Source organism: Streptomyces sp. NPDC001108 (assembly GCF_053598535.1).
On the sequence record NZ_JBSFKL010000003.1, the window covers coordinates 512075 to 568878 of the forward strand.

Annotated in this window: 52 protein-coding genes, 2 pseudogenes and 1 riboswitch (2 of these 55 running past the window's edge); of the genes and pseudogenes, 18 read left to right on the forward strand and 36 right to left on the reverse strand. The window is 71.6% G+C overall.

Translation table 11 applies throughout. From position 1 onward, the window contains the following. The 4 genes from ACWC97_RS10760 to ACWC97_RS10775 form a co-directional block, all read left to right on the forward strand. On the forward strand, nt 1-43 hold the 3' portion of the coding sequence (locus tag ACWC97_RS10760) for a hypothetical protein (protein WP_450648688.1). It extends 608 nt beyond the left edge of the window; only the last 43 of its 651 coding nucleotides appear in the window; its start codon lies beyond the left edge, outside the window; the stop codon is at nt 41-43. A 92-nt stretch (nt 44-135) separates the two neighbouring features. Further along, on the forward strand, nt 136-1623 hold the full coding sequence (locus tag ACWC97_RS10765) for an SDR family oxidoreductase (protein WP_450648689.1): 1488 nt from the start codon (nt 136-138) through the stop codon (nt 1621-1623). A gap of 333 nt (nt 1624-1956) precedes the next feature. After that, nucleotides 1957-3828: a DNA/RNA helicase domain-containing protein gene (locus tag ACWC97_RS10770; RefSeq protein ID WP_450648812.1), complete on the forward strand. Its 1872-nt coding sequence runs from the start codon at nt 1957-1959 to the stop codon at nt 3826-3828. 191 nt (nt 3829-4019) lie between these two features. Then, nucleotides 4020-4148 (forward strand): DUF6408 family protein, encoded by a 129-nt coding sequence (locus ACWC97_RS10775; RefSeq protein ID WP_366289749.1) that lies wholly within the window; start codon nt 4020-4022, stop codon nt 4146-4148. 53 nt (nt 4149-4201) lie between these two features. On the opposite strand, the gene ACWC97_RS10780 is transcribed toward ACWC97_RS10775, so the two are convergent. The 4 genes and pseudogenes from ACWC97_RS10780 to ACWC97_RS10795 all read right to left on the reverse strand — a co-directional run. Next, on the reverse strand, nt 4202-6313 hold the full coding sequence (locus ACWC97_RS10780) for a DNA/RNA helicase domain-containing protein (protein WP_450648814.1): 2112 nt from the start codon (nt 6311-6313) through the stop codon (nt 4202-4204). A 222-nt stretch (nt 6314-6535) separates the two neighbouring features. Continuing rightward, nucleotides 6536-7774 carry an FAD-dependent monooxygenase gene (locus ACWC97_RS10785; RefSeq protein WP_450648816.1) on the reverse strand — a complete coding sequence of 413 codons (1239 nt, stop codon included), beginning with the start codon at nt 7772-7774 and terminating at the stop codon, nt 6536-6538. A gap of 32 nt (nt 7775-7806) precedes the next feature. Continuing rightward, nucleotides 7807-8439, reverse strand: a complete 633-nt coding sequence (locus ACWC97_RS10790; protein ID WP_450648691.1) for a maleylpyruvate isomerase family mycothiol-dependent enzyme — start codon at nt 8437-8439, stop codon at nt 7807-7809. Next, nucleotides 8436-8636: pseudogene (locus ACWC97_RS10795) on the reverse strand (fumarylacetoacetate hydrolase family protein); the annotation flags it as partial. The pseudogene ACWC97_RS10795 and the gene ACWC97_RS10790, both read right to left, overlap by 4 nt. On the opposite strand from ACWC97_RS10795, the pseudogene ACWC97_RS10800 reads away from it, so the two are divergent. From ACWC97_RS10800 to ACWC97_RS10815, 4 genes and pseudogenes are all read left to right on the forward strand, one after another. Then, nucleotides 8633-8953: pseudogene (locus ACWC97_RS10800) on the forward strand (alpha/beta fold hydrolase); the annotation flags it as partial. The pseudogenes ACWC97_RS10795 and ACWC97_RS10800 overlap by 4 nt on opposite strands. A gap of 215 nt (nt 8954-9168) precedes the next feature. Continuing rightward, nucleotides 9169-9831: a DedA family protein gene (locus ACWC97_RS10805; protein WP_450648693.1), complete on the forward strand. Its 663-nt coding sequence runs from the start codon at nt 9169-9171 to the stop codon at nt 9829-9831. 92 nt (nt 9832-9923) lie between these two features. Next, nucleotides 9924-11180, forward strand: coding sequence for a sensor histidine kinase (locus ACWC97_RS10810; protein ID WP_450648694.1), 1257 nt, complete (start codon nt 9924-9926; stop codon nt 11178-11180). Further along, the gene (locus tag ACWC97_RS10815) at nt 11171-11815 is read left to right on the forward strand and encodes a response regulator transcription factor (RefSeq protein WP_352273213.1); all 645 of its coding nucleotides are present in this window, start codon (nt 11171-11173) and stop codon (nt 11813-11815) included. The genes ACWC97_RS10810 and ACWC97_RS10815 overlap by 10 nt, the downstream gene beginning before the upstream one ends. A 245-nt stretch (nt 11816-12060) precedes the next feature. Here ACWC97_RS10815 and ACWC97_RS10820 read toward each other — a convergent pair whose 3' ends face one another. The 4 genes from ACWC97_RS10820 to ACWC97_RS10835 all read right to left on the reverse strand — a co-directional run bounded on the left by ACWC97_RS10820 (nt 12061) and on the right by ACWC97_RS10835 (nt 17685). Then, the gene (locus ACWC97_RS10820) at nt 12061-13389 is read right to left on the reverse strand and encodes a class I SAM-dependent RNA methyltransferase (protein ID WP_450648697.1); all 1329 of its coding nucleotides are present in this window, start codon (nt 13387-13389) and stop codon (nt 12061-12063) included. Between the two features lie 121 nt (nt 13390-13510). Further along, complete coding sequence (locus tag ACWC97_RS10825; RefSeq protein ID WP_352273215.1) at nt 13511-15559, reverse strand: APC family permease; 2049 nt, start codon at nt 15557-15559, stop codon at nt 13511-13513. A gap of 225 nt (nt 15560-15784) precedes the next feature. After that, complete coding sequence (locus ACWC97_RS10830; RefSeq protein ID WP_352273273.1) at nt 15785-16813, reverse strand: 1-aminocyclopropane-1-carboxylate deaminase; 1029 nt, start codon at nt 16811-16813, stop codon at nt 15785-15787. A 152-nt stretch (nt 16814-16965) separates the two neighbouring features. Next, nucleotides 16966-17685 carry a GntR family transcriptional regulator gene (locus ACWC97_RS10835; protein ID WP_450648699.1) on the reverse strand — a complete coding sequence of 240 codons (720 nt, stop codon included), beginning with the start codon at nt 17683-17685 and terminating at the stop codon, nt 16966-16968. A gap of 264 nt (nt 17686-17949) precedes the next feature. Here ACWC97_RS10835 and ACWC97_RS10840 point away from each other — a divergent pair, with 264 nt between their 5' ends. Then, nucleotides 17950-18618, forward strand: coding sequence for a potassium channel family protein (locus ACWC97_RS10840; protein ID WP_124721011.1), 669 nt, complete (start codon nt 17950-17952; stop codon nt 18616-18618). Further along, nucleotides 18618-19295 carry a potassium channel family protein gene (locus ACWC97_RS10845; RefSeq protein ID WP_352273217.1) on the forward strand — a complete coding sequence of 226 codons (678 nt, stop codon included), beginning with the start codon at nt 18618-18620 and terminating at the stop codon, nt 19293-19295. Before ACWC97_RS10840 ends, ACWC97_RS10845 begins: the two co-directional genes overlap by 1 nt. 83 nt (nt 19296-19378) lie before the next feature. Here the strand turns inward: ACWC97_RS10845 and ACWC97_RS10850 are convergent, their stop codons facing one another. The 12 genes from ACWC97_RS10850 to ACWC97_RS10905 all read right to left on the reverse strand — a co-directional run bounded on the left by ACWC97_RS10850 (nt 19379) and on the right by ACWC97_RS10905 (nt 31940). Then, nucleotides 19379-20149: a DUF3159 domain-containing protein gene (locus ACWC97_RS10850; RefSeq protein ID WP_352273218.1), complete on the reverse strand. Its 771-nt coding sequence runs from the start codon at nt 20147-20149 to the stop codon at nt 19379-19381. Between the two features lie 3 nt (nt 20150-20152). Continuing rightward, nucleotides 20153-20569 carry an OB-fold nucleic acid binding domain-containing protein gene (locus ACWC97_RS10855; RefSeq protein ID WP_352273219.1) on the reverse strand — a complete coding sequence of 139 codons (417 nt, stop codon included), beginning with the start codon at nt 20567-20569 and terminating at the stop codon, nt 20153-20155. Between the two features lie 169 nt (nt 20570-20738). Continuing rightward, nucleotides 20739-21431: a response regulator gene (locus ACWC97_RS10860; protein WP_366296858.1), complete on the reverse strand. Its 693-nt coding sequence runs from the start codon at nt 21429-21431 to the stop codon at nt 20739-20741. A gap of 98 nt (nt 21432-21529) precedes the next feature. Further along, nucleotides 21530-24073 (reverse strand): sensor histidine kinase KdpD, encoded by a 2544-nt coding sequence (locus ACWC97_RS10865; protein ID WP_352273221.1) that lies wholly within the window; start codon nt 24071-24073, stop codon nt 21530-21532. 165 nt (nt 24074-24238) lie between these two features. Continuing rightward, complete coding sequence (locus ACWC97_RS10870; protein WP_450648703.1) at nt 24239-24988, reverse strand: ABC transporter ATP-binding protein; 750 nt, start codon at nt 24986-24988, stop codon at nt 24239-24241. Between the two features lie 124 nt (nt 24989-25112). Beyond that, nucleotides 25113-25781 carry a potassium-transporting ATPase subunit C gene (locus ACWC97_RS10875; protein ID WP_450648705.1) on the reverse strand — a complete coding sequence of 223 codons (669 nt, stop codon included), beginning with the start codon at nt 25779-25781 and terminating at the stop codon, nt 25113-25115. Nucleotides 25782-25804: 23 nt separating this feature from the next. Then, nucleotides 25805-27931: a potassium-transporting ATPase subunit KdpB gene (gene kdpB / locus ACWC97_RS10880; RefSeq protein ID WP_385205479.1), complete on the reverse strand. Its 2127-nt coding sequence runs from the start codon at nt 27929-27931 to the stop codon at nt 25805-25807. Beyond that, nucleotides 27928-29592, reverse strand: a complete 1665-nt coding sequence (kdpA, locus tag ACWC97_RS10885; RefSeq protein WP_450648707.1) for a potassium-transporting ATPase subunit KdpA — start codon at nt 29590-29592, stop codon at nt 27928-27930. The genes kdpB and kdpA overlap by 4 nt, the downstream gene beginning before the upstream one ends. A gap of 7 nt (nt 29593-29599) precedes the next feature. Further along, complete coding sequence (gene kdpF / locus ACWC97_RS10890; protein WP_352273226.1) at nt 29600-29689, reverse strand: K(+)-transporting ATPase subunit F; 90 nt, start codon at nt 29687-29689, stop codon at nt 29600-29602. A 364-nt stretch (nt 29690-30053) separates the two neighbouring features. Beyond that, nucleotides 30054-30821 (reverse strand): DUF3710 domain-containing protein, encoded by a 768-nt coding sequence (locus ACWC97_RS10895; RefSeq protein ID WP_352273227.1) that lies wholly within the window; start codon nt 30819-30821, stop codon nt 30054-30056. A 1-nt stretch (nt 30822) separates the two neighbouring features. Beyond that, on the reverse strand, nt 30823-31356 hold the full coding sequence (dut, locus tag ACWC97_RS10900) for a dUTP diphosphatase (protein WP_450648709.1): 534 nt from the start codon (nt 31354-31356) through the stop codon (nt 30823-30825). Further along, a complete protein-coding gene (locus ACWC97_RS10905; RefSeq protein WP_352273229.1) occupies nt 31356-31940 on the reverse strand; it encodes a PaaI family thioesterase in 585 nt (194 codons plus the stop codon). Before ACWC97_RS10905 ends, dut begins: the two co-directional genes overlap by 1 nt. Nucleotides 31941-31998: 58 nt before the next feature. Between ACWC97_RS10905 and ACWC97_RS10910 the strand changes: the two genes are divergently transcribed. Further along, entirely contained in the window at nt 31999-32454 is a 456-nt protein-coding gene (locus tag ACWC97_RS10910; protein WP_352273230.1) for a DUF3093 domain-containing protein, read from the forward strand. Nucleotides 32455-32471: 17 nt separating this feature from the next. Here the strand turns inward: ACWC97_RS10910 and ACWC97_RS10915 are convergent, their stop codons facing one another. From ACWC97_RS10915 to ACWC97_RS10930, 4 genes are all read right to left on the reverse strand, one after another. Next, nucleotides 32472-33503 (reverse strand): hypothetical protein, encoded by a 1032-nt coding sequence (locus tag ACWC97_RS10915; RefSeq protein ID WP_352273231.1) that lies wholly within the window; start codon nt 33501-33503, stop codon nt 32472-32474. A 12-nt stretch (nt 33504-33515) separates the two neighbouring features. After that, nucleotides 33516-33812, reverse strand: a complete 297-nt coding sequence (locus tag ACWC97_RS10920) for a DUF4193 domain-containing protein (RefSeq protein ID WP_003965732.1) — start codon at nt 33810-33812, stop codon at nt 33516-33518. Nucleotides 33813-34217: 405 nt separating this feature from the next. Continuing rightward, nucleotides 34218-35447 carry a sensor histidine kinase gene (locus tag ACWC97_RS10925; RefSeq protein WP_450648712.1) on the reverse strand — a complete coding sequence of 410 codons (1230 nt, stop codon included), beginning with the start codon at nt 35445-35447 and terminating at the stop codon, nt 34218-34220. A gap of 6 nt (nt 35448-35453) precedes the next feature. Further along, nucleotides 35454-36107: a response regulator transcription factor gene (locus tag ACWC97_RS10930; protein WP_352273233.1), complete on the reverse strand. Its 654-nt coding sequence runs from the start codon at nt 36105-36107 to the stop codon at nt 35454-35456. Between the two features lie 359 nt (nt 36108-36466). Between ACWC97_RS10930 and ACWC97_RS10935 the strand changes: the two genes are divergently transcribed. Continuing rightward, nucleotides 36467-36640: a hypothetical protein gene (locus ACWC97_RS10935; protein ID WP_352273234.1), complete on the forward strand. Its 174-nt coding sequence runs from the start codon at nt 36467-36469 to the stop codon at nt 36638-36640. Between the two features lie 78 nt (nt 36641-36718). On the opposite strand, the gene ACWC97_RS10940 is transcribed toward ACWC97_RS10935, so the two are convergent. Both ACWC97_RS10940 and ACWC97_RS10945 read right to left on the reverse strand, forming a co-directional pair. After that, nucleotides 36719-37549, reverse strand: coding sequence for an inositol monophosphatase family protein (locus tag ACWC97_RS10940; RefSeq protein WP_352273235.1), 831 nt, complete (start codon nt 37547-37549; stop codon nt 36719-36721). 35 nt (nt 37550-37584) lie between these two features. Beyond that, on the reverse strand, nt 37585-38712 hold the full coding sequence (locus ACWC97_RS10945; protein ID WP_450648715.1) for a ferrochelatase: 1128 nt from the start codon (nt 38710-38712) through the stop codon (nt 37585-37587). A 152-nt stretch (nt 38713-38864) separates the two neighbouring features. Between ACWC97_RS10945 and ACWC97_RS10950 the strand changes: the two genes are divergently transcribed. Then, complete coding sequence (locus ACWC97_RS10950; RefSeq protein ID WP_352273237.1) at nt 38865-40106, forward strand: MFS transporter; 1242 nt, start codon at nt 38865-38867, stop codon at nt 40104-40106. Beyond that, nucleotides 40069-41385 (forward strand): D-arabinono-1,4-lactone oxidase, encoded by a 1317-nt coding sequence (locus ACWC97_RS10955; RefSeq protein WP_352273238.1) that lies wholly within the window; start codon nt 40069-40071, stop codon nt 41383-41385. Before ACWC97_RS10950 ends, ACWC97_RS10955 begins: the two co-directional genes overlap by 38 nt. A gap of 22 nt (nt 41386-41407) precedes the next feature. On the opposite strand, the gene ACWC97_RS10960 is transcribed toward ACWC97_RS10955, so the two are convergent. Next, nucleotides 41408-42274 (reverse strand): hypothetical protein, encoded by an 867-nt coding sequence (locus tag ACWC97_RS10960; protein ID WP_352273274.1) that lies wholly within the window; start codon nt 42272-42274, stop codon nt 41408-41410. A 554-nt stretch (nt 42275-42828) separates the two neighbouring features. Here ACWC97_RS10960 and sepH point away from each other — a divergent pair. After that, complete coding sequence (gene sepH, locus ACWC97_RS10965; RefSeq protein WP_352273239.1) at nt 42829-43893, forward strand: septation protein SepH; 1065 nt, start codon at nt 42829-42831, stop codon at nt 43891-43893. A gap of 68 nt (nt 43894-43961) precedes the next feature. Here the strand turns inward: sepH and ACWC97_RS10970 are convergent, their stop codons facing one another. After that, on the reverse strand, nt 43962-44789 hold the full coding sequence (locus ACWC97_RS10970) for a sulfurtransferase (RefSeq protein ID WP_450648718.1): 828 nt from the start codon (nt 44787-44789) through the stop codon (nt 43962-43964). Between the two features lie 227 nt (nt 44790-45016). Here ACWC97_RS10970 and ACWC97_RS10975 point away from each other — a divergent pair, with 227 nt between their 5' ends. After that, complete coding sequence (locus ACWC97_RS10975) at nt 45017-45805, forward strand: VOC family protein (protein ID WP_352273241.1); 789 nt, start codon at nt 45017-45019, stop codon at nt 45803-45805. Between the two features lie 182 nt (nt 45806-45987). Next, nucleotides 45988-46875, forward strand: coding sequence for a terpene synthase family protein (locus tag ACWC97_RS10980; RefSeq protein ID WP_450648720.1), 888 nt, complete (start codon nt 45988-45990; stop codon nt 46873-46875). A gap of 384 nt (nt 46876-47259) precedes the next feature. Here the strand turns inward: ACWC97_RS10980 and ACWC97_RS10985 are convergent, their stop codons facing one another. The 5 genes from ACWC97_RS10985 to ACWC97_RS11005 form a co-directional block, all read right to left on the reverse strand. Continuing rightward, nucleotides 47260-48126, reverse strand: a complete 867-nt coding sequence (locus ACWC97_RS10985; RefSeq protein ID WP_450648818.1) for a PaaX family transcriptional regulator — start codon at nt 48124-48126, stop codon at nt 47260-47262. A 63-nt stretch (nt 48127-48189) separates the two neighbouring features. Continuing rightward, the gene (locus tag ACWC97_RS10990) at nt 48190-48840 is read right to left on the reverse strand and encodes a thymidine kinase (protein ID WP_352273243.1); all 651 of its coding nucleotides are present in this window, start codon (nt 48838-48840) and stop codon (nt 48190-48192) included. A gap of 43 nt (nt 48841-48883) precedes the next feature. Further along, the gene (locus ACWC97_RS10995; protein WP_352273244.1) at nt 48884-50071 is read right to left on the reverse strand and encodes an alkaline phosphatase family protein; all 1188 of its coding nucleotides are present in this window, start codon (nt 50069-50071) and stop codon (nt 48884-48886) included. Further along, nucleotides 50071-50667 carry a DUF5998 family protein gene (locus tag ACWC97_RS11000; RefSeq protein WP_352273245.1) on the reverse strand — a complete coding sequence of 199 codons (597 nt, stop codon included), beginning with the start codon at nt 50665-50667 and terminating at the stop codon, nt 50071-50073. Before ACWC97_RS11000 ends, ACWC97_RS10995 begins: the two co-directional genes overlap by 1 nt. A gap of 72 nt (nt 50668-50739) precedes the next feature. After that, nucleotides 50740-53577, reverse strand: a complete 2838-nt coding sequence (locus ACWC97_RS11005; RefSeq protein ID WP_450648722.1) for a bifunctional acetate--CoA ligase family protein/GNAT family N-acetyltransferase — start codon at nt 53575-53577, stop codon at nt 50740-50742. A gap of 174 nt (nt 53578-53751) precedes the next feature. Between ACWC97_RS11005 and ACWC97_RS11010 the strand changes: the two genes are divergently transcribed. Continuing rightward, nucleotides 53752-54033, forward strand: coding sequence for an HPr family phosphocarrier protein (locus ACWC97_RS11010; protein WP_352273247.1), 282 nt, complete (start codon nt 53752-53754; stop codon nt 54031-54033). Between the two features lie 211 nt (nt 54034-54244). On the opposite strand, the gene ACWC97_RS11015 is transcribed toward ACWC97_RS11010, so the two are convergent. From ACWC97_RS11015 to ACWC97_RS11025, 3 genes are all read right to left on the reverse strand, one after another. After that, the gene (locus tag ACWC97_RS11015) at nt 54245-54943 is read right to left on the reverse strand and encodes a GntR family transcriptional regulator (protein ID WP_352273248.1); all 699 of its coding nucleotides are present in this window, start codon (nt 54941-54943) and stop codon (nt 54245-54247) included. A 246-nt stretch (nt 54944-55189) separates the two neighbouring features. Next, complete coding sequence (locus ACWC97_RS11020) at nt 55190-56005, reverse strand: M23 family metallopeptidase (protein ID WP_450648724.1); 816 nt, start codon at nt 56003-56005, stop codon at nt 55190-55192. A 13-nt stretch (nt 56006-56018) separates the two neighbouring features. Next, nucleotides 56019-56184, reverse strand: a riboswitch (cyclic di-AMP (ydaO/yuaA leader). A gap of 265 nt (nt 56185-56449) precedes the next feature. Further along, a protein-coding gene (locus ACWC97_RS11025) for a M16 family metallopeptidase (RefSeq protein ID WP_352273276.1) crosses the window boundary here: on the reverse strand, nt 56450-56804 show its 3' end. 1028 nt of this gene lie beyond the right edge of the window; only the last 355 of its 1383 coding nucleotides appear in the window; the start codon falls outside the window, past its right edge; it ends in the stop codon at nt 56450-56452.

The following is a 56804-nucleotide window of genomic DNA, read 5'->3' on the forward strand; positions in this document are numbered from 1 at the left end:
ATCCCCCGCCGCCCGGGAGATCGGCCCGGCGGAGGACCCCTGAGCCGGGCCGGACCGGGCCCGACCGCCCGCCGCGCGCTCCCGCCCGCGGTTGCGCAGTATGGACAGGACCGACGGACGGAAGAGGCGGACGGCATGGAAGCGACGGCGGACCGGCCCCTGTGTCTGGTGACCGGGGCCACCGGCTACATCGGCGGGCGGCTCGTGCCGGAGCTGCTGGCCGCCGGGTACCGGGTGCGCTGTCTGGCCCGCTCCCCCGGGAAGCTGCGCGACCATCCCTGGGCCGGGGAGGTGGAGGTGGTCCGGGGGGACGTCACCGATCCCGACACGGTCGGGGCCGCGATGCGGGACGTCACCGTGGCCTACTACCTGGTGCACGCGCTCGGCACCGGGCGCGGTTTCGAGTCCACCGACCGCACGGGGGCCAGGGTCTTCGGCGAGCGGGCCGCCGCGGCCGGGGTGCGCCGGATCGTCTACCTCGGCGGGCTGACCCCGGCCGGGGTGCCCGAACGCGAACTGTCCCCGCATCTGCGCTCCCGGGCCGAGGTCGGGCGCATCCTGCTGGACAGCGGGGTGCCGACGACGGTGCTGCGGGCCGCCGTGATCATCGGCTCCGGCTCGGCCTCCTTCGAGATGCTGCGCTATCTGACCGAACGGCTCCCGGTGATGGTCACCCCGAGCTGGGTCCACACCCGCATCCAGCCCATCGCCGTCCGCGACGTGCTGCGTCTGCTGGTGAGCTCCGCCGGAATGCCCGCCGACGTGAACCGCGCCTTCGACATCGGCGGCCCCGACGTGCTGACGTACCGGGACATGATGCTGCGTTACGCGGCGGTCGCCGGGTTGCCCCGGCGCGTGATCCTGCCGGTGCCGGTCCTCACCCCCGGCCTGTCCAGCCACTGGGTCGGCCTGGTCACCCCGGTCCCCTCGTCCATCGCCCGCCCGCTGGCGGAGTCGCTGCGGCACGAGGTGGTGTGCCGGGAGAACGACATCACCCGCTACGCCCCCGACCCGCCCGGCCACCCCATCGGCTTCGACGAGGCGGTGCGGCTGGCCCTCAAACGCGTACGCGACGCCGAGGTAGCCACCCGCTGGTCCTCCGCCTCGGTCCCCGGCGCCCCCAGCGACCCGCTGCCCACCGACCCCGACTGGGCGGGCGGAAGCCTCTACACCGACCGGCGGGAACGCCTGGTCGACGCCTCCCCGGAGGCCCTGTGGCGGGTCGTCGAGGGCATCGGCGGGGAGAACGGCTGGTACTCCTTCCCCCTGGCCTGGTCCGTGCGGGGCATCGCCGACCGGCTCGTGGGCGGTGTGGGCCTGCGCCGCGGACGCCGGGACGCGCACCGGCTGCGGGTCGGCGACTCGGTCGACTTCTGGCGGGTGGAGGAGATCGAGCCCGGCCGGCTGCTGCGGCTGCGCGCCGAAATGCGGCTGCCCGGACTGGCCTGGCTGGAACTGCGCACCGACACCGACGCATCCGGCCGCACCCGCTACCGCCAGCGCGCCCTGTTCCACCCGCATGGCCTCCTGGGCCACGCCTACTGGTGGAGCGTCTCCCCCTTCCACGCCCTCGTCTTCGGCGGCATGGCCCGCAACATCGCCCGCACGGCCGAACGGGCCTGACGGCCGAGTGCCCGGCCGGCCGGACGGACCACCCGAATTCCCGTCCGTTCCCGGTGGAGCATCAGGCACCACAAACCGCCCCGAAAGCCAGCCTTTCCGAATAAACAGAACTCCAGGAATTCCTCAGAAAAGACGGGGAATTAAATCGGCTCGCCATCAGCGAAACTCGTGGATACAGGGCTGCGGTGTAGCCCCGGGCTCACGGTCCGCCTTCTGCTCTAGACTGACAAACACCATCTCAGCGGCCCGCCGGGCTTCCGCTCCACTACCGTGGAAGTCGTAGGACATGCCCCCACCCGCGCGAGCTACTTCGTGCTGCCTGGGGGCTTCTTCTTGCTGTTCCGTGAATCTGCGGCATCGTTGGCCGACCGCACCCGTCTCGAAGGCCGCCTCGCCGAACTCCTGCAGGAGAACTTCTTCCATAAGCACCGCCATCAGCCCCAGCCGTCGGAAGTGCGCTCCTGGGAACGCAGCATCCCGGCACTCACCAACGCGCTGATCGAGGCCGGACTCGGCGAGATCGAGATGTTGCTCGAGTACGGGCTGCCGCTGACCAGCAAGCGCGCGGATGTGGTACTCGCCGGTGTTCACCCCGCCACGGGCAATCCGTCGTACGTGGTCGTGGAACTCAAGCAGTGGAGCAACGCTTTCCCCGAAGAGGACGACCCGTTGCGGTGTCGCATCGATGCGTACCCCGAGCCGGTCCTCAACCCGATCGAGCAGGTACGGAGCTACTGCGACTACCTGATGTCGTTCAACGGGGCCTTGGAGCACTTCCCCGATTCGGTCGCGGGGGTGGCGTATCTGCACAACGCCACCGAGTTCGGTGTCGCTGGGCTGCGCTCGGTTCCGGAAGACACCCTGGGCCGCATGTTCACCGGTGAGCAACGTGGCGCCTTTATCGCCTACCTGCGTTCGAGGCTGGCCCCGAAGCCCGGGGGAGAAGCTGCCGACGCCCTGTTGCAGGGAAAGGTCCGGCCATCGCGACAGCTGATGGCGGTTGCCGCCGAAGAGGTCCGCGATCGTGAGCAGTTCGTCCTGCTGGACGAGCAGCGGCTCGCCTATGAGACGGTCATGTCCGCCGTCAGAAAGGCACGGCGGTCCAATCACAAGCAAGTGATCGTGGTGGCGGGCGGCCCCGGCTCCGGCAAGAGCGTGATCGCCCTCTCCCTGCTGGGCGATCTGTACCGGCGCGGGGTCCCCGCACTGCACGCCACCGGATCGCAGTCGTTCACGAAGACCATGCGCAAGGTCGCGGGCGCCCGGAAACCTGAGGTCCAACGGCTCTTCCGCTACTTCAACAGCTTCATGGAGGCCGAGCCCAACGATCTGGACGTGCTGGTCTGCGACGAGGCTCACAGACTGCGCAAGACCTCCGCCAACCGGTACACCAGGGCCGCCCTGCGCACGGGGCGGCCGCAGGTGGCGGAACTGATGGACGCCGCCCGTGTGCCCGTCTTCCTGCTCGACCAGCACCAGGTGGTACGTCCCGGCGAGATGGGCACGGTGCAGGAGATCCAGGATGCCGCTGCCAGGCAGGGGCTGGAGTGCACGGTGGTGGAACTCGACAGCCAGTTCCGTTGTGGCGGCAGTGACGCGTATCTGCGCTGGGTGACAAGCCTGCTGGGCCTGGAAGGCGAAGCCCCTTCCGTCTGGGAACCCGATGGCAAGGTGGAGCTGCTGACGACGGACAGCCCTCAGAAGCTCGAGGACTTTCTGATCGCTCAGCGTGCCCGCAACTACGGAGCCCGCATGTCCGCGGGCTACTGCTGGAAGTGGACGACGAAAATCACGCCGTCCATGAACGCGCTGCCGCCGGACGTCACCATCGGGGATTGGGCCCGACCGTGGAACCTGTACGGAGACCGCTCCCTTCTCGGCGCGCCGCCTGCCCCGCTCTGGGCCACCGACCCCGCTGGATTCGGTCAGGTCGGATGCGTCTACACGGCGCAGGGCTTCGAGTACGACTGGTCGGGCGTGATCATGGGACAGGACCTTGTCTGGCGGTCCGACCGATGGATCGTGGATCGCACGGCCTCCAAGGATCCCTCCTTCACCAGGGCCACGCCGGACAGCGAAGTCGACAGACTGGTCCGCAACACCTACAAGGTGCTGCTGACACGAGGAATGATCGGAACGATCATCTACTCCACGGACCCCGAGACCCGTGAGAAACTTCGCTCCCTCGTCCCCGCAACACACTGATTCCGCGACCGGGTTAATATCGGCGTGCTGCGCACCTTCCCGGAGGGTACGGGCGGTGGTCTGTGCGTCTGCCCCAACCGGCAGGGAGTGACGGATGGTTGTGCCCGTCGTGTGGTGACACTCGACGCGAGCTGTGGATACCCGGTAGGGCGTCCCCCTTCCATTCCATATCTCACTGCTCTGGAGTGGCCATGACTACGGTCGAGTACAAGTCTGCGCGTCGTGACCGGATTCGCGAGATCCTGATCGACATCGCTGCGGGAGTCGTCTCCAACCTTGTGGTGACGGCTCTGGCGACGGTGGCAAGCCTGCTCTTCTGACGCGGGCACGTGGCGGGCCCGGTGAGCCCGCCACGTACTCCTCCCCGTTCCACTCAGAACAGCCGGAGGTCCCCACTCGACTTCCGCTTCTTCCTCCTCCGGCCGCCCGCACCTCTGCTCGGCCGGGGCAGGTGCGGGCTCCGGGCCTCCAGTGGCAGGTTCTCCCAGGTGGGCCGCAAATCGTGGAGTTCGACCTTTCCTACAAGTTCGTTGAGGTAGGCCCGCGTTTCGGCATCCGTGGAGTACAGCACTGTCGCGCGGCTGGCCCGGGTCATCAGCACGTGATAGGCGTGACGGACGAGCCGTGCGAACTCCTCGTCGTCGACACTGCTCGGTCGCACCTTCGGGTCGAACGATCCTGGCCGGTCGACCCGTTTGATCTTCGACCCCTCTTCTTCGCGCTCCTTGCCCCGGCAGAAGACCCACTTGTCCCCACGGCGCACCATGTCCTCGCCCATGATCACACCGCACCAGTCCCACTCGAGCCCTTGAGCCGTGTATACGCAACCGATCTGCCCGAGGCCGTTCTCGTCGGTCGACCATGTCTTCGTCGGCGGTACCCGGCCCTCTTCGCACCGACTGTCGCTGTCCGCGTTCCACGGCCGGTGCCATGTGCCGATGCGGACATCAGGCTCCAGTCGTTTCTCCTTCCCGAGCGGCTTCGTCCAGGGCCAGCAGTAGCCTGCGACCATCCGGCCGGAGGCCCCTGCGAGCACTTCGGTACGGATCGTCCGTTCAAGCTCCTCCGGTGTGTTCGCCACCTCGATGTGCATCAGCCCGTCAGGGCGCCATTCCTCGACGGGCTCGTCCGAGACCCCGAGTACGGCGCGTACCCAGCGGATGTAGGCGTCACTGCCCCCACAGCGGAACTGCTCCCGAAGGTTGCTCGAGACAAGTCGGGCACCGTACCTCTTTGCCGCGTCTTCGATGAGCCCGACGGTTCCGACCTCGTTCGGACGGACGGACTGGCCCTCGTCCAGGAAGAAGACGGTGAGACGGGACGCCTCGAGGAGTTCGTCCACCTGCGGACCGGTACCCCAGTCCTCCGGCTTCCAGAAACGGTTCGTGGACCGGTCCCGAAGGCGGTGCGCCTCATCACAGATCAGCATGTCCAGAGGCGGGTCCGGCGGTGTGACAAAGTTGCTGAAGTAAGTGAACGACTCCCTGAACTCCCGGTCCCCGTAACCGACATGCTCCTGAAGCGCGCCATTGAAGGCCCTACTGCCACTGGCGTACTTGACCGTCCTACCCTGCGCCTCCAACTCCGCCTTGAGCTGGAGACCGATCGCGCTCTTCCCCGTACCGGCTCCACCCGTGACCAGAAAGACCACACGACGTTCGTCCGGGACGAGAGCGGGGCGGGCTGGGTCGGGAAGCACCTTGGCGGCGGCTTCCAGAATCTGGTCGGCGACCCGCTTCTGTTCTCTTCTCAGGGTGAAGACCGTGTCCTCCCCGCGGGACCGGATCATGGCGTCGAGCAAGGGCGTGTTGCGCAGGCCCATGCGCTGCATCATCCTCTCGGCCTCGGACCCCGCTCCGTCCTCCGCGAAGTTCTTGCGGAGATCAAAAAGCAACTGGTCGCGCCGATCAGCCGTATACACCTGAGCGTAAGCACCGGTCGGTGCGTCCACGTCCACCAGGGGCCGCACCGAATCGTCCGTCGCATTGTGCAGGTAGGCGAAGCCGCCGCACGTGAAGTCGATGCTCCCGAGGGGGCCGTGCTCGCTCGTGAACGCTTGGTAATACTCGCGCAACTGGATGGCCGGATGTTTTTTCTCCCCCATTCCCGGCACATGGACCATGTCCGCAGTGGCCCGTTCCACGCGGGTCACCGTGGACCAGCGCTTCAACTCGACCAGTTGTACGGATGGCCCGCCGGCATCCGGATGGCGGCCCACCAGTACGACATCGACGAGCCTTGGGGTTTCGTTCCGGTCGCCCTCATCGATCGTCACAGCGCATTCGACGATCATCTCGACGTTTCCGCGCCCTGCGGCAACCAGGTCGTTCGCCAGACTGACCAGGCTCTCGGCCCACGCGGAACGCTCCGACAAGGAGGCGTCGGCTCCACGAAAGTGCCGCCACCGGGCGGCAAGGTGCGGCACCATGCGGCGACGAGCGTTCAGGGCAAGGAGATCCCGCGCCGACAGTTTCAGCAAAAGCATGGACACGAAGTGGTTCCCCCGGGCACGAGTGATTCGTGCGGGTGGGGGCATGTCCTGTTCGGAAGCCCGTCGGGCCGCAATCGGTTCCGGTGATCCTAGAGAATGGTCTCCCGCAGAAGTACACCGCCACCGTGGTGGCCCGCCTGCGGTGGCCCGGAACTGCACCTCGACCGGGCACAGGTCCTTGGACCGTATGCCCGGTCGGACCGGGCCCCGATGCCGTCACACGGCGCCGGCCTTGGCCTCCTCCGGTGCCAGGGGGATCGGGGTGAACATGGGCGGTTCCTGGTCCGGGGTCAGGGCGGTCGGGCCGTAGAGCCAGTCGACGAACGTGTAGTCGTAGGTGTCGCGGGACCGCAGCAGGGCGTTGCGCTGTTCGCGCGGGGTGCCGTCGAGGTGCCACAGCTCGCCCCACGCGCGGGAGGTGGTCAGTACGCGGCGGCAGTGCTCCGGGCGGACCGCCTCGTACGCGGCGAAGACGGTGTCCCAGTCGACCGTGCCGTCGGCGGAGCGGTTGCGGGCGACGTGCTCGCCCAGGACCCAGCCGTCCTCGATCGCCATGACGGCGCCCTGGGCGATGTACTGGAGCGGCGGGTGCGCGGAGTCGCCGAGCAGCGCGATCCGGCCGTGGACCCAGTGCATGACCGGGTCGCGGTCGAACATCCGCCACCACTTCTCCCGCCACATGAACGGCAGGCCGTCCTGGACGAAGCCGCAGGTCCCGGCGAAGGCGGCGTCGAGTTCGTCGGGGGTGCCCCAGTCCTCCCGCCCGGCCAGTGCCTTGGGCGACTCGAAGACGGCGACCTGGTTGAGCAGTTCCCCGCCGCGCAGGCCGTAGTGGACGAAGTGGCAGGCGGGGCCGACGTGCACCACGACCTCGCTGAGGTCGAGGGAGCGTACGCGCGGCTGGTCGGCGGGGACGGTGCCCCGGTAGGCGACGTAGGCGGAGGAGACCGGCTCGTCGTCGACGAGCAGCTTGCGGGCGACGGAGTTCAGCCCGTCGGCCGCGATCACGACACCGGCCTCGAGCCGCTCGCCCGAGGCGAGGGTCGCGCGGGCGCCGCCGTCGGTGTTCTCGTACGCGACCACCTCCGCGTCGGTGACCAGCTCGACGCCCGCCCGTTCGCAGGCGCGCAGGAGCAGGCCGTGCAGGTCGCTGCGGTGGATGACGAGGTACGGGTAGCCGTAGCGCTGCTCCAGGTCCCGCAGGTCGAGCCGGGTCAGCTCGTCGCCGTCGACGGCGTCGCGCATGACCATGGCGTCCGGGACGACGCCGAGGCTCCTGGCCTCCGCGAGAAGGCCGTAGTCGTCGAGGATCCGGGTGCAGTTGGGTGCGAGCTGGATGCCCGCGCCGACCTCGCCGAAGGCCGGGGCGCGCTCCAGCAGGCGGACGGTCAGGCCCTGGCGGGTCAGCGAGAGCGCGGCGCCGAGGCCACCGAGGCCGCCGCCGACGACGATCACATCGGGTTCGGGGTGGGACATGGTTCGACTCCTCAGAGCCACGGGCCGAGCGCGGGGGCGTCGGCGAGCGAGTGCGGGCGGCCGGACAGCCAGGCGGCGATCTCCGGCAGCGGTCCTTCGGGCAGGCCGGCCAGTCCGCGCCGGTCGCGGATCTCGTCGGCCAGCGCGGTGAGGAAGCCGCCCGGCAGGTCGGTGAAGGCGGTGCCGGTGGCGAGGTCGACGGCGTGGACACAGACCTCCCGGGCCCGCATCCAGGGCAGTTCGGTGGCGGGGACGGTGCGGCCCTGGGCGGTGACGACCGGGTGGTGCCACTGCTCGTCGGTGAGGGTGTCGAGCCCCTCGGCGAGCTGCCGCGCGGAGGCGGTCAGCCAGGACCGCAGCTCGCCGGCGGAGAGGGCCGGGCCCCGGGCGATGCCCTCGGCGCGGGCCTCGGCGGAGGCGTACATGGGCGTCTCCTCCCCGGTGGCCGCCCAGTGGACGAGGTTGCCCAGGGCGTCGGCGTTGGCGGCGACATGGGCGGCGAGGTGGCCCCGGGTCCAGCCGGGCAGGGCGCTGTCGGCCCGGAATCCGGCCTCGTCGAGGTCCGCGACGGCATCGAGGACCAGCTCCGTGCCCGCGCGGGCCCAGGCGCGCGCGTCGGCGACGGTCCGGGCGGGGGCCGTCATGCCTCGACCACCTTGTTGGCGCAGGCGCCCAGGCCGGAGATCTCGGTGACGACGCTCTGGCCCGGCAGCAGGAAGACCTTCGGGTCGCGGGCGTTGCCCACCCCGGCGGGGGTGCCGGTGGCAATGATGTCGCCGGGGCGCAGTGTGATCACGGTGGAGATGTACTGGACCAGGAAGACCGGGTCGAACAGCGCTGTGCGAGGCCCGCTCCCAGGCGGCCCTGGCCCGCCCCGAGCACCTCTCCAACTACGTGGCGGGCCTCCCGAAGGGCGCCCCCCTGCCCCGCTGGGTGGACCCGGCCCGGCTGAGCGGCATCACCGTGCCCACCCTGCTCATCCACGGCCGCGACGACCGGGTGGTCCCCTTCGAGAACTCCCTGTTCCTCCTGGCGAACATCCCGGACTCCCGCCTCGTCCTGCTCAACCGCTGCGGCCACTGGGCGATGATCGAGCACGCCGAGGAGTTCAACCGCCTGGTCATCGACTTCGTCCGGGGAAACCCCGCCGAGTCCTGACCGGCCGTCACGGCCCCGGCGGGCCCGACCCCCCGGGGCCGCCCGCCTTTCGCGCGTCCGACCCTGCGGAAAACCGCAGGGTCGATGTGCGGGGAACACCACCGGGGTGGGAGGCAACCCGCATACCGGAGCGGAGCGGCGATTCCTAGGTTCGAGGGCGAACCGGGAGAACGACGGGGCAACCGGCCCGCCTCCCCTCCGATGTGGAGTCGCTCATGCACCTCACGACCCTGGCCCTCGCCCAGCAGCCCACGGACGGCTTCGCCGGCTGGGCCGCCGGTCTCGTCGACACACTGGGCGGCCCGGGAGCCGGTCTGGCCATCGCCCTGGAGAACCTCTTCCCACCGCTGCCCAGCGAGGTCATCCTGCCGCTGACCGGATTCGCCGCCGGTCAGGGCGTACTGAGCCTGGTCTCGGCACTGTTCTGGACGACGCTGGGCTCCGTGGTCGGCGCGGTGGCGCTCTACTGGATCGGGATGCTCTTCAGCCGGGAACGGATGCACGCGATCTGGGGAAAGCTGCCACTGGTGAACGCGTCGGACCTGGTCCGTACCGAGGAGTGGTTCGCCCGGCACGGCACCAAGGCGGTCTTTCTCGGCAGGATGGTGCCGATCTTCCGGAGCCTGATCTCGGTACCGGCGGGCGTCGAACGGATGCCCCTGCCGGTGTTCCTCATGCTCACCACACTCGGCAGCCTCGTCTGGAACAGCGTCCTCGTCATGGCCGGCTACTGGCTGGGCGACCAGTGGGATGTCGTGGAGACGTACGTCGGCATCCTGTCGAAGGTCGTCGCGGCCCTCGTCCTCGTCGCCGTCGCCGCCTACCTGGCGGTCCGGCTGCGCAGCCGCGGCCGGGCCCGGCACCGCCGCGCCTCGTGACCCCCGGCTCCCGCCCGAACGGCACGGCCCCACTCCCCGTACCACCCGGACGATCTTGCCCGGTCCGCACGGGCGCACTAGCCTCGGGCCCCGTGCAAGGGGATCTGGGAGGCACCGCGACCGACCGGCCACCGGCCGAGCCCGCCGGGAGCGACTCCCATGGGGACGCCTCCGGCGGTGACAACTCCGGCGGGGGCGGGACCCTCACGCGTACGGCCGTTCCGTCCTGGCCCCGGCGCGGCCTGGGAACCCTCGTGGGCAGCGCGACCGCCCTGGCAGGCGCCCTGTACTTCCTCCTCACCGGCGCGGCTCTCGGCCCGTTCCTCCTCTGGCCGCACACCCGGCCGAGCGCCCTGGCGGTCCTGATGGCCGGCGCCCGGCGCCTGGTCGCCCTCGAACGGGTCCGACGCTCCGTCTTCTTCGGCGACCTCTTCCCCGAGCACTACACGACTTCCGACCAGAAGGTCGTGCGCTACCTCGCGATCCGCGTCCTCACGGGCCTGCTCTGCGCGGTGGTCGTCGGATTCCTCGTCTTCGGAGCCGTCCTGGCGGGTCTCCTGGCCGGCGGTGCGGTCCGGGGCACCCTCGACTGGGACGAGCTGCTGACCCAGATCCTGCTCGGCGGCGTCCTGCTCTTCCTCGATGTCCAGGGCCTGCGCTCACTGGCCGCGCTCGACGCCCGGATCACCCGGGAGTGCTTCGGTCCCTCCGAGCGGGAACTGCTCCGGCACCGCATCGACGAACTCGCCGCCAGCCGGGCCGCGGTCGTCGCGGCCGTGGACGCCGAGCGGCGGCGCATCGAGCGGGATCTGCACGACGGGATGCAGCAGCGGCTGGTGGCGCTCGGCATGCTGATCGGCCGGGCCCGCCGGGGCCGCGACCCCGAGCAGGCCGCCGCACTGCTGCTCCAGGCGCACGAGGAGTCCCGGAACGTACTGACCGAACTGCGCGAGGTCGCCTGGCGGGTGTACCCGTCGGCGCTGGACAGCCTCGGACTCGAAGAGGCGATCGGCGGCGTCGCCGAACGGTGCGGCATTCCGCTGCGGACCCGCTTCGACGTCGGCGGCCCGCTGCCCCGGCCGGTCGAGACCGCCGCCTACTTCGTGGTGTCCGAGTCCGTGACGAACGCGGCGAAGCACTCCCGTGCCTCGGCGATCTCGGTGGCGGTGACCCTCGACGGCGCGCTCCTCACCGTACGGGTCGAGGACGACGGCACCGGCGGCGCGGACGGAACCGGCAGCGGCCTCACCGGTCTGCGCAGCCGGGTGGCCGCGCTCGACGGCACCCTGCACCTCCACAGCCCCCTCGGGGGACCGACCACCCTCACCGCGGAGCTCCCATGCGCGTAATCCTGGCCGAGGACTCGACCCTGCTGCGCGAGGGCCTGGTCAGGCTGCTCGCCGAGGAGGGCCACGAGGTCCTGGCGGCGCTGGGCGACGCGGTGACCCTGCTCAAGGAGGTCGAGGAGCAGCGCCCGGACATCGTCGTCGTCGACATCCGGATGCCCCCGACCCACACCGACGAGGGGCTACGGGCGGCCGTCGAGATCAGGGAACGCTTCCCCGGGACCGGCGTGCTCGTCCTCTCCCAGCACGTCGAACGCAACTACGCCGCCAAGCTGCTCGCGTCCAACGCCGAACGGGTCGGCTACCTCCTCAAGGACCGGGTGGCACAGGTCGAGGAGTTCCTCGACGCCCTCGACCGCATCCACGCCGGCAAAGCGGCGATCGACCCGGAAGTCGTACGCCAACTGGTCGTCCGAACCACCCACGGCGACCCACTGGCACGACTGACCCCCCGGGAACGCACGGTCCTGGAGGCCCTCGCCCAGGGCCACACGAACACCGCCATCGCCCAGAAACTGCACCTCTCGCTGAGCTCGGTGGAGAAGAACCTCAACTCCGTCTTCGACAAACTGGACCTGTCCCGCACAACCGGCTACAGCAGACGGATCCTGGCCGTGCTCCGGTACCTGGAGTCATAGCCCTGCACCGACTCCGGAGGCGGACCAGACCGGCTACCGGAGAGCCCGTCTCCAGCGAACGCATTCAGCGGTGCCGCTTCGGGCCAAAGGGCGACCCTGGTGATCGTGACACCCCGGCGGCCTCAGCCAGTTGCTCCTGCGTCATCCCGGTCCGCAGCGCCTTCAAACGGCAGAAGCGCATCAAGAAGCTTGAGGAGCGGGTGGACAGTGCGCGGTGCGTTTGCGCACACCCGCAAAACCCCAGGTCAGGAGTCCTTCTTCACCGGCTCCAAGATCGCCACGCACTCCACATGGTGCGTCATCGGGAACAAGTCGAACGCCCGCAGCGTCCGCACCCGGTAGCCGCCCTCGCGGAAGTACGCCAGGTCGCGGGCGAGGGCGGCCGGGTCGCAGGCGACGTAGGCGATGCGGCGGGCGCCGAGGGTGGAGAGGTGCTTGACCGTGGCCTTGCCGGCGCCGGCGCGGGGCGGGTCGAGGACGATCAGGTCGCATTCGGTGATGCCGGTGCGCGGGAGGACCTGGTCGACCTTGCCGTGCTCGATGCGGACGCGGTCCAGGTCCTGCAGGTTGTGGCGGGCGTCCTCGACCGCGCGCTTGCCGGACTCGATGCCGAGGACGGCGCCCTTCTCGCCGATGCGCTGGCCGATGGCGCCGGCGAACAGGCCGACGCCGCAGTAGAGGTCGAGGGCCGTGTCGTTCTTGCGGGGCAGGAGGCCCTGCATGACCGCGCGGACCAGGGTGTTGGCGGCCTGCGGGTGGACCTGCCAGAAGCCGCCGGAGCCGACCCGGTAGGTGCGGTCGTCGGCGCGCTCGCGGACGAAGGCGCGGCCGTGCACGCGGTGGACGCCGCCGTCGCGCTCGTCGACGCGCATCACCGAGACCGGCTTGTCCAGCTCGACGAGCGGGAGCCGGGCCCCCGGGCGCGGGGTGAGGATGACCTGGCGGTCGTGGGAGCCGGTGGCGGAGATCGCCTCGACCGAGGCCATGCCCGGCCACTCCCGCTTCTCGATGCCCAGCTCCGTGACGCCGGGCGCCGCGATCAGGCAGCGCTCGACCGGCTCCACGTCGTGCGAGCGGTGCTTGCGCAGGCCGACCCGGCCCTCCTCGTCGATGGCGTACTGGACCCGGGTGCGCCAGGCGGGGACCTCGCCCGCCGGGAGCTTGTCGCCCTCGGCCGGCATGACCGTGCCGTCCCAGCCCGCCTCCTCCGGGGTGAGGCCCGCGAGGCGCTGGAGCTGCTCGGCGATGACCTCGCCCTTGAGGCGGCGCTGGGCGCCCGGCTTGGCGTGCTGCCAGTCGCAGCCGCCGCACTTGCCGGGTCCGGCGTACGGGCACGGCGCCTCGACGCGGTCCTTGGACGCCTCGATGATCCGTACCGCGTCGGCGCGCAGGAAGCGGGAGTCGCTGTCGCCGTCGGTGACCCGGGCGACGACCTTCTCGCCGGGGAGCGTGTGCCGGACGAAGAGGACCCGGCCCGCCTCGGTACGGGCGATGCAGTGACCGCCGTGCGCGACGGGGCCGACCTCGACCTCGTACTCCTCCCCGACCAGCGACAACGTGGGTTCGTTCTGCATGACGGGGTGGCTCCAGGGATCAAGGGGGAAACGGCCGGACAACGACCCACCAGTCTACGTGGGTGTCGTCCGGCCGTTCACCACGAGCGGGCGGGCGGGCAACCAGGCGGCGGAGGGAGGCTCAGCCCTTGGTGCTGGGCTCCTTGGGCCGGCGTTCCACCGGGCCGCGGCGCACCGAGCCCGGCGCGTTCCACTCGGCACGCTTCCTGGCCCGCTTCTTGGCGGCCTCGGAGGACTCCAGCTGGTACGGCACCGAGGTCACCATGACGCCCGGGGTGAACAGCAGCCGCCCCTTGAGGCGCAGCGCGCTCTGGTTGTGCAGCAGGTGCTCGTACCAGTGGCCGACCACGTACTCCGGGATGTACACGCTGACCACGTCGCGCGGGCTCTCCCGGCGCAGACTCTTCACGTAGTCGATGACCGGCCGGGTCACCTCGCGGTACGGGGAGTCGAGGATCTTCAGCGGGATGTCGATGCCGCGCCGCTCCCAGTCGTCCTTGAGCGTCTTGGTCTCGGCCGGGTCGACGCTGATGGAGAGCGCCTCCAGCTGATCGGAGCGGATCAGCTTGGCGTAGGCGAGGGCGCGCAGGGTGGGCCGGTGGAGCTTGGAGACCAGGACGATCGAGTGGACCCGGGAGGGCCTTATCGTCTCGTCGGACGGGGTCTCCTCGGCGGCGATCTCCTCGGCGACCCGGTCGTAGTGGCGGCGGATCGCGGTCATCGTGCCGTAGAAGATCACCATGCCGAGGAGGGCCACCCAGGCGCCGTGGGTGAACTTGGTCGCGAGTACGACGACCAGGACCAGTCCGGTGAAGAAGGCCCCGAAGGTGTTGATGGCGCGGGAGCGCTTCATGTGGCGGCGCTTGGCGGCGTCCTTCTCCGTCCGCAGATGGCGGTTCCAGTGCCGGACCATGCCGGTCTGGCTGAGGGTGAAGGAGACGAAGACGCCGACGATGTAGAGCTGGATCAGGCGGGTGGAGTCCGCCCCGTAGATCCAGGTCAGCAGGATCGCCGCGCCGGCCAGCAGCACGATGCCGTTGGAGAAGGCGAGCCGGTCGCCGCGGGTGTGGAGCTGGCGGGGCAGGTAGCGGTCCTGCGCGAGGATCGAGCCGAGCAGCGGGAAGCCGTTGTACGCGGTGTTCGCGGCGAGGAAGAGGACGAGCGCGGTGGCGGCGGCGAGGACGACGAAGAGGAAGCTGCCCTTGCCGAAGACGGCCGCCGCGACCTGCGAGATCACCGGGTCCTGGACGAAGGCGGAGCCGACCGGGACACCGTGGTTGATCAGGTCCCGGGCCGGGTTCTCGGCCATCTTCACGTCGGTGGCCATGGCCAGGGTGATGATGCCGCAGAACATGGTGACGGCCAGCAGGCCCATCATCGCGAGCGTGGTCGCCGCGTTCTTGCTCTTCGGCTTGCGGAACGCGGGGACGCCGTTGCTGATCGCCTCGACACCGGTGAGGGCGGCGCAGCCGGAGGAGAAGGCCCGCAGCAGCAGGAAGACGAGTGCGAATCCGGCGAGTCCCTGGTGTTCCGCCTTGATCTCGAATCCGGCGGTCGGCGCGTTCATGGTGTCGTTGAGAACGAGTCCCCGGAACGCGCCCCAGGCGATCATGATGAAGACACCGGCCACGAACAGATACGTGGGGATGGCGAAGAGTTTTCCGGATTCCTTGACGCCGCGCAGATTCATCAGTGTCAGGAGCACGATGGCGACGGTCGCGCAGATCGTCTTGTGCTCGACGACGAACGGGATCGCGGAGCCGAGGTTCTCCACCCCGGAGGCGATCGACACCGCCACGGTCAGCACGTAGTCGACCAGCAGCGCGCTGGCCACGGTGAGGCCGGCCTTGGGCCCGAGGTTGGTGGTGGCGACCTCGTAGTCGCCACCACCGCTCGGGTAGGCGTGCACGTTCTGCCGGTACGAGGCGACGACGGTGAACATCAGCACCGCGACCGCGAGCGCGATCCAGGGGCTGAAGTGGTACGCCGACACGCCCGCGACGGAGAGCACCAGGAGAACTTCTCCTGGTGCGTACGCCACCGAGGACAGCGGGTCGGATGCGAAGACGGGAAGTGCGATGCGCTTCGGGAGGAGCGTTTCCCCCAGCTTGTCGCTGCGCAGCGCCCGCCCGATCAGAATCCGTTTGGGCAGGTCGGTCAGTTTGGACACGCAGAGGATCGTAAGCGTTCCGTTCGGCGGCTTTCGCCGCCCCACCGCCACTACCCTGCAAACTCCTGCACTCGGCCGAAAACGCCACGCAATCCTTAACGAAATCCTTGCACTCCGTCCGGGCTTCGAGACACCTCCGGAAGATCACCCGGGGATCACCCGGGGATCCCTCGGAGATCGCCGCGAGATCGCCGGTAGATCAGCGGAAGACCGCGGAACAGGAGCTCAGGAGTCGGCGAAAAGGGCGCTGTATCCGTTGAGCGCGGGCTGCCCGCCGAGGTGGGCGTAGAGGACGGTGGAATCGCGGGCGATCTCACCGCGGCCCACGAGGTCGATCGTTCCCGCCATCGACTTCCCCTCGTACACGGGGTCGGTGACCATGCCCTCGGTACGGGCGGCGAGCCGCATCGCGTCGAGGGTGGCGGCGTCGGGGAGGCCGTAGGTGCCGGCGTGGTAGCGCTCGTCCAGTTCGATGTCGGCCTCGGTCACCTCCCGGCGTACGCCGATGAGGTGCGCGGTGCCGGCCGCGATCCGGGCGATCTGCGCGCGGGTGCGGGCGGGCTCGGCGGAGGCGTCGATGCCCAGGACGCGCCGGGGGCGTCCGCCCGCCTCCTCCAGCGCGGCGAAGCCCGCGACCATGCCCGCCTGGGTGGAACCGGTCACCGAGCACACCACCACCGTGTCGAAGAACACGCCGAGCGCGCGTTCCTGCTCGGCGACCTCGTACGCCCAGCCGGCGAAGCCGAGCCCGCCCAGCGGGTGGTCGGAGGCGCCGGCGGGGATGGCGTACGGCTTGCCGCCGCTCTCCTCCACCTCGCGCAGCGCCTGCTCCCAGCTCTCCTTGACGCCGATGCCGAACCCGGCGCGCACCAGCCGGACGTCGGCGCCCGCGAGCCGGCTGATGAGGATGTTGCCGACCTTGTCGTAGACGGCGTCGGGCCACTCGACCCAGCTCTCCTGGACCAGGACGCAGCCGAGTCCGGCACGGGCGGCCACCGCCGCGACCTGGCGGGTGTGGTTGGACTGGACGCCGCCGATGGACACCAGGGTGTCGCAGCCCTGCGCGAGGGCGTCGGCGACCAGGTATTCGAGCTTGCGGGTCTTGTTGCCGCCGTAGGCGATGCCGGAGTTGCAGTCCTCCCGCTTGGCCCAGATCGCGGCACCGCCGAGGTGCTCGGTCAGGCGGTCGAGCCGGTGGACCGGGGAGGGGCCGAAGAGCAGGGGGTAGCGCGCGTGCCCGGGGAGGGACGGCACGGCGGACGGGTACGGGGCGGACGGCGAGGTGGGCGGTGCGGCGGTCACGGGGGCTCCCTGGCTGGTGTGGGTATGGGGGGCGGGGTAGTGCTGCTCCGGTCTGCACTGCGCTGCTGCCGGGCTCGGGGGTACGGGGGCCGGAGGGGCCCCGGCTACGCGGAGGGCTCGTCCGGGCCCTCCGGCCCGTCCGGCCCGTCCGGCCCGTCCGGGTCGTCCGGGTCGTCCGGGTCGTCGGCGAGTTCTTCGAGGGTCCGCCAGATCTCGGCGGTGATCCGGGCCGCAGCGGCGGCATCGCGCGCCGCACACGCCTCGATCAGCCGGTCGTGCAACTCCGCCGACCCGTGCGCCGCGTCCGCCGTGCCGAACCGCCGCCACTCCAGACGCCGGATCAGCGGGGTGTAGCGCTCGATGGTGGCGGCCACCGCGCGATTGCCGCAGGCGGCGACCAGGACGTCGTGGATCAGGTCGTCGGCGTGCAACGCGCCCGCCACGTCCCCCGCCCGGGTGGCGTCGCGGAAGCGGCCGTTGGCCGTGCGCATCACGGTGATGTCCGCGTCGACCAGGAAGGGCACGGCGGTCCGGGCGGCCAGCTCCTGCATGGCGCGTACGACGGCGGACGCGTCCCGGACGTCGCGCGGCACCAGCCGGGTCACCCGCGTATAGCTCTGTGGCTTGGATTCGACCAGGCCCTCGGCGGTGAGCCGGGCGAGGGCGTCGCGGACCGGGGCGCGGGAGAGCCCCAGCCGCTCGGCGAGGTCGGCGTCGCGCACGGGGGCGCCGGGCGGGAGGTCGCCGCGGACGATGGCGTCGCGGATCGCCTCGTAGGCGGTGTCCCGCAGCAGTGTCCGGCGGACGGGGCGCAAGGTCTCCATGAACTGACATGTTAGATGTCTGTTGGTACCGGACTCAAGGGCCCGCACGGAGAGTTGTGCGAGGCCGACACGAGGAGGCGCCGGGACCGAGGGACGCGTCGAAGCCCCACTCGGATGAGGCATCGCATCCCGGTCCGCATAAGCTCATCCTGGGCAACGGGACAGACCGTTGCCCCGTTGTTTGCCCGGCAAGCTGAGAAAGAAGTGTGAGCAGGGTGTTTTCGCAGGTCAGCCGGACGACCAGGACTGCGAGGTAGGCGCAAGGTGCACATCGTCATCATGGGCTGCGGGCGCGTGGGGGCCGCCCTCGCGCAGACCCTGGAGCAGCAGGGGCACACGGTCGCCGTGGTCGATCAGGACCCCACGGCGTTCCGGCGCCTGGGGTCGGGCTTCGGCGGACGGCGGGTCACGGGGGTCGGTTTCGACCAGGACACCCTCCGGGAAGCGGGCATCGAGGAGGCCGGCGCGTTCGCCGCGGTGAGCAGCGGCGACAACTCGAACATCATCGCCGCGCGAGTGGCCCGCGAGATGTTCGGCATCGAGAATGTCGCGGCGCGGATCTACGACCCCCGGCGCGCCGAGGTCTACCAGCGACTGGGGATCCCCACCGTCGCCACCGTGCGCTGGACGGCGGACCAGATGCTGCGGCGGCTGCTGCCCTCGGGCGCGGAGCCGCTGTGGCGCGATCCGAGCGGCGGGGTGCAGCTCGCGGAGGTGCACACCACCCCGTCCTGGATCGGCCACAAGATCAGCACGCTCCAGGAGGAGACGGGCGTCCGCGTGGCGTTCCTCACCCGGCTGGGCGAAGCCATACTGCCGACGTCGCAGACGGTGCTGCAGGAGGGCGACCTGGTCCACGTGATGATGCGTACGGACGAGATCGCGAAGGTCGAGGCGGCCTTCGCCGAGGGGCCCGAGGAGGGCGGTCACTGATGCGTGTCGCGATTGCCGGGGCCGGTGCGGTGGGGCGTTCCATCGCGGGCGAGCTGCTGGAGAACGGTCACGAGGTGCTGCTCGTCGACAAGGCGCCGACGGCCATCTCGGTGGAGCGGGTGCCTATGGCCGAGTGGCTGCTGGCGGACGCCTGCGAGATCACCTCGCTCGACGAGGCGGCGCTCCAGCGCTGCAACGTCGTGATCGCCGCGACCGGCGACGACAAGGTGAACCTGGTCGTGTCGTTGCTCGCCAAGACGGAGTACGGCGTACCGAGGGTCGTCGCCCGGGTCAACAACCCGAAGAACGAGTGGCTGTTCAACGAGGCGTGGGGCGTCGATGTGGCGGTCTCGACGCCGCGGCTGATGTCGGCCCTGGTCGAGGAGGCGGTGAGCGTCGGCGATCTGGTCCGGCTGCTGCGCTTCAGCCACGGTGACGCCAACCTGGTCGAGCTGACGCTGCCGCCGGAGTCGGCGCTGGCCGGCACCCAGGTCGGGGACGTGGCCTGGCCGGAGGACACCTCGCTGGTCACGATCATCCGGGGGCAGCGGGTGCTGACGCCGAGCACCGAGGAGACCCTGGAGGCCGGTGACGAGCTGTTGTTCGTGGCCGCGCAGGCGCGCGAGGAGCAGTTGGAGGACCTGCTGTCGGTGCGCCGGGGCGATTCCGGGAGCTGAGACGACGGGAAAGGGGGCCCGCGACCGTGTCACACGGTCGCGGGCCCCCTTTCCATGGCTTGGCGTCGGCGATCCGCCCGCGCTCAGAACTCCTGGTCGCGGGTCGCGGCGGCCGCTGCCTCGGCGGCGGCCTTGCGCTCCTTCTCGGCCCGCTCCTCCGCCTCCATCTCGGCGAAGACGTCGATGGGCGGCGGCGCCTTGGCCAGGAAGACCCAGGTCAGATAGACCGCGAGCAGGAACGGCGGGATCTTCAGGGCGACCAGGACCCAGCCGAACTGGGTGGTGTCGGCCCACCAGTACAGCGGGAAGAGGATCGCGCACTTGGCGAGGAGGATCAGCCCCCAGGCGTAGCTGGCCTTGGCGTACGCCTTCTTGCGGCCCGGGTTACGGGTGCGCCAGGAGAGGTTCTCCTTGAACACCGGTCCCAGGATCAGGCCGATCAGCGGCATCCCGGCGAGCGTGGTGATCAGATAGGCGAGGGCCAGGCCGAGCGTGTAGAGCATGCCCGGCAGGTAGAAGTCCTTGGCGTTGCCCGTGATCCTGGCGAAGACCACACCGAAGGCCACGCCGAAGACGCCGCTGAAGGCGTGCTTGACGGTGTCCTTGCGGATCAGCCGTACGACGACCAGCACCAGGGAGACCGCCAGGGCCGCGACGGCCGAGGCGGTCAGGTTCTTGTTGATCGTGAAGACGGTGACGAAGAGCAGTCCGGGAACGACCGTCTCCACCATGCCCCGGACACCGCCGAACGCCTCGAAGAGCGCTGCCTCGGTGACCGCCTTCGCGTCGGCGTCCTCCTGGTCGGTGCGGGTCGTGCGGTCCGTTTCGGACGTCGGCTTGTCGAGAGACGTCACCGGCTACTCCTTGCCGAGCGGTCGGAGTTCGTACATGGGGTTGAACAGCACCCGCCGCCCGTGGCTCATGGCGATGCGCCCGGAGACGATGAGCCGACGGCCCGGCTCTATGCCCACGATGGAGCGACGGCCCAGCCAGACGATGTCGAGCGGCGCGGTCCCGTCGAAGAGCTCGGCCTCCAGGGCCGGCACTCCGGCGCGCGGCCGCAGGGTGACGGTCCGCAAGGTACCAGTCACCTTCACGATCTGGCGGTCGGCGCAGTCGGAGATCCGGGAGCACCCGGAAGCATGCGTGTCCTCCTGCAGCTCCTCGGACTCCAGGTCCTCCTGGGAGCTGGACAGCCGGTCGAGCATCCGGCGGAAGCGGCCGGACGGCTTCTCCGCCCTGCCCGGCCGGTCGGATCGTGGAACAGCACTCATACCCGAAGGGTACCGGTCCCCGCTGCTCCGGGCGGGTGTCCCCGGTCTCACCCGCAACCCCGCACGGAGCTCACACGGAGCTCCCCCGAATCTCACTCGAACGAGTGAGCAGGGCAGGGCTGGTGGGGCCCGGCCCGGGGCGTCTCCCCCCGGACCCCCGCCGCCCCGTTCAGCCGCGCTCGAAGCGGTAGCCCATGCCCGGCTCGGTCACGAAGTGCCGGGGGTGCGAGGGGTCGGTCTCCAGCTTGCGCCGGAGCTGCGCCATGTAGACCCGCAGGTAGTTGGTCTCGGTGCCGTACGAGGGCCCCCAGACCTCCTGGAGGAGCTGCTTCTGGCTGACCAGTCGGCCGCTGTTGCGGACCAGAACCTCCAGCAGGTGCCACTCGGTGGGGGTGAGCCGTACGTCCCGCCCGTCGCGGTGGACCTTCTTCGCCGCCAGGTCGACGGTGAACCCCTCGGTCTCGACGACCACGACATCGTCGGTGCCCTGCTGCCCGACGGGCTCGGCGCGGCGGACCGCGGCGCGCAGCCGGGCCAGCAGCTCGTCCATGCCGAACGGCTTGGTGACGTAGTCGTCGGCCCCGGCGTCCAGGGCCTCGACCTTCTCGTCCGAGGTGTGGCGGGCGGAGAGCACCAGGATCGGCACCCGGGTCCAGCCGCGCAGCCCCTTGATCACCTCGACGCCGTCCATGTCCGGCAGCCCGAGGTCGAGGACGACGACGTCGGGGTGGCGGGCGGCGGCGAGCTGGAGGGCGGTCGCGCCGTCGGGCGCCGCGTCCACCTCGTACTTGCGCGCCTTCAGGTTGATCACGAGGGCGCGTACGATCTGCGGCTCGTCGTCGACCACAAGCACCCGGGTCATGGGGGCCCTGCCTTTCTGCTGTACGGCGATCTCCCGGGCATTCCGGTGATCATGGTGAGGGTGGGGTGACCCGCGCGGTCACGGGACGGCCCGGGCGGTCACGGGACGGCCTGTTCGGACGGGTCGGGACCGACCGGAACGTATCCCGGCGCAGCCCTGAGGGTCAGCACCATGGTGAGGCCGCCGCCCGGGGTGTCCTCGGCGTCCAGCGTGCCGCCCATGGACTCGACGAAGCCGCGGGCCACCGCGAGCCCCAGCCCGACGCCCGCGCCGCGCGGGGCGTCCCCGTAGCGCTGGAAGGGCTCGAAGATGCGTTCCTTGGCCTCGTCGGGCACGCCGGGACCGCGGTCGGCCACCCGCAGCTCGACGCGTTCGCCGAGCGCGCTCGCGGCGACGGTGACGCGCTCGGCGTGACGGCTGTACTTCACGGCGTTCTCGACGATGTTGGCGACGGCCCGCTCCAGCAGCCCGGGGTCGACCGCGACCATCGGCAGGGTCTCGGGGATGTCCAGGTCGACGCTGTCCTCCGGTACGCCGCCGAGCGCCATCGGGACCACCTCGTCGAGGTCGATCTCGCGGATCAGCGGGGTGACCGTGCCGGTCTGGAGCCGGGACATGTCGAGGAGGTTGCCGACGAGGTGGTCGAGGCGGTCGGCGCCGTTCTCGATGCCCTCCAGCAGCTCGGCCTGGTCCTCCTCGGACCAGGCCACGTCGTCGGAGCGCAGGGAGCTCACTGCGGCCTTGATCGCGGCGAGCGGGGTGCGCAGGTCGTGGCTGACGGCGGCGAGGAGCGCGGTCCTGATCCGGTTGCCCTCGGCGAGGCGGCGGGCCTCCTCCGCCTCGCCGACCAGGCGCTGGCGGTCCAGTACGACGGCGGCCTGCGCGGCAAAGGCGCCCAGCACCCGGCGGTCCTCGGCGGGCAGCACCCGCCCCGAGAGCGCCAGCGCCATGTGGTCGCCGACGGGCATGTCCACGTCCGCGTCCTCCGGCCGGGCCACCGGCGCCGGCCCGACGCTGCCCGCGCAGGTCCACGGGTCCACGTCGCTGCGCCGCTCCAGCAGGGCGACGGACTCCATGCCGAAGGTCTCGCGGACCCGTTCCAGGAGCGCGTCCAGCGTCGTCTCGCCGCGCAGCACGCTGCCGGCCAGGAACGAGAGGATCTCCGACTCGGCGCGCAGCCGGGCCGCCTGATGGGTGCGGCGGGCCGCCAGGTCGACCACCGAGGCGACCGATACCGCCACCGCGAAGAAGATCACGATGGCGACGAAGTTCTCCGGGTCCTGCACGGTCAGGGTGTGGGTGGGCGGGGTGAACCAGTAGTTCAGCAGCATCGAGCCGACCGCGGCCGACGCCAGGGCGGGCAGCAGCCCGCCGAGCAGCGCGGCGGCCACGGTCAGGAAGAGGAAGAGCAGGACGTCGTTGGCGAGCCCGGGGCCGCTGTCCACGCAGGCGAGGAGCAGGGTGAGCAGGGCCGGGCCGCCGACGCCGACCACCCAGCCCCAGATGATCCGGGCCCGGCCGAGCCGGGCGCCGCGCGCGATGGGCAGGCCGCGTCCCTTGGCGACCTCCTCGTGGGTGACGATGTGGACGTCGAGGTCGGGGCCGGACTCCCGGGCGACGGTGGCGCCCACGCCGGGCCCGTAGATGTACTGCCAGGCCTTGCGGCGGCTGGAGCCGAGGACGATCTGGGTGGCGTTCACGCCACGGGCGAACTCCAGGAGCGCGGAGGGTATGTCGTCGCCGATGACGTGGTGGAACGTGCCGCCGAGGTCCTCGACCAGGGTGCGCTGGACGGTCAGTTCCTTGGGCGAGGCGGAGGTCAGGCCGTCGCTGCGGGCGATGTAGACGGCGAGGATCTCGCTGCCCGAGCCCTTGGCCGCCATCCGGGCCGCGCGGCGGATGAGCGTACGGCCCTCGGGGCCGCCGGTGAGGCCGACGACGATGCGTTCGCGGGCCTGCCAGGTGGTGCGGATGTTGTGCTCACCGCGGTACTGCTGGAGGTACTCGTCGACCCGGTCGGCCACCCAGAGGAGGGCCAGCTCGCGCAGGGCGGTCAGGTTGCCGGGGCGGAAGTAGTTGGAGAGCGAGGCGTCGATCCGGTCCGGCTTGTAGATGTTGCCGTGGGCCATCCGGCGGCGCAGCGCCTGGGGCGACATGTCGACCAGTTCGATCTGGTCGGCCCGGCGGACGACCTCGTCGGGAACGGTCTCGCGCTGCCGGACGCCGGTTATGGACTCGACGACGTCGCCGAGGGACTCCAGGTGCTGGATGTTGACGGTGGAGATCACGTCGATCCCGGCCTGGAGCAGCTCCTCCACGTCCTGCCAGCGCTTGGCGTTGCGGGAGCCCGGCACGTTGGTGTGGGCCAGCTCGTCCACCAGGGCGACGGCGGGGGCGCGCTCCAGCACGGCGTCGACGTCCATCTCGGTGAAGACCGCCGAGCGGTACTCGATCTCGCTGCGCCGGATCTGCTCCAGGCCGTGCAGCATGACCTCGGTGCGGGGCCGGTCGTGGTGCTCGACGAAGGCGACGACGCAGTCGGTGCCCCGCTCCACCCGCCGATGGGCCTCGGCGAGCATCGCGTACGTCTTGCCGACGCCGGGTGCCGCCCCCAGGTAGATCCGAAGCTTGCCGCGTGCCATGGCCCCATTGTCTTCTCTTGAACCGGCCGCGTCCGATGCGGCGGCCGGTTCGAAGCTACCCCTCCGAGCGGGGGCGGGGCGGACGAGGGCGGGATGGAGGGACCGAATTGACAGGATTCTGACGCCCGGGGCGGCGCGCCGGGGTTCCGGCGGGGCCGTCCGTGGTCACCCGTGGTCGACGATGTTCCCGTCGCGCAGCTCCAGGACCCGGTCCGCCAGCCCGAGCAGCTGGCTGTCGTGCGTGGCCACCAGCGCGGTGACGTTCTCGCTGCGCACCACCGCCCGCAGCAGCTCCATCACCGCGAGCCCGGTCTCCGCGTCGAGCTGGCCGGTGGGCTCGTCGGCGATCAGCAGGGCGGGCCGGTTGGCCAGGGCGCGGGCGATGGCGACGCGCTGCTGCTGGCCGCCGGAGAGCTCTCCGGGGCGCTGGGCGGCGTGGTCGGCGAGGCCCACCAGGGCGAGCAGCAGCGCCACCCGCTCCTCGCGTTCGCGCGGATCCGCCCTGCGCAGCCGCAGGGGTACGCCGACGTTCTCCGCCGCGGTCAGGATCGGGATCAGGCCGAACGACTGGAAGATGAAGCCGACCCGCTCCCGGCGCAGCTCCAGGAGCCCGTCCTCGCCCAGCCCGGCGAGGTCCGTGCCGTCGATGGTGATCCGGCCGGCGTCGGCGGTGTCGAGCCCGCCGAGGAGGTTGAGGAGGGTGGTCTTGCCCGAGCCGGAACGCCCCTTGAGCGCCACCAGCTCGCCGCGCGGCACCTCGAAGGAGACCCCGCGCAGCGCGTGCACCGCGCCCGGCCCGGAGCCGTACGAGCGGCGCAGGTCCTCGACCCGCACCATCGGGCCTTCGGCCGGTCCCCCGGCGAGCGCGGTGCCGCCCTGGCCCTCGGTGCCCGTCCGGCCAGTGCTCTCGGTCATGTCTCTCCCCCGTACGTGATCGATCCCGTGGACCGACAGTATGGGTAATGCGCCCAGGTCGGGACAACGGCCGTGCCCCGCGTACCGCGGGGGAGCGCGGTGCGCGGGGCACGGGGCGGGGCCGTCAGCTCCGGCCGGTCAGCTCCCTCAGCCCGATGTTCAGCCGGAGGACGTTGACCGTGGGCTCGCCGACGAAGCCGAGGATCCGGCCGTCGGTGTGCTGGGCGACAAGCTTCTCCACCCGGTCGACGGGCAGGTGGTTGCGCTCGGCGACCCGGCGGACCTGGAGCTGGGCGTACGCCGGGGAGATGGCCGGGTCGAGGCCGGAGCCGGAGGAGGTGACCGCGTCGGGCGGCACCTGCGAGGGCTTCACCGGGTGGCCGGGGACGGAGTTGTCCTTCACCACGGCGGCCTTGGCGGCGGTGACCCAGTCGATCAGCTCCTTGTTGTCGGCGGAGCGGTTGGTCGCGCCGGAGAGGAGCAGCTCGTACTGGGTGTTGACGGTGTTGGTGCCCAGTCCGTTGGAGGGGCGGGGCTGGAACCACTTGAGGTCCGGCGCGGGGGTCTGCTGCCCCTTCTTCAGCGGCAGGTCGTAGCGCTGGCCGATGAGTTCGGAGCCGACGACTCGGCCGTTCTCGGTGATCTCGGAGCCGTTGGCCCGGCCGGGGAGGATCCCCTGGGCCACCCCGGTGACGGCCAGCGGGTAGAGCACGCCGCAGACGACGGTGAGGACGAGCAGGGCGCGCAGCCCGGCCCAGAGCAGCCGGGTCGTGTTCGCTACGGAGTTGTTCATGGCGGGTCAGCCGTTTCCTGGTGTCAGTGCAGACCGGGTATGAGGGAGATGACCATGTCGATGATCTTGATGCCGATGAACGGGGCGATCAGGCCGCCGAGCCCGTACAGCCCGAGGTTCCGCCGGAGCATCGAGTCGGCGCTGCTGGGCCGGTAGCGCACGCCCTTCAGGGCGAGCGGCACCAGGGCGACGATGATCAGCGCGTTGAAGACGACCGCCGACAGGATCGCGGACTGCGGCGAGGACAGCTGCATGATGTTCAGCTTCGCCAGGCCCGGGTAGACCGCGGCGAACATGGCCGGGATGATCGCGAAGTACTTCGCGACGTCGTTGGCGATCGAGAACGTCGTCAGCGCGCCCCGGGTGATGAGCAGCTGCTTGCCGATCTCGACGATCTCGATCAGCTTGGTGGGGTTGGAGTCGAGGTCCACCATGTTCCCGGCCTCCTTGGCGGCCGAGGTGCCGGTGTTCATGGCCACGCCGACGTCGGCCTGGGCGAGCGCCGGGGCGTCGTTGGTGCCGTCGCCGGTCATCGCGACGAGCTTGCCGCCCGCCTGCTCCCGCTTGATGAGGGCCATCTTGTCCTCGGGGGTGGCCTCGGCGAGGAAGTCGTCGACACCGGCCTCCTCGGCGATGGCCTTCGCGGTCAGCGGGTTGTCGCCGGTGATCATCACCGTGCGGATGCCCATCCGGCGCAGCTCGTCGAACCGCTCCCGCATGCCCTCCTTGACGACGTCCTTGAGGTGGACGACGCCGAGGACGCGGGCGCCGTGCCCGTCCTCCAGGGCGACCAGCAGCGGGGTGCCGCCGGCCTGGGCGATGGTGTCGGTGAGCGCCGCCACGTCCCGCGGGACCGTGCCGCCGCGTTCCTTCACCCAGGCGGTGACCGATCCGGCGGCGCCCTTGCGGATCTTCCGTCCGTCCACGTCGACGCCGGACATCCGGGTCTGCGCGGTGAAGGCCACCCACTGGGCGCCGGCCAGTTCGCCCTGGTGGCGCTCGCGCAGCCGGTACTCCTCCTTGGCGAGGACGACGATCGAGCGGCCCTCGGGCGTCTCGTCGGCCAGCGAGGAGAGCTGGGCGGCGTCCGCCAGTTCGGCCTCGGTCGTGCCCGTCACCGGGACGAACGCGGCGGCCTGCCGGTTCCCGAGCGTGATGGTGCCGGTCTTGTCGAGCAGCAGGGTCGACACGTCCCCGGCGGCCTCGACCGCCCGCCCCGACATCGCGAGCACATTGCGCTGGACCAGGCGGTCCATCCCGGCGATGCCGATGGCGGAGAGCAGCGCCCCGATGGTCGTCGGGATGAGGCAGACCAGCAGCGCGGTCAGCACGATCATCGACTGCCCCTGCCCGGCGTAGAGCGCGAAGGGCTGGAGGGTGACGACGGCGAGCAGGAAGACGATGGTGAGCGAGGCGAGCAGGATGTTCAGCGCGATCTCGTTGGGCGTCTTCTGCCGGGCGGCGCCCTCGACCAGGGCGATCATCCGGTCGATGAAGGTCTCGCCCGGCCTCGTGGTGATCTTGACGACGATCCGGTCGGAGAGCACCTTCGTCCCGCCGGTGACGGCGCTGCGGTCGCCGCCGGACTCCCGGATGACCGGGGCGGACTCGCCGGTGATCGCGGACTCGTCGACGCTGGCGACGCCCTCGACGACGTCCCCGTCGCCGGGGATGATGTCGCCCGCCTCGCAGACCACCAGGTCGCCGACGCGCAGTTCGGTGCCGGGTACGTGCTCCTCGTCGCGGCCGGACAGCCGCCGTGCGACGGTGTCGGTCTTGGCCCGGCGCAGCGTGTCGGCCTGGGCCTTGCCGCGTCCCTCGGCGACCGCCTCGGCCAGGTTGGCGAAGATGGTGGTGAGCCAGAGCCAGGCCGCGATCGCCCAGCCGAACCACTCCCCCGGGTGCAGGCAGGCCAGCACGGTCGTGAGGACCGAGCCGATCAGCACCACGAACATCACCGGGGACCTGACCATCGACCGGGGGTCGAGCTTGCGGACGGCGTCGGGGAAGGAGCGGATCAGCTGCTTGGGGTCGAACAGCCCGGCGCCGACGCGTCCTTCGTCCTGGTGGCCGGCGGGCGCGTCCTGGTGGGGCGCCCGGGTGGGGGTGACAGTGGACATCGAGTCCTCTTGCTCGGTACGAGTGGTCATGACGCCAGTCCTTCGGCCAGCGGGCCCAGGGCCAGGGCCGGGAAGAAGGTCAGCCCGGTGATGATCAGGATCGTGCCGACCAGCAGTCCGCTGAAGAGCGGCTTGTGCGTGGCCAGCGTGCCCGCGGTGGCCGGTACGGGCCTCTGCTCGGCGAGCGAGCCGGCCAGGGCGAGGACGAACACCATCGGCAGGAACCGGCCGAGCAGCATCGCCAGACCGATCGTGGTGTTGAACCACTGGGTGTCGGCGTTGAGCCCGGCGAACGCCGAACCGTTGTTGTTCGCGCCCGAGGTGTAGGCGTAGAGGATCTCGGAGAATCCGTGCGCGCCGGTGTTGGTCATGGAGTGCGGCGGGGTGGGCAGCGCCATCGCCAGGGCGGTGAAGCAGAGCACCAGCGCCGGGGTGATCAGGATGTAGCAGGCCGCGAGCTTGATCTCGCGGGTGCCGATCTTCTTGCCGAGGTACTCGGGCGTACGGCCGACCATCAGTCCGGCGAGGAACACGGCGATGATCGCCATGACGAGGATGCCGTAGAGGCCGGAGCCGACGCCGCCGGGCGCGATCTCACCGAGCTGCATGTCCAGCATCGTGATCCCGCCGCCGAAGCCGGTGTACGAGTCGTGGAAGGAGTTCACCGCGCCGGTGGAGGTGAGGGTGGTGGCGACCGCGAAGAGCGACGATCCGGCGATCCCGAACCGGGTCTCCTTGCCCTCCATCGCCCCGCCCGCGATCTGGTACGCGGGCCCGTGGTGGGCGAACTCGGTCCACATCATCAACGCGGTGGCGCCGATCCAGATGACGCCCATCGCGGCGAGGAGCGCGTACCCCTGCTTGAGCGAGCCGACCATCCGGCCGAAGGTCCGCGTCAGCGCGAACGGGATGACCAGGATCAGGAAGATCTCGAACAGGTTGGACAGCCCGTTGGGGTTCTCGAAGGGGTGGGCCGAGTTGGCGTTGAAGTAGCCGCCGCCGTTGGTGCCCAGCTCCTTGATGGCCTCCTGGGAGGCGACGGCGCCGCCGTTCCACTGCTGCGAGCCGCCCAGGAACTGCCCGACCTCGTGGATGCCGGCGAAGTTCTGGATCACTCCGCAGGCCACCAGCACCACCGCGCCGAGCGCGGCGATCGGCAGCAGGACGCGGACGGTGCCGCGCACCAGGTCGGCCCAGAAGTTGCCGAGCTCACCGGTACGGGACCGGGAGAAGCCGCGGACCAGGGCCACCGCGACGGCCATGCCGACGGCGGCCGAGACGAAGTTCTGCACCGCGAGGCCGCCGGTCTGGACGACGTGGCCCATGGCCTGTTCGCCGGAGTACGACTGCCAGTTGGTGTTGGCGACGAAGGACGCGGCGGTGTTGAACGCCTGGTCGGGGTCGATCGAGGAGAAGCCGAGCGAACCGGGCAGGGCGCCCTGGAGCCGCTGGAGCAGGTAGAGGAAGAGGACACCCACCACGGAGAAGGCGAGCACCGCGCGGAGATAGGCGGGCCAGCGCATCCCGGTGTTCGGATGGGCGCCGATGGCCCGGTAGATCCACTTCTCGACGCGGAGGTGCTTCGTCGAGGAGTAGACACCGGCCATGTAGTCGCCGAGCGGTCGGTACACCAGCCCCAGCGCCACGACGAGCGCGAGCAGCTGGAGCACACCGGCGAGGACGGGACTCATATCGCGCTCAGAACCTCTCCGGGTAGAGAAGGGCGAGGACGAGGTAGCCCAGCAGGGCGACGGCCACGACCAGGCCGACCATGTTCTCGGCGGTCACAGCTTCGCCACCCCCTTGGCGACGAGGGCCACCAGCGCGAAGACCGCGATCGTGGTGACGACGAAGGCCACGTCGGCCATCGTGTGCTCCTAGATGAGGTACGGATTCTCGGACCTCTTGAGCAAACCTCCCGCCACGACCGTCCTGGCCTGCGTTGATGCCTTCCTTACGGCGATCGTCGGGCCCTTGACGGCGCGCATACGTGCCTCATACGCGCCCCATACACGCCCCGTCGCGTACGCGGTCGCCTGCCGCCGCCGCGCGGTGTCCGGAAACCCGCTCCCGCCCTTGCCGGGACGCGAAAAGGCCGGTGGGCCGTACCCCCTCGGAAAGGGGTACGGCCCACCGGCCGGAAGCGGTCGCGTCAGCGCACCTCGGTGATCTCGGGTCCGCGCTGGAGCTGGCCCATCCCACCGGAGAACCGCGAGTTCTCCTGGCTCTCCTGCTGGACGCCCTCGGGCACCATCTGGGCGTCGTCGGGCAGCTTCAGGACGATCGGGTCGCGCGGAGCCATCGGCCCTTCGCCGCGGACGACCACGGTGTCCCGGAAGATCGTCTCCAGCAGCCCGGCGGCCTCCGGCTGGACGGCGCCCTGGCCGGAGATCACTCCGCGCAGGAACCAGCGGGGCCCGTCGACGCCGACGAAGCGCACCAGCTGCACGCCGTTCGTCCCGTCCGGGAGCTGGACGGGGACCTGGGCCCGCAGCTCCCAGCCCAGCGGGCCCTCGACCTCGTCGATGATCCCGCCCTGCTGGGTGATGCCCGCGGCGATCTCCTCGCGGACCTCGCCCCAGATGCCTTCCTTCTTCGGCGCCGCGAACGCCTGGAGCTGGACGGCGCTGTCGTTCAGCACGACCGTGGCGGCGACGATCGCGTCACCCGCCACCTCGACCCGCAGCTCCATGCCCTCGACACCGGGCACGAAGATCCCGCCCAGGTCGACCCGGCCCTCGCCGGGCTGGGAGACCTCGGAGATGTCCCACGGCCCGTCCGGCCGCGGCGCCGGCGGAAGATTCACCCGGCGTGCGCCGGCACCGTCGGTGTCATCGAGCTCGTCGACGACCTGCTCGGCCTCGCGCGCTTCGCCCGCCACGTCCTCGGCGGAACCACTCTTCTTGCGACGTCCGAACACGTCACTGTCCTTCCCGGTCGGGTACGACCGAAGCGTAGCTGTTCCCGCCCTGGGTAATCCCGCCCCTGACACCATCGTCATCACCGGAACGGTGTCCTCCGGTGGACCCGAAGCCCCCTTCGCCGCGGGCCGAACCGGGCAGCTCCGACACTTCGTGGAACCGCACCTTCTCGACCTGCTGGACGACCATCTGGGCAATCCGGTCGAACCGGTCGAACCGCACCGGCTCGCGCGGGTCGAGGTTGATGACGATGACCTTGATCTCTCCACGGTACCCGGCATCGACCGTCCCGGGGGCATTCACCAGGGCGACTCCGCACCGTGCGGCGAGTCCGGAGCGCGGGTGCACGAACGCGGCGTACCCGTCGGGCAGCGCGATAGACACCCCGGTGGGCAGCACCGCCCGCTCGCCGGGAGCCAGCTCGACGGCCTCGGTGGTGACCAGGTCGGCCCCGGCGTCGCCCGGGTGCCCGTAGGCCGGAATCGGCACGTCCGGGTCGACCCGGCGGATCAGTACGTCGACGGGCCGGCGCATCAGGGGTTCACCTCGAAGGCGCGGGCCCGGCGGACCTGGTCCGGGTCGGCCATGGCCGCCCGGATCTCGGCGGGGCGGCCGTTCTCGATGAAGTGGTCGACCTTGACCTCGATGAAGAGCGCCTCGGCCCGGACCGCCACCGGTCCGTCCGGACCGCCGATCCGGCCGGTCGCCCGGGAGTAGATCTTCCGGCCGTGCACCGCGGTGATCTCGGCGTCCAGGTGGAGCACGGTGTCCACGGGCACCGGGCGGACGAAGTCCGTCTCCAGCCGTCCGGTCACCGCGATCACCCGCAGCAGCCAGTTCAGCGAGCCGAGCGTCTCGTCCAGCGCGGTGGTCAGGATGCCGCCGTGCGCCAGCCCCGGGGCGCCCTGGTGGGCGGCCTGCACGGTGAACTCGGCGGTGACGCTGACGCCCTCGCCGGCCCGCGCCTGGAGGTGCAGCCCGTGCCGCTGTCCGTCGCCGCAGCCGAAACAGTGCTCGTAATGCGCGCCGAGGAGCTCCCCGGGGGCCGGGGCTTCGGGGTGCCGGACCGGTTTCACCGCGTCGGCCGGGGGCTTCAGGGCCTCAGATGTTCCACTCACAGGCGCAGACCTTACCCGCGCGCCTGTCCGCGGGTCGCGCCGTGCCAAGCTTGGGCCCATGCAGCCTTCCACCCCGCCTTTCGACGAACGACTGACCGCGCCGCGCTCCTGGTGGTTCATCGCGCTCCTGATCGGCATCGCCTGCGCGCTGATGCTGCTGCCGCTGGGCGGCCTGCCGCTGCTGGCCGGCCTGGTGGGGGGGACGGCCCTGTCCGCGGTCGCGGTCAGCTCCTACGGCTCGGCCAGGATCCGGGTCGTGTCGGGCGCCCTGGTGGCCGGCGACGCCCGGATCCCGGTGACGGCGCTCGGCGAGGCGGAGGTGCTGGAGGGCGAGGAGGCCCGCGCGTGGCGTACGTACAAGGCGGACACCCGCGCCTTCATGCTGCTGCGGAGCTACATCCCGACGGCCGTCCGGGTGCCGGTCACCGACCCACAGGACCCGACTCCGTACGTGTACCTGTCGACGCGCGAGCCGAAGGCCCTGGCGGCGGCGATCGAGGCCGGTCGCGCGTAGCGGGCGCTCCCGGGGGCCTACGGTCCGCCCCGCGGACCCTCCAGCTCGGCGGGCGGGTCCTCCAGTTTCTTCAGGAGCCCCTTGCGCAGGCCGGGCTGCCGTTCCAGCGGGGGCAGCTCGGGGAGCTGGTCCCAGGGCACCTGGCGGCCGCGGAGGTCCTTCCTGATCCGCTCGGCAAGTTTCTTGGTGTCGCGCCGGTTCATCAGCGCACCGACGGCGGCGCCGACCAGGAACGGGGTCAGGCTCGGCAGATCGCGCGCCATGCGCTTCATGATCTGCTGGCGCAGCTCGCGCTTCATCTGGCCGCCCAGCGCGGCGTTGACCGTCGTGGGCTGGGACACGTCGATCCCGCGCTCCTCCGTCCAGGACGTGAGGTACGCGGTGGAACGCCTGCCGAGGCCGCCCGGCGGGCGCAGCCCGTAGACCTCGTGCAGTTCGGCGACGAGCTTCATCTCGATCGCGGCGACGCCGGTGATCTCCGCCGCCAGCTCGGCGAGCATGGCGGGCGGTACGGGCATCATGGCCGCCGCGCCGATTCCGGCGCCGACGGTGGCGCTGGACCTGCCCGCCCCCGCGACGAGCCGGTCGGCCAGCTCCTCCGGGCCGAGCCCGGGAAACTGCCTGCGCAATGTGGCGAGATCACGCACAGGGATGCGGGGAGCGTTGTCGATGATCAGGTCGGCGATCTGACCTACCGCCGCCTTGGCACTCTCCCCGCCCTTGCGTACGCCCCGTTTCACAGAAGTCAGACGGCCTGCCCCGGTCACGGGCTCCGTCCTGTCGACCTCGGCCCTGTCGGCCGCGTCGACCTCCGCGGCGGTGGCCGTTTCCTGCCCGGCCGCTGCCGCTGCCCCGGCCGCCGACGCGACGACCGCTTCCGGCGAGGCCCCGGGGCCCCGTCCGCCGTCCCGCTCACCCGCGGAGGGTGGCAGGGCGGACCGCTCGGCGGGCGCTGTCGCGCCCTGTGCCGGGCCTGTACCGCCCTGATACGCCTCCGACGGCCTCTTGCGCCGGAAGCGGCGCTTCCGGGACGGGGTGTCGCCTGCCACGGCCGAACCTGCCTAGTCGCAGTCGCGGCAGATCGGCTGGCCGTTCTTCTCCCGTGCCAGCTGGCTCCTGTGGTGCACGAGGAAGCAGCTCATGCACGTGAACTCATCGGCCTGCTTGGGCAGGACCCGTACGGCCAGTTCCTCGTTGGACAGGTCGGCGCCGGGCAGCTCCAGCCCTTCGGCCGCGTCGAATTCGTCGACGTCGACGGCGGAGGCCGTCTTGTCGCTCCGACGGGCCTTGAGTTCCTCAAGGCTGTCCTGATCGACGTCGTCGTCGGTCTTGCGTGGGGTGTCGTAATCCGTTGCCATGTCGCTCTCCCCCTCTGGGTGTCTGCGGGTGTCTCAGCGCACGTAACGCGTGAGAGGCCGGACTTGTGCCCGACCTGAGGCGGAGATTTTGCCTCACATCAAGGTCTGTTACTCAATCGACACCCAAGAGGACCGCTCAAGAGCGGTCGGCTTGGGTGGCGAAGGGGACCGTACACGGTCCCGGCGTCGTGCTCCACGGGCGCCACCCCGTGTACTTCCCGTGATGCTCGACCCCGAAAACCCCGACTTTTACCGGCTTTCCCCTGGGGTCGGCGGTCACGGAGCGTCGTTGACGGGAAATTCGCTCCTGTGATCGATCACACACGGACCACCTGGGTCCAGGTCCCGAAAATTCCGCCCAAAGCGAACAATCGTCTGCGCGCCCTCATCGCTTCACCCGGCCCCTCACGCCGGAAGTGAGACGCGCATCACAAGGCCACCGCCCTCGCGGGGCTCCGCGATGATACGGCCGCCGTGTGCGCGCGCCACGGACCGGGCGATCGACAGGCCGAGGCCGACCCCCTTGTCGCTGCCCGTTCGCTCCGTACGCAGCCGCCTGAAGGGCTCGAAGAGGTTGTCGATCTCGTACGCGGGCACCACGGGGCCGGTGTTCGAGACCACGAGCAGGGCCTGGCCGCCCTGGAGCTCGGTGGTGACCTCCACCCAGCCGTCCTCGGGGACGTTGTACCGCACGGCGTTCTGCACCAGGTTCAGCGCGATCCGCTCCAGCAGGACACCGTTGCCCTGGACCACGACGGGGGCCAGCTCGCCGCGGATCGCGACCCCGCGCTCCTCCGCCTCGCCGCGCGTCTGGTCGAGCGCCCGGGAGGCGACCTCCGCGAGATCGACCGGTTTGCGCTCGACGATCTGGTTGTCGCTGCGGGCCAGCAGCAGCAGACCCTCCACCAACTGCTCGCTGCGCTCGTTGGTGGCCAGCAGGGTCTTGCCCAGCTGCTTGAGCTCCGGCGGGGCCTGGGGGTCGGAGAGATGGACCTCCAGCAGGGTGCGGTTGATCGCGAGCGGCGTGCGCAGCTCGTGCGAGGCGTTCCCGACGAACCGCTGCTGCGCGGTGAAGGCCCGCTCCAGGCGGTCCAGCATCTCGTCGAAGGTGTCGGCCAGCTCCTTCAGCTCGTCGTCCGGGCCGTCCAGCTCGATCCGGCGGGACAGGTCCGTTCCGGCCACCCGGCGGGCGGTGCGGGTGATCCGGCCCAGCGGCGAGAGGACCCGTCCGGCCATCGCGTAGCCGAAGGCGAAGGCGATGACGCTCAGACCGACCAGGGCCAGCAGCGAGCGGTTGAGCAGTGTGTCGAGCGCCTGCTGGCGCTGGTGGTTGACGCAGGCGTTCATCGCCGCGTTGAAGGTGTCCGGGGACGCCTTCTCCGGCAGGTTGCAGACATTGCTGGTGACCTGCCCGTTGACGATCTTGAACGGGAGCTCGCTGCCCACGTGCAGGGCCTGTGCGGCCAGCATGTAGATGATCGACAGCAACAGGATGCCGGCGATCAGGAACATGCCGCCGTAGAGCAGCGTGAGCCGTATCCGGATGGTCGGACGCAGCCAGTACGGGGGATCCTGCTGCTTGGGCTCCCAGTGGGGCTTCGGGGGCGCCGCGGGCGGCGCGGGTACCGCGGGCATCGGCCGTCAGATCCGGTAGCCGGAGCCGGGCACGGTGACGATCACTGCGGGCTCGCCGAGTTTGCGCCGCAGGGTCATGACCGTCACCCGGACAACGTTGGTGAACGGGTCGGTGTTCTCGTCCCAGGCCTTCTCCAGCAGCTGCTCGGCCGAGACGACCGCGCCCTCGCTGCGCATCAGGACCTCCAGCACGGCGAACTCCTTCGGCGCGAGCTGGACCTCCGTGTCGCCGCGGAAGACCTCGCGCCGGTTCGGGTCGAGCCTGATGCCGGCCCGCTCCAGGACGGGCGGCAGCGCCACCGTCGTACGCCGGCCGAGCGCCCGCACCCGGGCGGTGAGCTCGGTGAACGCGAACGGCTTGGGCAGGTAGTCGTCGGCGCCCAGCTCCAGGCCCTCGACCCGGTCGCTGACGTCGCCGGAGGCGGTGAGCATCAGGACCCGGGTGGGGACGCCCAGCTCGACGACCCGGCGGCAGACGTCGTCGCCGTGGACCAGGGGGAGGTCGCGGTCCAGCACCACGACGTCGTAGTCGTTGACCTCGATGCGCTCCACGGCCGCCGCGCCGTCGTACACGACATCGACGGCCATGGCCTCGCGGCGCAATCCGGTGGCCACCGCATCGGCGAGCAGCTGCTCGTCCTCCACGACGAGTACGCGCACGGCGCTGTCCTTCCTTAGAAACTTCATGATGTGACGGAGTGCCCACGGAACGTGTCCGGAGCGCCCGTGGGCAGGGAACTGTGCGGCTCCATCCTGCCCGCAACACGCATAAACCGGCGGTAAGGCGACGCCACCCCGGTCGGGCTCAAGGGAATTCACCGGATTTTCCGCCCAGTTGAGGTTTCTCCGGTCCAAGGCCCGGGGAGGACGAATGCACACCCGAGATCACGCCTTGAATGTGGCGTGCCACAGGCCACTCCGTCCCCGGAGAGCGCGTGATCACCCGCCCTACCGCCACCGCGCGGAGGGAAACCCCGGGCACACCCCCGTGCCACCGACCCACGATGAGGGGGCGCATTATGGACGCTTTCACCGCAGGTCTGCTGCAGCGGATCAGGACCACCGAGCACGACCTCACCCGGGCCCGCGAGACGGGCGACGACTTCCTCGCGGACGTCGAACAGAGCGAACTGGACGACCTTCACCGCCTCGCCGCCGAGCACGGCGTCGAGATCGGCGCCAGCAGCGTCTGAGCACGTCGGCGGGCAGGGCCCCGACACCGGTCAACGGTGTCGGGGCCCTGCCCGTGTCGGACGCCCTCTCGTCGTGCCCTAGTCGTGCCAGGCGCCGTGCTCCTCCAGGAGGGCCTGGAGCGGCTCGAAGACGCCCGGGGTGGCGGCGACCGCCAGGTCGCCGTCGGCGGGCCGGCCGGGGCGCCCGCCGGTGTACGCGCCCGCCTCGCGGGCGATGAGGTCGCCGGCCGCCAGGTCCCAGGGGTGCAGCCCGCGCTCGTAGTAGCCGTCCAGGCGCCCCGCGGCCACGTCGCAGAGGTCCACGGCGGCCGATCCGCTGCGCCGGATGTCGCGCAGGCGCGGGATGAGCCGCCGCGCCACGTCGGCCTGGTGGGTACGGACCTCGGCCACGTAGTTGAAACCGGTCGAGACGAGTGCCTGGTCGAGCGGGGGCGCGGGGCGGCAGCGCAGCACGGTGTCCTCGCCGAAGGCGCCGCCCGAGGCGTGGGCCCCGGAGCCGAGCACCGCCCAGTAGGTCTCCCCGCGCATCGGGGCCGCCACGACGCCCACCAGCCGCTCGCCGTCGCGCTCGCCCTCCCGCTCGGCAGCGATGGAGACGGCCCAGGTGGGGAGGCCGTAGAGGTAGTTCACGGTGCCGTCGAGCGGGTCGACGACCCAGCGGATGCCGCTGCGGCCCCGGGTGCCGCCGCCTTCCTCGCCGAGGAAACCGTCGTCCGGGCGGTGGTCCCGCAGGAATGTGGTGATCAGCTTCTCGGCGGCGATGTCCATCTCGGTGACGACGTCGATCGGGCTGGACTTGGTCGCGGCCACCCCCAGGTCGGCCGGGCGGCGGTCACGGAGCAGCGCACCCGCGCGGGCGGCGGCGTCCAGGGCGAGGTCGAGCAGCGCGTCCAGGTCGTTTTCGTACACGGCTCTCCAGGGATCGGCGGGCGTGGGGCGGGCTGTCAGGCGTACGGGCTGTCGGCGCCCGCGGCGGCGGGCCGGGCGGCGCGGGCCGGGCAGCAGCCGACCGGGCAGAGGTCGTGGGACGGTCCCAGCGAGCCCAGCACGCACCGCTCCACGCTCTGTCCCCGCTCGGTCGCGGCCCGTTCCAGCACCAGTTCGCGCACGGCGGCGGCGAACCTGGGGTCGGCGCCCACCGTCGCGGAGCGGCGCACCGGCAGGCCCAGTTCGGCGGCCTTCGCGGTGGCCTCGGTGTCGAGGTCGTACAGCACCTCCATGTGGTCCGAGACGAAGCCGATGGGGGCCATCACCACGGCGGGCACCCCGTCGGCGTGCAGCGCCTCCAGGTGGTCGCAGATGTCGGGTTCCAGCCACGGGATGTGCGGGGCGCCGCTGCGCGACTGGTAGACGAGCCGCCAGGGGTACTCGATGCCGGTCTCCTCGCGCACCGCGTCGACGATCAGCCGGGCGACGTCGAGGTGCTCGGCGACGTAGGCGCCGCCCTCGCCGTGCGCCTCCACCGGGCCGGAGGTGTCCGCGGCGGAGGTGGGGATGGAATGCGTGGTGAAGGCGAGGTGCGCCCCGGCGCGTACGTCCTCGGGGAGGTCGGCCAGCGAGGCGAGGACCCCCTCGGCCATGGGGGCCACGAATCCGGGGTGGTTGAAGTAGTGCCGGAGCTTGTCGACCCGGGGCACGGGCAGCCCCTCGGCCTCCAGGGCGGCCAGCGCGTCGGCGAGGTTCTCCCGGTACTGCCGGCAGCCGGAGTAGGAGGCGTAGGCGCTGGTCGCGAGGACCGCGATCCGGCGGTGACCGGCGCTGACCATCTCGCGCAGGGTGTCGGTGAGGTACGGGGCCCAGTTGCGGTTGCCCCAGTGGACCGGCAGGTCGAGCCCCTGCTCGGCGAAGTCCTCGCGCAGGGCGTCCAGCAGCGCGCGGTTCTGGGCATTGATCGGGCTGACGCCGTCGAAGAGGAAGTAGTGCTTGCCGACCTCCTTGAGCCGCTCCTCGGGAATACCCCGGCCCCGGGTCACGTTCGCGAGGAACGGAACCACGTCGTCCGGGCCTTCGGGGCCACCGAAGGAGAGCAGCAGCAGGGCGTCGTAGGGGGCGGGATCACGCAGATCGGACATGGCACCGATCCTGCCACTCCCGCCGGGCCGCCATCCCACCGACATCGATTCCGGGCCTCCCCCGATGCCCGGCCGATCCGCCCGACCGTAGGGTGTATCGGTTGAAAGCGCGCCGTTTCCGCGCGTATGACCACGCCGCTCCGGAGCACCTCTTGCCCAGTCCCTACCGCGCGATATTCGCCGTCCCCGGCACCAAGGGGTTCTCGGCGGCCGGATTCCTCGGCCGGATGCCGCTGTCCATGATGGGCATCGGCGTCGTGACCATGATTTCCCAGATCACCGGCCGGTACGGGCTGGCCGGCGCGCTGTCGGCGACGCTGGCGATGTCGGCGGCGGTGCTCGGGCCCCTGATATCCCGGCTCGTCGACCGGCACGGGCAGCGCCGGGTGCTGCGCCCCGCCACCCTCGTCGCGCTGGCGGCGGTGGCCGGGCTCCTGTTCTGCGCGCAGCAGGGGCTGGCCGACTGGACCCTCTTCGTCTTCGCGGCGGGCGTCGGCTGCGTCCCCAGCGTGGGGTCGATGATCCGGGCCAGGTGGGCGGAGATCTACCGCGGCTCGCCCCGCGAGCTGCACACCGCGTACGCCTGGGAGTCGATCGTCGACGAGGCGTGCTTCATCTTCGGGCCGATCATCTCGATCGGGCTGTCCACCATCTGGTTCCCGGAGGCCGGGCCGCTGCTGGCGGCGGTGTTCCTGCTGGTCGGTGTCGTGTGGCTGACCGCGCAGCGGTCCACCGAGCCGGTTCCGCACCCGCGCCGGGCACAGGGCGGCGGCTCCGCGCTGCGCTCCCGTGGGCTCCAGGTCCTCGTGGTGACCTTCGTGGCCACCGGGATGGTCTTCGGCGCCGTCGACGTGGTCACCGTGGCCTTCGCCGAGGAGCAGGGCCACAAGGCCGCGGCGAGCCTGGTGCTGGCCGTCTACGCGCTCGGTTCGTGCCTGGCGGGAGCGGTCTTCGGGCTGCTCCACCTCAAGGCCCGGGCGAACATCCGGTGGCTGGTGGGCGTGTGCGCGATGGCCGTGAGTATGATCCCCCTCCAACTGGCCGGGAACCTGCCGTTCCTGGCCGCGGCGCTCTTCGTCGCGGGCCTGGCGATCGCACCCACGATGGTCACCACCATGGCTCTCGTCGAGCAGCACGTACCGCGTTCCGAGCTGACCGAGGGCATGACCTGGACGAGTACCGGGCTGGCCGTCGGGGTCGCGCTCGGTTCCTCGGCCGCCGGCTGGATGGTCGACGCCTCGGGGGCGAGGGCGGGGTACGTGGTGCCCCTCGTGGCGGGAGCGCTCGCGGCCGTGGTGGCGTTCCTGGGGTATCGCCGGCTCAGCGGGCCGGTCCCTAGTGAAGGGCACGCGGAAGATGACCGACGCACGGACCAAGACGAACGCGTGGCATAACTGGGCCGGGAACGTCACCGCCCGTCCGGTACGGACGGTGACGCCCGCGTCCGTTCCCGAGCTCGCCGAGGCGCTGCGCCGGGCCTCGGAGGACGGTCTGCGGGCGAAGCCGGTCGGCACCGGGCACTCGTTCACCGCGGCGGCCGCCACCGACGGCGTGCTGATCCGCCCGGATCTCCTCACCGGCATCCGGAGCATCGACCGCGAGGCGATGACGGTGACCGTCGAGGCAGGCACCCCGCTGAAGCGGCTGAACGCCGCCCTGGCCCGCGAGGGCCTCTCGCTCACCAACATGGGCGACATCATGGAGCAGACGGTCGCGGGCGCCACCTCGACGGGCACCCACGGCACCGGCAGGGACTCGGCGTCCATATCCGCCCAGATCCGCGCCCTGGAGCTGGTCACCGCCGACGGCACGGTGCTGACCTGCTCGGAGAAGGAGAACGCCGATGTCTTCGCCGTGGCCCGGATCGGGCTCGGCGCGCTGGGCGTCGTCACGGCGATCACCTTCGCGGTGGAACCGATCTTCCTGCTGACGGCCCGTGAGGAGCCGATGGGCTTCGACCGGATCATGAGCGACTTCGACGAGCTGGTCGCCGAGAACGAGCACTTCGAGTTCTACTGGTTCCCGCACACCGGGAACTGCAACACCAAGCGCAACAACCGCAGCGCCGGCCCCGCCGCCCCTCCCGGAAAGTTCAGCGGCTGGATCGAGGACGAGCTCCTCTCCAACGGGCTCTTCCAGGTGGCCTGCTCGCTCGGCCGGGCGGTCCCGGCGACCATCCCGTCGATCGCCAGGCTCTCCAGCCGCGCCCTGTCGGCCCGGACCTACACCGACATCCCGTACAAGGTCTTCACCAGCCCGCGCCGGGTCCGCTTCGTGGAGATGGAGTACGCGGTACCGCGCGAGGCGGCCGTGGAGGCGCTGCGGGAGCTGAGGACGATGGTGGAGCGCTCGCCGCTGCGGATCAGCTTCCCGGTCGAGGTCCGCACCGCCCCCGCCGACGACATCGCGCTCTCCACGGCCTCGGGCCGGGAGAGCGCGTACATCGCCGTCCACCTCTACCGGGGAACGCCGTACCAGGCGTACTTCACGGCGGTGGAGCGCATCATGACCGCCCACGCCGGGCGCCCGCACTGGGGCAAGGTGAACACCCGCGACGCCGAGTACCTCGCCGGGGTGTACCCCCGCTTCGGCGAGTTCACCGCGGTCCGCGACCGGCTGGACCCGGACCGGCTCTTCGGCAACGACTACCTGCGCCGGGTCCTGGGCGAGTAGGCCGGGTCCGGCCCCGGGCCGGTCACTGCCCGCCGCCGGTGCCGTCGCCCTGGGCCGGGGCCTGGCCGCCCGCGGGGGCCGGGTCGGTGGTGGAGCCGCCGCCGGACGCCCCCGGGGAGGGGGTGGTCTCCGGGGCCGGGTCCGTGGAGCCGCCGGTGGAGCCGGACGGCGCGGGGTCGGCCGTCGGGCCGGTGGAGGGCCGGCCGCTCTGCGCGGGGTCCGGGTTCCGGCTCGCGCCGCCCTGCTGCTCCGTCCCGGGCGTCGTGCCGCTCTCCCCGTCCGGTGCCCCGTCCCGGCCGGTGCTCGTCGACGGTGCCGGGGCGTCCGTACCGGAGTCCCGCTCGCCGCCGCCGCGCACCACGGAGCCGACGGTCGTCCCGTGGCCGCCGCTCAGGTCGCCGCCGGAGAGCACCTCGTACGTGGTGATCCCGGCCATGGCGAGGACGAAGACCACGGCCGCGCCGAGTGCCGAGCGCTTCCAGCCGCGCAGCCGGGTGCCGTGCGTGGTGGCCTCGGAGAACTCCCCGTCCGGGACGGGGTGCGCGGTGAGCAGCCGGGTCGCGTCCGGTGCCCGGAGCATCCGGGTGCGGTCCGGGTCGTCCGCCGCGGGCAGCACCGCGGTGGCGTCCGCCGGCCCGGCGCCGTACGGGGCCCGCGCCCCGTGCCCGGGCGTCCTCGTCGCACCGCCGCCGCCCGCCCCGCGCGCCTGTACGGTCACGTCGCGGAGCTGCTCCCCGGTACGCCGGAAGAGGTGCTGGAAGACCGAGCCGCCGCAGGTGGCGACGATGCTCATCACCCCGGCGCCGAGGATCGTTCCGTACACGCCCAACTGGGAGGCGGCCACCGCCGCCGCGACCGCAGCGAGGGCACTGCCCGCCACCTGGGGCAGGCTCAGATCGATACGCCTTTCCTTGGGCTCTATGTCACTTTCCGGCTTCTGCACTGTTTTCCGCCCTCTATTGACATCTCCCCCACCATGCACCAGGAAGGGACATTTGAGCGAAGCTCTTAGTTCCGCTTCGGGGGATTGTGTGAAGCAGGACACCCGGTGAGCGCCCGCCCGCCCCGGCCCGGCATCCAACTCCCGCACCTCACGAGAACTTCGACGGCGCGGCGGTCCACCCTGATGGCCCGAATGGAGTACTGTGTCGAACCCTGGGGCCGGATGCCCGTGCGGGTGTTCCGGATCTTCAAAAAGGGAGCCGAAGGAGGCACTCGATCCGGCGGCGCCGCGGCATTACACGGAGACCGGCCACATGAAGTGATCAAAAGTCACCTTATGTTGCAGAATAGGTCCCTGTGTCAGACCGGCGATCAAGGGCTCACGCCCGACACACCGGGCAACACGGCAATGTTGTGGCAGGCTGCACCCGGGCAGGCCACACTCGACTAGCGGAAGCAGCGACGCAGGTGACGTCGGCAGGCACCACCCGGGAGGTCCCCATGCCCGAACTGCGTGTCGTGGCCGTCTCCAACGACGGCACACGACTGGTGCTCAAGGCTGCTGACAGCACGGAGTACACACTCCCGATCGACGAGCGGCTGCGGGCCGCCGTGCGCAACGACCGCGCGCGCCTCGGCCAGATCGAGATCGAGGTGGAGAGCCACCTCCGCCCCCGCGACATCCAGGCCCGGATACGAGCCGGCGCCTCCGCCGAGGAGGTCGCCCAGTTCGCCGGGATCCCGGTCGACCGGGTCCGCCGCTTCGAGGGCCCCGTGCTCGCGGAGCGCGCCTTCATGGCCGAGCGCGCCCGCAAGACCCCCGTACGCCGCCCCGGCGAGAACACCGGCCCCCAGCTCGGCGAGGCCGTGCAGGAGCGGCTGCTGCTGCGCGGCGCCGACAAGGAGACCGTCCAGTGGGACTCCTGGCGCCGGGACGACGGCACCTGGGAGGTCCTCCTGGTCTACCGGGTCGCGGGCGAGCCGCACTCGGCCAGCTGGACGTACGACGCCCCGCGCCGCCTGGTGCAGGCCGTGGACGACGAGGCCCGTTCGCTGATCGGCGAGACCGACGACGTCGCCGCTCCCGAGCCCAGCTTCCCCTTCGTGCCCCGGATCGCCCGGCTGCCGCGCGACCGGCCGCTGGACCGCGCCCTGGACCGCCAGATCGAGCGGCCCGCGGTTCCGCCGCCCCCGCCCGAGCCGGAGGAGCACATCGCGTCCGTCTCGGCCGGTGAGCGCGATTCGCTGACCAGCCTGCTGGAGGCGGTGCCGAGCTTCCGCGGCGACATGGTGGTGCCGGAGCGGCCGTCGCAGCCGGAGCCGCCCGCCATCGAGCCCGCCGCGCAGGAGCCGGAGGCGGACGAGCCGCCCGCCGCGGCGTCCGCGGGCGCCGGTTCCGCCTACGCCGATGTCCTGATGCCGAGGGCGGTGGCGGGCCACCGCGACCGGCTGACCGGAACGACGGACCGCCAGGCCGAGGCGGACGGTGTCCGGCCGGGCCGCCGCGCCGCCGTTCCGACCTGGGACGAGATCGTCTTCGGCACCCGCCGCAAGAAGCAGGACTGAGCGGGGTTCACCACAGCATGAGCAAGGCCCGTACGCCCTCGCGTACGGGCCTTCGTGCCGATCCTCCGTTACTGGGGGTCGGGCCCCGTGGCGACCGGGCGGGACTCGTCGCCGGACCACTCGGACCAGGAGCCCGCGTACAGCGCGGCGGGCAGACCCGCGACGGCCAGGGCCAGCACCTCGTGGGCGCCGGAGACCCCCGAGCCGCAGTAGACGCCGATCTCCGCCGCCCGGTCCGCGCCGAGCGACGAGAAGCGTGCCGCCAGCTCCCCGGGGGGCAGGAAGCGGCCGTCGGCGCCGGTGTTCTCGGAGGTCGGGGCCGATACGGCACCGGGGATGTGGCCGCCCACCCGGTCGATCGGCTCCACGTCGCCCCGGTAGCGCTCGGCGGCCCGCGCGTCGAGCAGCAGGCCGGAGCGGGCGAGCTCGGCGGCCCCGTCCGCGTCGAGCAGCGGCAGCGCTCCGGGGGCGGGGCGGAAGTCCCCCTCGGCCGGGGTCGGGGTCTCCGTCTGGAGCTCGCCCGGCCAGGCGGCGAGGCCGCCGTCCAGGACCCGGACGTCCTCGTGCCCCGTCCAGCGCAGCAGCCACCAGGCGCGCGCCGCCGCCCAGCCCTGGCCCCCGTCGTACACGACCACCGGGGTGTCCCCGGAGACTCCCGCCCGGCGCATCACCGCGCCGAACTCCTCCGGGTCGGGCAGCGGATGGCGGCCGCCACGCCCGGCCGGACCGGCGAGCTCCGCGTCCAGGTCGACGAAGACGGCGCCGGGGATGTGCCCGGCCTCGTAGTCGGGCCGGCCGTGCGGGCCGCCCAGCTGCCAACGTACGTCCAGGAGCACCGGCGGACGTGGCCCCGCCGATTCGCTCGCGTATGCGGATGCGCTGATGATGGGCTTCATGGAGGCCATCCTCGCGCAGGAGCCGCCCGTGCCGTAGCACCTCCCAAACGGTCGCACCGTGGCAATCCGGTCTCTCTGCGTCGAGTTCCGGAACGACGCGGCGCGGCCGGGCGCTTCGTGCGCCGGGTGGTGCCACCATCTGCACGGGGCGTCCACATCCCGTACCGCATGACGGCACGCCGGCTCCGTCCCCGTACGGCCACCCCGATGGTCCGAGGAGAGTGACGATGACCGAGGCTGCCGCTCCGCGTACGCCCGGAAGCCCGTGCTGGGTGAGCCTGCTCGTGCACGGAATGGGCACCACCCAGGACTTCTACGCCGACCTGTTCGGCTGGGAGTTCGTGCCGGGGCCCGACCAACTGGGCCCCTACGTCCGGGCCCTGATCGGCGGGAAGGAGGTCGCCGGGATCGGGCAGTTGCCGCCCGACCGGCATCTGCAGGTCGCCTGGACGACGTATCTGGCCAGTGACGACGTGGATCTCACCGCGGAGGCCGTCCGGTCCTGCGGGGGCACGGTCGCCGTGGGGCCGCTCGACGCCGGTGAGTCGGGCGAGGCGGGCCGGATGGCCATCGCCGCCGACCCGGGCGGCGCGGTCTTCGGGATCTGGGAGGCCGCCGCGCACCTCGGCACGGCGCTCGCCGGGGCCCCGGGCACCCCGGTCTGGAACGAGCTGGTGACCAGGGAGACCTCGACGGTCTGCAAGTTCTACCAGACGGTCTTCGGCTACGAGGCGGAGGCGGAGGTCTCCGCCGACTTCGACTACCAGACGCTGCGTCTGGACGGCCGCCCGGTGGCCTCGTTGCACGGGGTCGGCCATGCGCTGCCGCGTGACCGGGGGCCGCACTGGATGACGTACTTCGAGGTCGCCGACACAGACGAGGCCGCCCGCCGGGTGGTGGAACTCGGCGGCCAGGTGCTGCACCCGCCCCGGGACGGGGCGAGCGGACGGGTGGCGACGGTGGCGGACCCGGAGGGCGCGGCGTTCACGATCGTGCGCTCGACGGCGGCCGGTTAGGGTCGGTCCGGCGGAGCGCGGGCGGGCGGGGAGCCGCGTCCGGCGCTGCGGTGCGCCGCAAGGCGCCCGGAGCGGTTTCCGCGCCCCGGCCCGAGCACAACGCTCAGCCGCAGGCCGCCGGTTCGCCGCTCCGCGACGCCCGCCCCGACAGGTCAGCCGAACCAAACACCCCGGAGGCCACCGTGACCGCTCCTCGCCACGTATCCGTGCGCATCCCTCCCTTCTACCTCCCTTTCTCCGGCGGCCTTCACCCCGACCAGGAGGCCATCGATCGAGAAACCGCCGCATGGGCGGAGCAGTACGGTCTCGGCACCGCGAACCTGCGGCAGCGGATCGCCGTCCGGGCTCCGTCGGGAAAGTTCGCCGGGCGCCTCCTGCCTCGCGGGAAGCGGGAGGTTGTCCGGCTGCTGGCGGACTACGGCTTCTGGCTGTTCGCCTTCGATGACGGCTACTGCGAAGAGGGTGAAGCCGGAAAGCACCCGGGTGAGCTGGTGGCGGTGATGTCCCGGATGCTCGGCGCGGCGCAGGGCCGGGACGTCGCCGCCCTTGCCGGGGACCCTCTGGCGACAGCGCTGCGTGACCTGGGCAGCAGGATCGCCCGGCACGCCACACCGGGCCAGCTCGCGCGCTGGGTGAACACTCTGCGCGGATACTTCATGGCTGCTGTCCGAGAGTCCGACTACCGTGCGAAGGACGCCATTCCCACGGTGGACGACTACACCATCCTGAGGCTGCACTCCAGCGGCGGCCTGATGCTCCCCGTCTGGATCGAAATGGGGCTGGGCATCGAACTCGTTCCACTGGAAGCGGAACATTCCGCCGTCCGGGCGGCCAACGAGATGGCCGCCTTCGTCGCTGCCTGGGACAACGACCTGATCCCCACCACAAGGAGAGCAGGAGCGGGGACTACTACGTCAATGCCGTACGTGTCGTCCAGCAGGAAAGCGGCCTCACGGCAGAAGAGGCCGTCGCGGAAGTCGTCCGCCAGCGTGACCGGGTGGTCATGCTCTACAACCGCCTGTCGGAGGACGTGCGCAGCTGGGCGAGTCCTCAACTGCGCCAGTACCTGACGTGCCTCGACAGCAGTCTGCGCGGCTCCGTGGAATGGCAGCTCGCAAGCGCCCGCTACAACCTCCGGAGGACCCCGCCGACCACCCCACCCGGATCCTCGGCACATCCACGACGGCCGAGATCTCCGTCCCGCTTCCCGTCCCCTCCGTCTCCTGGTGGTGGACCGTCCCTCTCCCGCATCGAGGAGCGAGCCGCGTCGGGACGGTCGAGCGGGACGTCACGCGGTAGGCGCCGTCCGCAGCAGGTGCCCGGAGCCCCGGATCCCCCGCCGGGTCGGCTCGCGCCGCTGTCGAAGTCCCCGTCCGGCTCCGGCGCGTCCGCGGACAGCCGGCCTTCGGCTTCGCCGGTGCATGGCCCGCAGCCGTTCCAGCCTTCCCGGGCCGTCAGCGGACCCGGGTCCGTTCGACGTGGCGGCGGGCGGGGCCGGCCAGTCGGGCGTGCAGTTCGTCGAAGAGCTCGGCGGCGTGCGTTCCGCTCCACTCCTCGGGGAGCAGTTCCCGGGCGAGGCCGGGGTCGAGGTAGACGAGCCTGCGCCAGTCGGTGAGGAGCCCGATGTACGCCGTGAACGCCTGGCGGTCCGTCACCGCGGCGCCGCTCGCGATCCGTTCGGCCACCGGTCGGTGCGCGGCCAGGAACGCGACGTACAGCCGTTGCAGCCGACCGGTGTCCCACCAGGAGCGGACCTTCGTGGCGAGTTCGGCGGCGTCGCCCCCGGCGGCCGCCAGGTAGTCGGCCCGGAAGAGGTCGGCGTAGGCGCGCAGTCCGTGCCGGGCCAGCATGGACTCCGCCTCGTCGTGGACGTGGCCGGGGGCGATCCACACCCCGGCGGACACGGAGCCGAAGCCGAGCCGGGTGAGCTCGGTGCGCAGGATGTGCCGTCTGGCCCGTTCGGACTCGGGCACCGAGAAGACGACCAGCACCCAGCCCTCCTCGACGGTGGCCCGGCGGGCGGCGAAGATGCGCGGGTCGCCGTCGCGCAGGATGCGTTCGGTCGCGGGCGAGACGCGGTATCCGGCCGCCCCGGAGACCGACCGGGCCTCCAGCAGTCCGGCCCGCTTCAGCCGGGAGACGCTGGAGCGCACGGTCGGCGCCTCGACGTCGAGATCGGCGAGCAGCTGGATCAGCGAGGCCACCGACATCCAGCCGTCGGTCTCGCGCGCGTACAGCCCGTAGACGGTCACGATCAGTTGTCGGGGCTGCACCTTGGCCAGCGGGCCCGGTCCGGACCCGGCTGATTCTCCGCTCGCCATGTTCACGCCGTCATCCTAAGCAGCACGCCGGGGGCCGCCGCCGGACGGCCCGGGTACGGCGGTTCAGGCGGGGCCGACCGGCAGCACGTCCGGGGAGAGCGCGGCGGCGCGGGCGCTCGCGCTGGTGGTGCGGCGCTGGTGGTGGCGGCGGCACAGCACCTCGTAACCGACCTCGCCGGCCTGCTGGTTGACGTCGCCCACGACCACCTGGGCGCCCTCGACGACCATCTGGCCGCCGACCGTCCGGGCGTTGTGCGTGGCGCGGGCGCCGCACCAGCAGAGCGCCTCGACCTGGAGCGTCTCGACCCGGTCGGCCAGCTCGATGAGCCGCTGCGAGCCGGGGAACAGCTTGGTCCGGAAGTCGGTGGTGATGCCGAACGCGAAGACGTCCAGGTCGAGGTCGTCGACGACGCGCGCGAGCTGGTCGATCTGGACGGGCGCCAGGAACTGCGCCTCGTCCACGATCACGTAGTCCGCCCGGCCGCCCCGGCTTATCCGGTCGATGAGATGGGCGAAGAGGTCCATCCCCTCGTCGGCCTCGACGGCCTCGGTGACCAGCCCCAGCCGCGAGGAGAGCTTGCCCTCCCCCGCCCGGTCGTCGCGGGTGAAGATCACGCCTTGCAGGCCGCGTGCCGAGCGGTTGTGGCCGATCTGGAGGGCCAGCGTGCTCTTTCCGCAGTCCATCGTTCCGGAGAAGAACACAAGCTCGGACATGAGAGGTCCAGCACCTTTCGGGCGAGGAGGGGTGGAAGAGGGGTTACGAGCGTACTTCGAGGAGCGGGACGAGCTGCTCGACGGGGGTCATCGAGCCGTGCACACCGACCATCGCGGACTCGTTCGGCTCGTTGACGGAGGCGGTGATGATCACGTCGTCGTGGGCCGCGGCGACGACGTCGCCGATCCGGCCGTGGACCCGCTCGTCGATCCTCGGACCGAACCAGCCGGCCGCGATCGCCTCCTCACGGCTCGCCACCCAGAACTGTTCGCCGAGCACGTCCCGCCAGACGGCGAGGACATCGTTCTCGGCTCCCGGCACGGCGTACACATGGCGGGCCCGGCCCTCGCCCGCGAGGAGGGCGACGCCCGCGCGCAGTTCCCAGTCCTCGTCGAAGTCGATCCGGGACTGCTCGTCGAACGGGATGTCGATCATGCCGTGGTCGGCGGTGACGTACAGCGCCGAGCGGGGCGGGAGCTGCTCGGCCAGACGCCGGGCCAGCCCGTCCACGTACATCAGTTGGCCGCGCCAGGCGTCGGAGTCGATGCCGAAGCGGTGGCCCTTGCCGTCGACCTCGCTGTAGTACGTGTAGACCAGCGTCCGGTCGGCGGCGGCGAGCCGGGCGGCGGCGGTGTCCATCCGCTCCTCGCCGGAGAGCCGGCCGAGGAAGGAGCCGCCGCTGAGCGCGACCTGGGTGAGCGGGGTCCGCTCGAAGTCGGGGGCGGAGACCTGGGCGGTGCGCACCCCCGCGGCGTCGGCGAGCCGGAAGACGGTGGGGTACGGCTGCCAGGCGGCCGGCGGGACCCAGGGGCGCCAGCGGAGCTGGTTCATCAGCTCGCCGGTCTCCGGGTTGCGCGCGGAGTAGCCGGGCAGGCCGTGTTCCCCGGGCGGCAGCCCGGTGCCCACGGAGGCCAGGGAGGTGGCCGTGGTGGCGGGGAAGCCCGCGGTGATCGGGCGGCCGGTGCCGCCGCGCGAGGTGGGGAGCAGGGAGTGCAGGAAGGGCGCCTCGTCCGGGTGGGCCTTGATCTGCTCCCAGCCCAGGCCGTCGATCAGGAACACGCAGTTCCGGTCGGCGGGGGTGAGCTCGGGGATCGCGGCGGTGAAACCGGGCACCCCCTGTCCGGCGACGAGCGTGGGCAGCAGGTCGGCGAGCGAGCCGCTGCCGTACTCGGGGACCGGGGCGCTCTCCACCGTGAGCGGTTCGGGCTCCTGCCAGGCCGGCTGAGCCATCAGCGGCCGGTCGCCGCGGTCGCGGCCGTGGCCTCGGAGAGCGACTGGGCGAAGGCGAGGGTCTGGCGCACGGTGTCCGGGCCGTCACCGGCCTCGCTGACCCGCAGGCTCAGGTCGTCGGCCGTCGTGTTGCCGGTGTAGCCGTGGTCGGCCTCGCAGTTGGGGTCGCCGCAGGCGGCAGGCTCCAGGTCGATCCGGGAGACCGCGCCCCAGCCGATGGTGAGGACGACCTCGCGGGGCAGCGTGCCCGGCACGTACTTCTCCGGGTTGGCCACGACCCGGCTGACCACGACCGACGAGATCCGGTCGAGCTTGACCGACTCGGTGGAGGTGGTGGCGTACGGGGTCGGGGAGCTGGTGTCCGCGTTCTGCTCGTCGGTGTGGCTGACGATGAAACGGTTGTCCGTCAGGACCAGGACGGTGACATGGCGGCGCACCTCGTTGGAGTCGAAGGTGGTCTCCTGGTGCACCAGGTACGAGGCGACCGGCTCGCCGCCCACGGCGGCCTCCACCGCCTCGGCCACGAGGGCCGGGTAGTAGCCACTGCGCTCGATCGCCGCGCGCAGCCCCTGGGTCGTCGTACCGGTCTTTGCCATGGGCACCATCCTACGGGGGCCCGGTGACTGCCGGGGACGGCGTACGGCAGGCGGAGCGCCGTCGCGTCCGGGTCAGTAGTTGGGCAGGCGGCGCGGGCCGAGGTCGGTACGGGCCGGGGGCGGCGAGAGGCGGACGCTCGCGCCGAGGACGGTCAGTCCCCCGGTGGCGACCACCACCGGTTCCAGGGCGACGGAGACCACCTCGGGGTGGTCGTCGACCAGTCGGGAGACCCTCAGGAGCAGCTCTTCGAGCGCCGCGGTGTCCACCGGCGCGGCGCCGCGCCAGCCGAACAGCACCGGGGCGGCCCGGATGGACCGGATCAGCTCCGCGGCGTCGCGGTCGGTGGCCGGGACGAGGCGGTGGGCGATGTCGCCGAGCAGTTCGGAGGGGGCTCCGGCGAGCCCGAAGGAGAGGACGGCGCCGGCCGCCGGGTCGATCGTGGCCCGTACGACGGTGTCGACCCCGCGCGGCGCCATGGACTGGACGACCGGCTGGAGTTCGGCGGGGCCGCCGAGCAGCCCGGTCAGCTCGCCGTAGGCCCGGCGCAGCGCGTCCTCGTCGGCGAGGTCGAGCCGGACGCCGCCGAGGTCGGCGCGGTGGCGCAGGTGGGGGGCGGTGGTCTTGAGCGCCACGGGGTAGCCGAGCCGGGCGGCCGCGGCGACGGCGGCGTCCGGGCCGGGCGCCGGAAGCGTCGGCCGTACGGTGATGCCGTAGCCGGCCAGGAGCTCGCGGGCCTCCTCCGTGCCGAGCTGCTGGCCCCGGGGGTCGGGGTCGGGGCCCAGGAGGGTGTCGATGAGATGGGCGGTGCCCGGCTCGTCGATGGTGTCGTCGAGGAATTCGGGCACCTTGCCGGGGACGGCGGACTGCCGCCGCCACTGGGCGTACCGCACGGCTTCGGCCAGGGCGCGGACCGCCCGTTCGGCGGCGGGGTAGGCGGGGATGCGGCCCGGGGCGCCGTCCTTCTGCGGTGCCGACGGGGTCTCTGGATCCCGTTGTTGGTCCGCCGGGGCGGTCCGGGGCGCGGACGGGCGGGCGACCGTGCCGCTGGCGGCGGCCAGGGCCTTGGCGAGTCCGCCGATCTCCACGTGCACGACGGCCACCGGTTTGGCCGGGCCCGTGGCCGCGGCCGCGCGCAGCGCCTCCGCCAGCACCTCCCCGTCGCCCGCCTCCGCCCGGCCGTCCTCGCCGACCCAGGGGATCGCCGTCACGATCACGGCGTCGCAGCCGTCGTCGGCCAGCGCCTCGGTCAGGGCGTTCCGGAAGTCCTGCGGGGTGGCGGCGGTGGTGAGGTCGAGGGGCAGGCGCGGGCGCAGCCCCTCGGCGAGGCAGGCGTCGTACGTGAGGAGGCCGAGCGATTCGGAGTTGCCGAGGATCATGACCCGGGGGCCGGCGGGGAGCGGCTGGTCGGCGAGGAGGAGCCCCGCGTCGACCATCTCCGTGACCGTGTCGACCCGGATCACGCCCGCCTGCCTCATCAGCGCCGAGACCGTGGCGTCCGGGATCCGCCGGGTCGGCACCGCGTGGCCGGGCGGGGTGGAGCCGCTGTGCCGGGCGCCCTTGACCACGACGACCGGCTTGACGGCCGCGGTGCGGCGCGCGAGGCGGGTGAACTTGCGGGGGTTGCCGATCGACTCCAGGTACAGCAGGGCCACGTCGGTGTCGGGGTCCTCGTACCAGTACTGGAGGAAGTCGTTGCCGGAGATGTCGGCGCGGTTGCCGGCGGAGATGAAGGTGGACAGGCCCGCGCCGCGCCGGTAGAGGCCGGAGAGCAGGGCGATGCCGATCGCTCCGGACTGGGTGAACAGGCCGATCCGGCCGCGGGTGGGCGGCTCGGGTGCGAGCGAGGCGTTCAGCCGTACCGCTTCCGCGGCGTTGATGAGGCCGAAGGCGTTCGGTCCGATGATCCGCATGCCGTACGAGCGGGCCTGACGGACCAGTTCGCGCTGGCGTTCGCGGCCCTCGGCGCCCCATTCGGCGTAGCCGGCGGAGAGGACGACCAGGCCCTGCACCCCGTGCTCGCCGCAGTCCGCGACGGCTTCCGGGACGCGGTCGGCGGGCACGGCGACGACCGCGAGGTCGACCGGTTCGCCGATCTCGCCGAGGGAGCGGTGGGCGGGGACGCCGTCGATCGTCTCCTGTCCGGCGGCGAAGGCGTTGTTGACGGCGTGGGTCCGGCCGGTGAAGCCGGCGGCCAGGACGTTGCGCAGGACGGTGCGGCCCACGCCGCCGGGGGCCCGGCCGACGCCGATGACGGCGACGGAGCGGGGGGCCAGCAGGCGCTGCACGGAGCGGGCCTCGGCCCGGTGCTCGCGGCCGCGCTGGACGGCGAGGGACTCCTCGGTCGGTTCGAGGTCCAGGGTGAGGTGGACGGAACCGTCCTCGAAGCTGCGCCGCTGGGTGTATCCGGCGTCCCGGAACACCTTGATCATCTTTGTGTTGGCGGGCAGCACCTCGGCGGCGAAGCGACGGATGCCGCGCTCGCGGGCGACGGCCGCGATGTGTTCGAGGAGGGCCGAGGCCACACCCCGGCCCTGGTGCGCGTCCTGGACCAGGAAGGCGACCTCGGCCTCGTCGGCGGGGGCGGAGGCCGGCCTGCCCCGCTCGTCGATCCGGTCGTAGCGGACGGTCGCGATGAACTCGCCGCCGACCGTGACGGCGAGCCCCACCCGGTCGACGTAGTCGTGGTGGGTGAAGCGGTGCACGTCCCGGTCGGACAGCCGGGGGTACGGGGCGAAGAACCGGTAGTACTTCGACTCGTCGGAGACCTGCTCGTAGAAGCTGACCAGCCGCTCGGCGTCGTCCGTGGTGATGGGCCTGATGCGCGCGGTGCCGCCGTCGCGGAGCACCACGTCCGCCTCCCAGTGGGCGGGATAGGCGTGCGGCGGGCTCTGCTCCGGGGCGGGCTCCATGGGCAAAGCGTACGACTCCGTCAGCGGTCGCGTACGTACCGGGGCCGGGGCAGTCTGGGAGAGCCGATCAAGGGGCACCGCGCACGTCGTCGGGGGTCCCGGGGCTCGGCCGGAGCACCGCGCACCACGTGCGAGAATGGTCTAGACAACTAGTGATTCCTGAAGGGCAGAACCATGGCTGAGCGCCGCGTCAACGTCGGTTGGGCCGAGGGCCTGCACGCCCGCCCCGCTTCCATCTTCGTCCGTGCCGCCACGGCCTCCGGCGTCCCCGTGACGATCGCCAAGGCCGACGGTTCCCCGGTGAACGCCGCGTCCATGCTCGCGGTGCTCGGACTCGGCGCGCAGGGCGGCGAGGAGATCGTGCTCGCTTCCGAGGCGGACGACTCCGAGGCCGCTCTGGACCGTCTGGCGAAGCTGGTCGCAGAGGGACTCGAGGAGCTCCCGGAGACCGTCTGAGGCACCCTCCCCGAGAGAGCCGCGGCACCGTGAACCGGAGCCGCGGCTTTTTCATGCCCCGACTAATTCCGCCGGAAAGGAAAGGGGCAGCGGGGATTCCCCCCTTCCACCAGCGGATGAATTCCACCTTCGAACACGGGAAAATCCCTCCCCGCGCGCCGGGGAAATATCCCGGCCGGACCGGAGCACCTCTCTTTCTACGGTGCGTTTGTTAAGTGCGGACACCCGCACTGTTTACGGGATGTTGCGGCCCCCTCACCGGGTTTCCCGGGCGCGGGCCGGGCGGGCGGGGCCGCAGCCGGTGCGCGGCGGCGGTCCGCTCCGCGTGATGGGCCGCCAGCGCCCTGGCCCGGTCCGCGTCGCCGCGCGCCACCGCGTCCACGATGGCCCCGCGCTCGGCCCAGAAGTCCACCGGCCGGTCCGGCGGCTCGACCACGTACATCCAGGCGATCTTGTGCCGCAACTGGCCGAGCAGGGCGATCAGACCGGGGCTGCCGGACGCCTGCGCCAGTGTCTCGTGGAACCAGCCGCCCAGTGGGCGCAGGTCCTCGCCCTCGCCGCGCAGCGCCCGGTCATGGCCGAGGCGGACGAGGCCGCGCAACACCTTGAGGTGGGCCTCGGTGCGACGGCGCGCCGCGCGGGCGGCGCCCAGCGGCTCCAGCATGTTCCGGACCTCCAGCAGGTCGGCCGCCTCCAGGTCGGTGGGCTCGGCGACGCAGGCGCCCGCGTGCCTGCGGGAGACCACGAAGCCCTCGGACTCCAGGGTGCGCAGCGCTTCGCGGACCGGGACGCGGGACACCCCGTACCGGCGGGCCAGCACCTCCTCCGTGAGCCGGCTGCCGCGCGCGAAGACTCCGGAGACGATGTCGTCACGAATCGCTGTGCTTACCGAATGCGCGGGAATGCGCATGCCCGAACCTCCGCCTCAATGCCCGCGAAACGCGGCCGCCCGACACCTGTTCCGTGACTCTATTGCAATGCGGCGGCATTTCCGATGCCGGGCAGGAATCGATGAATATCTTCCGGCCGCGGACCGGTCGCATCGGAGAGCGGTGACGTCGGGGAGCGGTCGCGCGGGAGAGGGGTCACCCGCACCGTGCGGCAGGCATGCCGAAGGCCCCGGACGCGCGGTCCGGGGCCTTCGGTGGATGGTCCGTCAGAGGGCGGCGCCGTGGGCGCGCAGATACGCGACCGGGTCCAGGTCGGAGCCGTACGAAGGCGTCGTGCGGGCTTCGAAGTGGAGGTGCGGGCCGGTGGAGTTGCCGGTGGAGCCGGAGAGGGCGATCTGCTGGCCGGCGGCGACGCTCTGGCCGACCGACACCCCGATCGAGGAAAGGTGGCCGTACTGCGTGTACGTGCCGTCCGTCATCCGGAGCACGATGTTGTTGCCGTACGCGCCGCCCCAGCCGGCCTCGACGACCGTACCGGCGCCGACGGCGACGACGGAGCTGCCGGAGGCGGCGTGGAAGTCGACGCCCGAGTGGCTGCCGGAGGACCAGAGCGAGCCGCCGGACTTGTAGCCGGTGGTGACGTACGAACCGGCGACCGGGAGACGGAAGGCTCCCGGCACCGTGCGCTCGGCGGACCGGGCGACGCGGGCCGTACCGGCGCGGGACCCGGCGGCGCGCTCCGCCGCCGCCCTCGCCTCGGCCTTCTTCTTGGCTTCGGCCTTCTTGCGCGCCTCGGCCTTCTTGTGCGCCTCGGCCTTGGCCTTCGCCGTGGCGACGGCCTGGCTCGCCTGCGCGTCGGCCTGGGCGCCGATCCGCTCGGCAAGGGTCTTCTCGATGGTGAGGACCTGGGTGAGGCCGGTGTCCTCGACAGCGGCGGACTCCGACTCCGCGGCGACGGCCGGGGCGGCCAGACCGCCGATGACACCGGTGGTGGCGAGGGTCGCGACGCCGACGGCCTTCGCGCCCCTGCGCGTCAGTCGGCTCGGGGCACGATGCTTCCCCGTGGCACGGGTGAACGCCATGAAGTGGCTGGTCCTTTCCTTCCTTCTCGCCTACCGGGTTAGCTGACGGGTTCGGAGCAGGAAGGTCTCCTACGGACACCTCGGCCTCTCGGGGCTCAGGCGTCCGATTCACCCCAGGGACTACATGGGTCCCCGGCTCCCCGGGCTCGCGCCGGACGGGGACTCGGCGATGACTGTCCGGTACGCCCCTGATGCGGCATACGAGTGACGAACAGTCGAGCCGACGCTAAACGGGGGCACTTACATCCACCAAATGGACAGGCCATTTTGTAGCGCATCCCACAGGGCAGACGGGCAACCTCCCCACGGAACGGACAAAAGGGGCGAATCTCGCACATCTTGCTTGCGGGATCCGCCCCCATGCCCTGCTGTCCGCCGGTTCTCCCCTGCCCCGTACCGGTCCCGTGGCAGGGAAGAGCCGGGAAGGGCCGAGAAGCCGGCGGGTCAGCCGGTGACCACCGACACCTCGCCGATGCCCAGGGCCCGGACGGGCTCCTCGATCCGCGCCGCGTCACCGACCAGGACGGTGACCAGCCGGTCGACCGGGAAGGCGTTGACGACCGCCGCGGTCGCCTCGACCGTGCCGGTCTCCGCGAGGCGGGCGTACAGCTGCGCCTGGTAGTCGTCCGGCAGATGCTGCTCGACCTGGTCGGCGAGGGTGCCCGCGACGGAGGCCGCCATCTCGAACTTCAGCGGCGCGACACCCACCAGGTTCTGCACCGCCGTCTCGCGCTCCTCGTCGGTGAGGCCCTCGGCGGCCAGGGTCCGCAGGACCGTCCACAGGTCCTTGAGGGCCGGC

Coding starts and splice junctions, on each gene's coding strand:
- ACWC97_RS10765 (WP_450648689.1), top strand. CDS start 136: ATGGAAGCGACGGCGGACCGGCCCCTGTGTCTGGTGACCGGGGCCACC.
- ACWC97_RS10775 (WP_366289749.1), top strand. CDS start 4,020: ATGACTACGGTCGAGTACAAGTCTGCGCGTCGTGACCGGATTCGCGAG.
- ACWC97_RS10780 (WP_450648814.1), bottom strand. CDS start 6,313: ATGCTTTTGCTGAAACTGTCGGCGCGGGATCTCCTTGCCCTGAACGCT.
- ACWC97_RS10790 (WP_450648691.1), bottom strand. CDS start 8,439: ATGACGGCCCCCGCCCGGACCGTCGCCGACGCGCGCGCCTGGGCCCGC.
- ACWC97_RS10805 (WP_450648693.1), top strand. CDS start 9,169: ATGCACCTCACGACCCTGGCCCTCGCCCAGCAGCCCACGGACGGCTTC.
- ACWC97_RS10815 (WP_352273213.1), top strand. CDS start 11,171: ATGCGCGTAATCCTGGCCGAGGACTCGACCCTGCTGCGCGAGGGCCTG.
- ACWC97_RS10820 (WP_450648697.1), bottom strand. CDS start 13,389: ATGCAGAACGAACCCACGTTGTCGCTGGTCGGGGAGGAGTACGAGGTC.
- ACWC97_RS10835 (WP_450648699.1), bottom strand. CDS start 17,685: ATGGAGACCTTGCGCCCCGTCCGCCGGACACTGCTGCGGGACACCGCC.
- ACWC97_RS10845 (WP_352273217.1), top strand. CDS start 18,618: ATGCGTGTCGCGATTGCCGGGGCCGGTGCGGTGGGGCGTTCCATCGCG.
- ACWC97_RS10855 (WP_352273219.1), bottom strand. CDS start 20,569: ATGAGTGCTGTTCCACGATCCGACCGGCCGGGCAGGGCGGAGAAGCCG.
- ACWC97_RS10860 (WP_366296858.1), bottom strand. CDS start 21,431: ATGACCCGGGTGCTTGTGGTCGACGACGAGCCGCAGATCGTACGCGCC.
- ACWC97_RS10865 (WP_352273221.1), bottom strand. CDS start 24,073: ATGGCACGCGGCAAGCTTCGGATCTACCTGGGGGCGGCACCCGGCGTC.
- ACWC97_RS10870 (WP_450648703.1), bottom strand. CDS start 24,988: ATGACCGAGAGCACTGGCCGGACGGGCACCGAGGGCCAGGGCGGCACC.
- ACWC97_RS10875 (WP_450648705.1), bottom strand. CDS start 25,781: ATGAACAACTCCGTAGCGAACACGACCCGGCTGCTCTGGGCCGGGCTG.
- kdpB (WP_385205479.1), bottom strand. CDS start 27,931: ATGACCACTCGTACCGAGCAAGAGGACTCGATGTCCACTGTCACCCCC.
- kdpA (WP_450648707.1), bottom strand. CDS start 29,592: ATGAGTCCCGTCCTCGCCGGTGTGCTCCAGCTGCTCGCGCTCGTCGTG.
- dut (WP_450648709.1), bottom strand. CDS start 31,356: ATGCGCCGGCCCGTCGACGTACTGATCCGCCGGGTCGACCCGGACGTG.
- ACWC97_RS10910 (WP_352273230.1), top strand. CDS start 31,999: ATGCAGCCTTCCACCCCGCCTTTCGACGAACGACTGACCGCGCCGCGC.
- ACWC97_RS10920 (WP_003965732.1), bottom strand. CDS start 33,812: ATGGCAACGGATTACGACACCCCACGCAAGACCGACGACGACGTCGAT.
- ACWC97_RS10925 (WP_450648712.1), bottom strand. CDS start 35,447: ATGCCCGCGGTACCCGCGCCGCCCGCGGCGCCCCCGAAGCCCCACTGG.
- ACWC97_RS10935 (WP_352273234.1), top strand. CDS start 36,467: ATGGACGCTTTCACCGCAGGTCTGCTGCAGCGGATCAGGACCACCGAG.
- ACWC97_RS10945 (WP_450648715.1), bottom strand. CDS start 38,712: ATGTCCGATCTGCGTGATCCCGCCCCCTACGACGCCCTGCTGCTGCTC.
- ACWC97_RS10955 (WP_352273238.1), top strand. CDS start 40,069: ATGACCGACGCACGGACCAAGACGAACGCGTGGCATAACTGGGCCGGG.
- sepH (WP_352273239.1), top strand. CDS start 42,829: ATGCCCGAACTGCGTGTCGTGGCCGTCTCCAACGACGGCACACGACTG.
- ACWC97_RS10970 (WP_450648718.1), bottom strand. CDS start 44,789: ATGAAGCCCATCATCAGCGCATCCGCATACGCGAGCGAATCGGCGGGG.
- ACWC97_RS10975 (WP_352273241.1), top strand. CDS start 45,017: ATGACCGAGGCTGCCGCTCCGCGTACGCCCGGAAGCCCGTGCTGGGTG.
- ACWC97_RS10985 (WP_450648818.1), bottom strand. CDS start 48,126: ATGGCGAGCGGAGAATCAGCCGGGTCCGGACCGGGCCCGCTGGCCAAG.
- ACWC97_RS10990 (WP_352273243.1), bottom strand. CDS start 48,840: ATGTCCGAGCTTGTGTTCTTCTCCGGAACGATGGACTGCGGAAAGAGC.
- ACWC97_RS10995 (WP_352273244.1), bottom strand. CDS start 50,071: ATGGCTCAGCCGGCCTGGCAGGAGCCCGAACCGCTCACGGTGGAGAGC.
- ACWC97_RS11000 (WP_352273245.1), bottom strand. CDS start 50,667: ATGGCAAAGACCGGTACGACGACCCAGGGGCTGCGCGCGGCGATCGAG.
- ACWC97_RS11005 (WP_450648722.1), bottom strand. CDS start 53,577: ATGGAGCCCGCCCCGGAGCAGAGCCCGCCGCACGCCTATCCCGCCCAC.
- ACWC97_RS11010 (WP_352273247.1), top strand. CDS start 53,752: ATGGCTGAGCGCCGCGTCAACGTCGGTTGGGCCGAGGGCCTGCACGCC.
- ACWC97_RS11015 (WP_352273248.1), bottom strand. CDS start 54,943: ATGCGCATTCCCGCGCATTCGGTAAGCACAGCGATTCGTGACGACATC.
- ACWC97_RS11020 (WP_450648724.1), bottom strand. CDS start 56,005: ATGGCGTTCACCCGTGCCACGGGGAAGCATCGTGCCCCGAGCCGACTG.